Raw genomic sequence first — 57,671 nt, forward strand, 5'->3', positions numbered from 1 at the left:
ACTCTCCAATAAAGTGTTTAATCTGTCTCTTGCTTGTTTAAAACTGACGGAATTCATTTAATTCCTTACCTATGCTTTTGTTCAGTTTTCAAAGAACTTTTTGTTCGCCGCTTCTTTAAGCAGCTCAACCATCATATCTCTTTTTCGAATCCGTGTCAACCACTTTTTCAAAAAAATAATGGTGGGCCTAAATGGACTCGAACCATCGACCTCACGCTTATCAGGCGTGCGCTCTAACCAGCTGAGCTATAGGCCCAGTAAATCAAAGATAATGGAGCGGGTGATGAGAATCGAACTCACGACCAGAGCTTGGAAGGCTCTTGTTTTACCATTAAACTACACCCGCATATTAAGATGGTCGGGAAGACAGGATTTGAACCTGCGACCCCCTGGTCCCAAACCAGGTGCTCTACCAAGCTGAGCCACTTCCCGTTATGGCGCGCCCTGAGAGATTCGAACTCCCGACCTTTTGATTCGTAGTCAAACACTCTATCCAGCTGAGCTAAGGGCGCACTATATAATTGTTATGGCGAAAATCTTTCATTTCGTCAACATGTATGATAAGTATTTTGGTGCGGTCGAGAGGACTCGAACCTCCACGGGTATACACCCACTAGCCCCTCAAGCTAGCGCGTCTGCCATTCCGCCACGACCGCGCTGCAATGTTTGCTGCGCATGGTCTCGCACTAAAATCTTATAAGAAACAAAAAATGAATAATGGTGCGGGTGAAGGGACTCGAACCCCCACGTCAATGACACTAGATCCTAAGTCTAGCGCGTCTGCCAATTCCGCCACACCCGCATTATTCAAATAAATGGTGAGCCATGAAGGACTCGAACCTTCGACCCTCTGATTAAAAGTCAGATGCTCTACCGACTGAGCTAATGGCTCTTGCTATAATGTCCGTCGGTCCCTGTCTCTTCCTCTATTAGAAGAACTGTGGGCGTGTCCGTCGAGACAACTCGCCGTCAATCACGTTGTATCGCTCGTGACTGAGCTAATGGCTCTTGCTATAATGTCCTTCGGTTCCCTGTCTCTTCCTCTAAAAGAAGAACTGGAGGTATATCCGTCGAGACAACTCGCCGTTCAATCACGTTGTTTTGCTCGTGACTGAGCTAATGGCTTAAGAAAAAATGGCTGGGCTAGCAGGATTCGAACCTACGCGTGACGGAGTCAAAGTCCGTTGCCTTACCGCTTGGCTATAGCCCATCGTTTGTTTTAATGAATTCGGTTTTTTATAGAAATAAATGGCGGACCCGACCGGGGTCGAACCGGCGATCTCCTGCGTGACAGGCAGGCATGTTAACCACTACACCACGGATCCGCGATAATATGAAACTGATTAAGTAAGTTGATGGTGACCCGTACGGGATTCGAACCCGTGTTACCGCCGTGAAAGGGCGGTGTCTTAACCGCTTGACCAACGGGCCATCTGGCAGAGAAGAAGGGATTCGAACCCTCGCACCGCGTTAGCGATCTACTCCCTTAGCAGGGGAGCCCCTTGAGCCACTTGGGTACTTCTCTGTAATATGGCTCCACAGGCAGGACTCGAACCTGCGACCGATCGGTTAACAGCCGATAGCTCTACCACTGAGCTACTGTGGAATGCTTTTAAAGACAATTAATATCTTATTACGTATAGCCTCGAATGTCAACCTGTTTTAGCAGGTTTTTTTCATGTTGTTTTCGCTCGTTTTATGTAATGCCCAACAGCGACTTAATTAAATTACCACATATTCATATAGCGAGTCAACAACTTATTCAGAAATTATTCAGAAATAATATGAACCAGTTTCCCACGGCATCTTCCACATACGTATTTAGCGGTATTGATGCGCCGTTTCCTTTTGAACGCCACATTACAGTCTGTGCATTTATACAGATGTTTATAAGTTTCTTTTCTTACCGCTCCAGGCAAAGAGTCACAATAGCGTGCTCCCCCCACTTGCTTCAGCAGCTGCTTAAACTCCGGATCGCGGTGCTTGTAGCCTCTTCCTTCAATATGCAGGTGATAATGAACCAGCTCGTGCTTGATGATGCCGATCAGGGCCTCCATCCCAAAATGCATATACTGCTTCGGGTTGATCTCGATATCATGGCTGCGCAGCAGGTACCGGCCGCCTGTTGTTTGGAGGCGGTTGTTAAAACGCGCGGTGTGCCGGAATGATTTTCCGAAGTATTCGTTTGAAATTGTCTCGGTTAGTTGCTGAAGCTGCTGCTGATTCATTATACGAAGCCACCTTACGTTTTGGTTCACACTAACAAGCATACCTACATAAACTAAAACACAACAACAGACGGTACGCAAGGAGGGAATCTTCATGCCTGTATGGTTCAAACGTCAGCTGCGCAGAGCTTACTACCAGAAGGACCGCTATCAGATCCGCCTGCTTAACCAGTGCTGGTTTTTCTATAATAAAAAGAACACTGCCTTAAAGGAGAATCCTTAATTAGGCAGTGTTCGGTGTTTATGCGTTTTTCTCAGGGTTGACCATCGTCAGGGCGATGCGCTCTTTCCTCGTATCGACAGAGTCTACCCATACGGTCACCACTTGTCCGACACTGACGACCTCCATCGGGTTCTTCACGAAACGTGTAGTGAGCTTGGAAATGTGCACAAGGCCGTCTTGCTTCACGCCAATATCCACGAACGCGCCAAAATCGACCACGTTGCGGACTGTGCCCTGCAGCTCCATACCAGGCTTCAAATCTTCCATCTTCAAAACATCCGTTTTCAGGACAGGGCCAGCAAATTCGTCACGGGGGTCACGCCCCGGCCGGGACAAGCCCTCGATGATATCCTTTAATGTAGGCACACCGATTCCGAGTTTTTCAGACAGCTCATTCACGGAAAGGACGTCCAATTTCTCCCGAACAGAAGGCGCGCCGATCGATTGAACGGTCTCGCCGATTTCTTCCAGCACCTTTTTCGCCGAATCATAGCTTTCCGGGTGGATGCCTGTCTGGTCAAGCGGCTGCTTTCCTCCTTGGATGCGAAGGAAGCCGATCGCCTGCTCGTATGTTTTCGCGCCAAGACGAGGGATTTTCTTCAGCTCCGTACGGTTTGAAAATTTGCCGATTTCATCTCTTTGCTTCACGATATTTTGTGCGACCGTCTTGGAAAGGCCCGAAACATATTGAAGCAGTGAGGCGGATGCGGTGTTCACGTTCACACCGACAAGGTTAACCGCCGTCTCAACGACAAACGTTACTTCTTCGTTTAACCGTTTTTGCGAAACGTCATGCTGGTATTGGCCGACGCCGATCGATTTAGGATCAATCTTAACGAGCTCGGCCATCGGATCCTGCAGTCTTCTGGCGATCGAAATCGCGCTTCTTTCCTCTACCTGCAGCTCAGGAAATTCCTCTCGTGCGACAGCTGATGCCGAGTACACGCTCGCGCCAGCCTCATTCACGATGACATAGGCTACTTCACGATCTAGATCTGAAATGGTATTCACGATAAATTGTTCGGTTTCGCGTGATGCGGTCCCATTGCCAATTGCGATTAGCTCGATTCCATATTTATCGATGAGATCACGCACGATTTTCGCCGACTTTTCTACCTCTGAACGTGGAGGTGTCGGGTAGATCGTGACGATGTGAAGCATTTTTCCTGTCTCATCAACCACTCCAAGCTTGCAGCCTGTGCGATAGGCCGGGTCAACACCGAGCACCATTCTCCCTTTTAACGGTGCTTGAAGGAGTAGGCTTTTCACATTTTCAGAAAAAATATGGATGGCGCGTTCTTCCGCCGTCTCGGTCAGAGAGGTGCGAATCTCTCTTTCAATGGACGGAGCGATCAGGCGCTTGTAGCCGTCTTCAATCGCCGCTTTTATGTAGGTCGCAGATGGCGATTGCGGCTTCTTAATATGCTGCCGCAGCATTTTAGAGATGATTTCCTCTTCTGGAGCGTTAATGCCCGCCTTGATAATGTCCTCTCTTTCACCGCGATTGACTGCGAGAACACGATGAGGAACGATTTTGCTCAAAGGTTCTTCATAATCGTAGTACATCTCGTAAATTTTCTTTTCATCCTTGTCGGCATGCTTTGTAGCCAATGTTTTGAGCGAGCCTTTTTTTACTGTCAGCTCGCGGATCCATTTGCGTGTGTCAGGCTCATCTGAGATCGATTCTGCAATAATATCGGATGCTCCTTGCAGTGCTTCTTCTATTGAAGCGGCACCTTTTTCAGCGTCTACATAGAGTCGAGCTTCCTCTTCAACCGAATTGGGTGATAATTGCAGAAGCCATTGGGCGAGTGGCTCAAGGCCCTTTTCTTTGGCAACGCTCGCTTTTGTTCGTCGTTTTTGTTTGTATGGACGATATAAGTCCTCTACCTCCTGCAGCTTAACGGCTGCCAGAATGTCCTTTTGCAGCTCCTCTGTCAGCTTGTCCTGCTCTTCAATCAGGCGGATGACCTCTTCTTTTCTCGCCTTTAAGTTCTCGAGGTATTGCCAGCGATCCATGACCGCTTTGATCTGTACTTCATCCAGACCGCCTGTCAGCTCTTTTCTGTATCGTGCGATAAACGGCACGGTGTTTCCTTCGCCAAGCAAGGCAATGACATTTTCAACCTGCTTTTTGTTTATTTCCAGTTCCTTTGCAATCACATTCACTTCATTAGCCGCAGCCGGGGCAGCGGTCTTCTTTTCGGTCACCTGTTCCATTTTCGGCAGCTCCCTTCTCATCCTCTTTATTATAAACGAAAAGGGCGTCCTGCCGAATGCGGAAGGAGGCCCTTTCGTTAAAAAGTTTCGATTTTCGATTCGTCCTTATTGCCGTGGGGGATGTCTCTATCTGCTTCTGAAAGCTGCTTCCTGCCGCGTTTGAGCTGGCGGTATTGGAGAGAAGAGATGTCATATTCGGCATATCCTCTGTACAATTTTACGACAGCGTATAATACGAGAATACTCATAATGATCCAAAATCCGCTGCCCATAGTCCGCTCCCCCTCTCTTTATCTTACAAAGAGAGGGACAAAAATATATCTCGCTATGAATAATATTTGAAGCGCCATGTTCGTTTTTGGGGCTTTTGGTGCTGCCAAAATACATCATAAAAACGCAGAGACTTCTTAAAAAAGTCGCTGCTTTTCTATTCAGATGCGCGGATTCTTCCGACTAAGCATGTGGCATCATCTGATGTATTGACCGGTAATTGGCTAATATAGAACACCGCATCCTCTGGCGAGATCATGCGGGAAAGGATGTTGCGGCTTTGGGTATGGATTTCCATTCCGTCCGAATAAAGCATAAATGCGGCCTCCCCTTTAAAGGAGAATTGCTGAATTTTAAACTTTTGCGGCTTGCCGGCGAGAAATCCTAATGTAGAAAGCGGGTGAACAACTTTTTCATCTTTCACTGCCAGCATGAAGCGGATGTTACCAACGCTCGCATAATGAACCGTTTGTGTCTCAAAATCAAACTTGACGACTGCGAGAACCGCACCGCGCGTTTGTCTGAGAACGGTGTTGCACCTTTCCATGATCGACGTAATCTCCTCGTCATGGTGTTCTTCTACTATCCTCATCGCAGCCTTAGAAGCGTCCTTTGCAAGGGATCCGCTGCCGAGACCGTCTGCCAGTGCGCAGATAAAGTAACGTGAGGTTTCATAAAAGAAAAAGCTGTCACCGCAAAGGTCATTTCCTGCTTTAGGCACCTGAAAAGCCGACACCTTTACGTTGTTGAAGCTGTGGTGTTCGATCATTTTAATGCCTCCGAAGGGGATACACGTATAGCCTCACGGAGTTTTTCCAGTGCGCGCCTTTGCAAACGGGACACATGCATCTGAGAAATATCTAGCCTTTCGCCGGTTTCCTTCTGGCTTAAGTTTTCAAAGTAAGTGCATTGCAGAATTTCTTTTTCCCGGACAGTCAGCACTTCAAACGCTTTTTGAAGAAGCATCTGCTTGTCCACCTGGTCAAAGCCTCCGTCATCAGAACCGACAAGGTCAAGCAATGTGACCGTGCTGCCTTCCTGATCTGCCTCGATCGTGCTGTCAACAGACAACGCCTGATAGCTTTTGCCCATCTCCATCGTTTCGAGCACTTCTTCTTCTGTCACCTCAAGATAATCGGCTATTTCATAGATTTTCGGCGAACGCTGAAGATCGGTTGTCAGCTCTTCAACGGCTCGCTTGATGCGCGGTCCGAGTTCCTTAATGCGGCGCGGTACATGGACACTCCACGTTTTGTCCCGGATAAACCGCTTGATTTCTCCAACGATTGTCGGAACAGCAAACGATTCAAACGAGCGGCCAAACGTTTTGTCATAACGCCGGATAGCCGCAAGAAGACCGATCATGCCCACCTGTACAAGGTCGTCATGAATGATCTTTCCTTTTGAGAATTTTCTTGCGAGCGAATGCACAAGGTCTTCGTATTGATGAACGAGATTTGTCTGCAGTTCTTCATTCGTTGGATCATACTGCAGTTCCTCAATCCAGGCGTAGACTTGTTCTTTACTGTGAAGATGCTGGCGAGGTCCGGTCGACATTTTCCTCCACCTCATCTCTGTGAAGATACTTCGTCATCATGACGATGACGCCTGCTTCACCACTGATTTCTACCTTATCCATAAGTGTTTCAATCAAGAAGAGGCCCAAACCTCCTTCAGTCAGCTGTTCTACTGGCTTGCCGTCCACAGGTCCAAGGTTCTCGGTTACCTTGTTGTAATCGAAGCTCTTTCCTTGGTCGACCACGGTAACTTCCAGTCGGTCTTCATGAAGGTTGCAGCCGATGCGGATCTGACCGAGCTCTGCGTCGCTGTATGCATGATTCACAACGTTCGTGCACGCTTCCGATACGGCAATTTTAATATCTTCAATTTCATCAAATGCAAAACCCATACGGTTGGCGATGCCTGAAATCGTAAGGCGTACCACACCGACAAAATCAGGCTTTGCCGGTACGATCATTTCCAAGTAGTCAGAGGCTGTGTTCATTTGGCCTCCCCCTTTACCTCATTCTCGATGTCCATTACTTCTGTCAGACCGGTAATTTCAAAAATGCGGCGTACTCGTTCAGTCATTCCTCTAAGCTTCAAGGAGCCATTGTTTGCTTTTGTGGATTTGAGGGCGCCGACAAAGATACCAAGCCCCGTGCTATCCATGTATTCTATTTGAGACAGGTCAATGATAATCTCCTGACCTTCTTTTTCCGTTAATGGAACAAGCACTTCTTTCAATTTGGGAGCCGTATATGCGTCTACTTCTCCAGCTAGTTCTAATGAATGGGTGTGTTCGTTTGTGTGATGGTTAATTTGCAAATTCATTATATTCCCCCCAGGGTTGATTTTAAAACGGATAGAAAACTTTACCCTTTCCGCGAATGTGCTAAACCACTCTTTTTAAAACAATTAACGTAAAATCGTCTCGAAGCTCAAATTCCTGGAGCTTCTCCAGCTCATGGAAAACACATTGAACCATTTCCTGAGCAGGCAGATTCATGTGTTTGCGGATCAACGATACGATCTCATCGCGCTCAATGAACCCTTTGCTCGTTCGGCATTCCGTTACACCATCCGAAAGCAGAATGACCATATCCCCGATCTCGATCACTTTTTCATAGGGCTGGTATGTTGCCGTGCGGGAAACGCCGAGAACGATACCTTTGGCAATCATATCGTCAAACCTGTCATCGGCTGCACGGTAAATAAATCCTGGTTCATGGCCAGCACCGGCATAGGAAAACGTATGTTTATCAGAATCGTATAGACCGTGAAGCATCGTGATGAACATGTTCGGGTGGACGTTCTGCTCGACAACGTGATTCAAGTTCTCGAGCAGCAAGTGAGGCATCTGCTGCTGCTGAGGCAGGCTGTCCATCGCATACTTGATCATCGACATGCAAAGCGCAGCGGGAATCCCTTTTCCGATAATGTCTGCGACCGCTACACTTAATTTGTTTCCGTCTTTAACGAAATTGAAATAATCACCGTTCATTTTCTTAGCAGGCACACTGATGACGCCAATATCGAGCCCGTCCACCTCGGGAACATCGCTCATGAGCAAGGTTTGCTGCATGCTCGCAGCCACCTCAATCTCCGACTCCAACTGCTGCTGCTTGTCTCTCAGGCTCTGATGCTCGCGATAAGCGAACCCGTAGCCGATCATGACTTCTAATAAAAAATCAAAGGAGTCGCGCATGTCCTCTTCCATATCCGGGAAGAGCTCATGCATCACTTGAATGTGAAGCGAGATCACATCCTCGGGAGAGATTTGCTGCTCAATCAATTTTCGGCTGAACTGCTGCCCTTTATAAAGAGCTGTTTCTGACTTGCCTTTTATATAAGTCTGTATAAGGTCTTGGTAACGATCAATTATCGCGTCTTTGCCAGTCAAAAAGCTTCCTCCTATCGAAGCCATTTCGTTGCATTAATCTCTGTACCTACATCTACGGTTGATTCGATCGAAAATTCGTCCATCAGCCTTTTCACACCCGGCAATCCGGCTCCAAGCCCTCCGGATGTCGTATAGCCGTCTTCCATTACCCTGCGGATATCCCGTATGCCCGGTCCATTATCAAGAGCAACAATCTTGAGGCCCTTTTTGCCAAGCTGGTCAATAGGCTGTATGCAAATTTTTCCGTTTCCCGCGTATAAGTAGATATTACGTGCTAGTTCAGAAATGGCAGTTGTAATCCTCGCCTGGTCCACGTTGCCAAAACCAAGCTCTTTGGCCATATTTCTTCCTAATTGTCTGGCGCTTACGATGTCCCATTCATTGCGCACTTCTACACAGGATTGGATGTCCATGGTCATCCCTCCAGTTCCAGACGCAATTTATCAAGCCCCTGTTCTAAATCAAGAGCTGTTGGGACCTCCCTCATGGAGATGCCTAGGTCAATCAGAGTGATCGCAACGGCAGGCTGAATTCCTGTTAGAACAACCTGCGCGCCCATTAATTTTGACATGCGTACCACATCGCCTAGAACTTTTGCGATGAACGAATCAATCATATCAACAGACGTCAAATCGATGACTACGCCTTTAGCGCCTGTATCATGAATTTTGCTAAGCAGATCTTCTTGAAACTGAAGAGCTGTCTGGTCATCAAGCTCTACTTGAATGGTAATGAGCAAGTACTCATGTAATTTCAAGATAGGAATTCTCATCATCTACACTCCCTATTCAATCTTTGCGGACAATAATTTGATTCGTAATTTCCAGCGCACGCTCCATGCCTTTTTGAAGGGTGCTCTTTGTCGGGAACGCTGACAGATTTATGCCAAGGCTTACGATGGTCTGTGCAATTTCCGGCCTGATTCCAACAAGTATACAGGTGGAACCGAGCAATCGAACCGCATCAGCAGCCTGAATAATGTGATGAGCTACCATCGTATCGACAACCGGCACACCTGTAATGTCGATCAGTACCACTTCCGAACGGTACTTGATGACCCCGTCGAGCAGGTTTTCCATGATCAGCTTGGCGCGCTCGGTATCAATCGATCCGATAAGCGGCATCACACTAATTTGCTGAAACACCGGAATTAGCGGTGCGGATAATTCTAATAGTGCACTCTTCTGGATGGAAACCGTTCGTTCCCATATTTGCGAGGAGTTTTCGACAACCTTATTTAAAATAGGATCAAACCATCTGTCGATATCGCTGTAAAGCTCAATCGCTTTCGCTTTGTCTATCGTGTCGTCCTCAACAAGCCTGTCCAATATAACGCGGCGGATCGCCTGAAGCCCCTGAGTAATATAATTGAGCGGCAAACCTGTTCTAAGAAGCTGGTCGAAAAAACGTTCCATGCTTCCATCCTGAGATATATCATTATATGAAATATGCTTCATGAGCAAGCGGAAAAATTCTTCGTTTGTTTCCTGAAGCATATGTGGTGTGGCAGAAAATCTGATGTGACCGGTTACTTCTGATGTTTCGAGTTCCCTGAGCCATTTATTGAGCAGGACATCCTGGTTCTTTGTTAGGACGTTTACAATCAATGGATCCATGTTGCCTGCACCTCCGTGTTTCCAAATAGTAACTTCATTATTTCATTTCTAATATGTAGTTGCAATGATTAGCTGTTTCCAATTTATTGGAACCTCTAAGAGTTTTGTAAAAATAAATACCATCAATGAATACCCGAAATAATATAAGTTAAAACATTTCGTTAAAAAAAAGTCTGTTAATGCAACGATGTTATGAAAGTGGTTGATTTCCGTTACAGGCGCACGCTTTCCGCAGGGTGAGCGGTGAGCCCCTTCGTCGCAAGCGCCATTGAAGGGTCTCACCTGTCCCACTTATCCTGCAGGAGTCGGCGCCTTTCACTTCAATCAACCTATTCGGGGATGTTTTTTTAAAGCTGTTCTAGTTTTTCTTTAAGAACTCAATGATGTTATTGAAATGGCATTGTATTTCTCTAGACTAAAAACGGGTATAAAAAAACTGCCTGAATGTGTTTATTCAGGCAGTGCGTGTGGTTTGTTTTTTGTTTTTTAGAAATCTACAAGGCCTAGGCTGATTTGCACGGCTTCGTCGACGCGTTTCATCATGCCTTCGTCAAGATGGGTGATCTTGTCGGTTAGGCGTTGTTTATCAATGGTCCGAATCTGTTCAAGCAGTATGACCGAGTCTCTTTCAAATCCATATTTCTTCGCGTCGATTTCCACGTGTGTGGGAAGTTTTGCTTTTTGGATTTGCGCTGTAATGGCCGCCACGATGACCGTGGGGCTGAATCTGTTGCCAATGTCATTCTGTATGATCAGAACAGGCCGAATTCCTCCCTGCTCCGAGCCGACCACGGGAGAAAGATCTGCAAAATATACGTCTCCGCGTTTGACAATCAAAGGTTACACCCCGCTAACTAAGCGGTCCAAAGTATGATCAGCTTCCTCCTCTAAAAGAAAGGCCTCCGATGCAATCTTAAGGTTGATTTTCGCCATTTCCATATAACCCTGTCTCATTTCATCGCGAAACTGGCGTTTGTTCTTCTTTTCACGAAGATACATTTCCGTTGCTTGATGAATGAATTCGCTGCGGTCCAAATTTTCTTTCTGTATCATACGATCCACCTCACTTAGAAGCTGCTGAGGTAGGCTCACCACAATTCGTTTCAGGTTTAATTCGGACACACCCTACACCTCCAGCGCAAAGCTAATATACGAACGATCATGAACTTTTCACCACTTATAATCTTATCACTGAAAATCTCCGTTTGCAAAGTCATTTTCAGAGTATTATTTCTTCGTGAAAAAAAATAGTCCTGCTAATATTCTGCTAAAAATTTAGAATTACATTCATATTTTCTGAAATTCGACCATTTTCTTTGAAAACTCTCGGCACTCGAGAGGAAATGAGGCAAGGAATTTCATAGTTGATCGTGCCGGCAAGCCGCGCCAGATCGTCCATTGTGATGGAGTGTCCGCCTTTTTCGCCTACTAATGTGACGAGCGAGCCTACTTCCATTTCATACGGCAGCCTGACCATGCACTGATCCATGCAGATTCGGCCGACGATTGGAACTTTTTCATTGTTTACGATCGCTTCTGCTCCCGGAGAGAATCGGCGCATCCAGCCGTCCGCATATCCGATCGGAAGTGTCCCGATCCATTCGTCCGCTTCCGCCGTATACGTCGCACCATAGCTGACCGTGTCGCCGCGCTTGATTTTTTTCACATGAATCAAGCGTGTATGCAGACTGAAAGCCGGCTTGAGCGCGAACGGCAAAGCCGGAAGAATTTCGTTGGATGGCGTTAATCCGTACATTGAAATACCGATGCGCGCCACGTTAAACAAGTCACCAGGCGCCATGAGGGAAGCCGCACTGTTTCCGCAATGGACGACAGGCGGACATAGCTTCTGCTCTTTAAGTTCACTGACGATTTCCTTAAAATTCGTGAGCTGATGCTGAAATAGTTCGGAATGCAATTCATCCGCTGTCGCAAAATGCGTGAACAGCCCTTCCACTTTTAAACGGCTGTAATTTTGAGCTTCTTGTAAAAGGTCAATCGTATCTGCAAGTGAGCGTGTGCCGACACGCCCCATGCCTGTATCCGTCTTGATATGAATGGTTAAGCTGCTGCCCTCTTCAAGTGCTTCATCAGCTTCTTGAAGCCATTCTTTATGAAACACGGTAACAGCCACGTCCATTTTGGCCGCCAAGTTAGCATATTCAGGCCGAATGCGGTTCATGATTAAAATCGGCGCCCCCATGCCCTGGCGCCTGAGCGCGATCGCTTCATCCAGAGTCGCGACGCCAAGCTGGCCCGCTCCCGCTGCAAGCGCCACACGCGCCGTCTGAAGCGCACCGTGGCCGTAGCCGTTCGCCTTCACAATCGCCATAATCCCAGTTTCCGCCGGCAAGTGGCGAATAAAGGACGTAATGTTTTCTTTTATCCTGTCTAAATCAACCTCTGCCCATGTATCTCTATAAAACTGCCCGCCGTTCAATGAAACTCCTCCTGTCTAGTTGTTACACATGCTGTCCAAATGTGAGCGTTTTCTAAACCTTATTGTAAAGCAACAGACAGGACTATTAAAGGAAAACCGAACAGGTCAGGTGTCCAAGTCGGGGTCCGGTACCCATTATGTTAGAAGCACGATGGTAAGGGGCTGCGGCCGAGATGGTACCGGACCCCGGGATTTGCGGGATGTGAGGCTTACAGTTCACGGTTTACTGTCGCACATAAAGAAGCCGCCTTCACCATGATCCTGGAAGGCAGCCTCCTTTGCGTGTTATTTCATGCTTTGTCCATTTACCGATCTTGCTATGGCGACCATTTCTTCTTGCTTCAGCGTGCTGGAGGCGAGGAAATAATCGATGCCTTTATTGTTCCATGAGATGGAGTTATCAGTCATCGCACCAACTGTGAAGCCAAGGTCAACCGGCTCCCCGTTCGTCACAGTAAGTCTTGTCGTCTGGACGGCGTTCGTTTTTTGCTGTATCAGCGTGAACGATTTTTCATTCTTCTCGTCCGCATAGTTCAGCACGACCTTGGAGCCGTCCTCGATGCCAACTTCACGCTCGTTGGCGATCTCGATTCCGTTCGGTGTGTACGTCGGGTACAGGACTTCAAAGTCGGTGTCGCCTTTTTCCATCGCCATGACCGGTGTTTTCATTTGCGCGCCGGACATGTTCTTTTCCATATCAAACGCACTCTTATCGAACTTGGCGTTAAACTCGACGTTGCTGAATTCTAGCTTAACAAGCTCTTTTTGATCTTTATCCATCACTCGTACAAGCTGCGGCTCAAGATCATCGTTCAATGTGATTTCCTGCTGATACAAATTTTTGTTTTGGTAGTTTGTTTTCGTGTTGAAGACGTATTTCTCATTCTTTTCTTTGAACCCTCTGTCCGTATCGTTCAGGATATCAGCGGCAAGCGACTCGAACAAGTACACCTGGCTGTTGTTTTCCGGCCAATCGCTTTGGAAACGGAAGCTTTTGTTCAGTGCAGGCGTCAGAACGAACACGCCTTCTTTGTTGCGAAGGATCATCTGGCTTTGGTCCTTCGCCGTATTTTTCAGGCTGACACGGTAAAAGTATGGCTCTTTGTGCCAGATTTCAATATCATACGTGATCGGCTTGTCGCCTGTATTCAGCGTCATTTTCGCGTCCGCTTTATAGCCTGTCATTTTGTCCATTTTCTCGCCTAAGGACTCGACAACGTCCTCCTGACTTCTCGCACCGCAGGCCGCCAGTACAAACACCATCAACAATGCCATCATCGACAATGACAATGTTTTTTTCATTCTCCCATCCCCTTTGTCCGTATGTTTTGACAAAGAAGGGCTTGTTTTGGTACAGCCCCTCTACCGCAATACAATATATGAGACAAGGGTGGACAATATGCAGACTAGCTTGACAGGCTCTCGATTATGACCGTCGCTGCGGCAAATTCTTTAGAATGGGAGATGGAAAGATGAGTATGGTACGGATAATGCGAGGAGATGACTGGCTTGCCTTTTTCATCCGGCACGACGGTAATATCGTGCCATGACAATTCAATACCGATTCCGGTGCCGATCGCTTTCGCGTACGCTTCTTTCGCGGCGAACCGGCCGGCAAGAAACTCGACCTGCCTTCGCCCTTGCAGGGTCCGGTACCTTATCATTTCTTTTTCGTTTAAAATTCGCTGTGCAAACCGCGGCTGTCTGTTTACGAAAGCGGCGATGCGAGAAATTTCGATAATATCAATACCGGTTCCAATTATCATGATTTGCCTCCAGAGCGGTATAATGGTAATAAAAGAAGCGGACATACAAATCGTCTGCTAAAAATGGGGTGTTACTCATGTTCGTCCGAGATGAATCATTCAAAACGTTTATACAGCGTTACCCGCTTGTCACGTTTTTAGTCGCGCTTCAGGTCATTGTATATCTTTTGATTTCGTTCGCTCCGTTCGGCCGGACCGTTTATGTGCTGTTCGCCGGCTCCAACTATTATGTCGAGGCCGGCCAATATTGGCGCCTGATCACGCCGATCATCACACACGTGACGTTCAGCCACGTGCTGTTCAACTCGTTTTCGCTGGTGCTGTTCGCCCCTGCGCTAGAGGTGATTCTTGGCAAGGTGCGTTTCTTTTTGGCTTACCTCCTCTCAGGAGTGCTCGCCAACCTGGCCACGTTCTGGCTCATGCCGCTCGATTACGTTCATATCGGGGCATCGGGCTCTATTTTCGGCCTGTTCGGGATCTATGTGTATATTTTATATAACCGCCGCGAATATTTAAACCGCGGCAGCAGGCAAATTTTGCTGACGGTGCTCGTCATTAGCTTAATTTCCACCTTCTTGGACGACCGAATCAACGTTGCCGGCCACCTTTTTGGCCTGATTGCAGGCGCAGCGCTCGGACCGATCCTCGTGCGCGGGAGAAATTAGTGATTTTACGCAGGCGCTGCTGGTCTAGGATCAGGGGTGCCGTTTTTATTTGCATTTCAGGGAAGTTTGTTTGCAAATCTGGAGAATTTATTTGCAAATCTTGACCGTTTATTTGCAGGTTTGAAAATTTATTTGCACCGCGCTAAAACACGCTTCCGTTACTTGCACCTCACCCCATTTATTTGCACGCAGACTCGTTTATTTGCGGCCGGGCCACGCCACTCCACGCCACGCGCTCCGCCGCCCGCACCACGCCAGTTGACCTGATCCTATGTTCGTCAACTTTTTGACTGCGACGAGTTCCTTCACTGTTAAAAAGTTATGCAAAAAAAGCACCCCAAAAACCGGGGCACCTAGTTGGCGTTTCGCACTACTTCTTTTACCGAGCTCTCATAATACGCTTCGAGATTAAAGCCGAGCTGGTTGAGTGATTGGGCGTGGAAGGGCTTGATTCCTGCGATGCGGATTATGATGCTGCTCATACACATCAAGATATCAAACAGCTCGCAGAATTTACGGACGCCATCCTCGTGTATTTCGCCCACACCGGAAAAATCAAATAAGATTTCGTCATAATCGCCCTCGTATGACCGCTTGATGACGTTGAGTGTGATCGCGCTCATTTTCACACCGTTCAGGTCGCCAAATAGCGGTACGAGCGCCACTTTTTCCGTTATCGCGATGAACGGCCCCGACAGCACGTTCATCCGGTGCAACGTTTTCTCGAGCATCTCTTTCTTCTCAAACAGCTCAAAATTGGTGCTGGAAAGCCGCTGCTGCAAAAGAGCAAGCTGATCGATCACCCGGCTGCTGCTCGTGTTGTCCTTTGGCATGGCGACGAGATGGCCGTAGTGCTCGTGATCCCAAGATAAGTGAACATCAAATAGAGCGAGCGGGTTGTCCTTCGTCTGGAAATGTAATTCAAAGCATTTCTTTTCTAACGAAGGGGTCGCGTTCTTCAGCAGTTTCGCTATACTTTCCTCATCCAGCAGGGCCTTCAAATCCAGCTGGTCAAAAGAAAACAATGCTGAGGCTTCATCCGAATAATTCAATATGTTTCCGTATTCATCAATCTTCATGTAAGGGACCGGCAGATACTTTTCATGAAATGGCATTGGCCTTATCTCCTAACTGATACTGCCGCAGCCAGTCGGCAATGGCTTGAATATTGTGGATGATGACGGTGTTCTCACTGCAATAAGGCCTCAGGTCGTATTTCTCCGCCATTCTTCCGCCAACAATGACACGAGGCTTACACGATAAGCTCTCCAGTTCTTTTACATACGCTTTTAGTTTCGGCAGGTGATAGGCGATGGAAACAGAAAGGCCGATAACTTGAGGCTTCCATTCTGCTGCGGTTTTCACGGCATATTCCAGCGGCAGGTTGGAGCCAAAATACTTGGTGTCCCAGCCGTCTTCTTCAAACAAGCGGTTCACCATCTTTAAGCCAAGGTAATGCTCTTCCCCTTCCAAGCAAAAAAACATCGCCTTCTGCCTTTCGTTTTGCGAGGTGGAAAGCTGCTGATACAGGTGCGAGATGACCATGTCACATACAGCTGTGGCCAGGTGTTCATCAGCCACTGTAATCTCGCTGTTTTCCCAAAGCTCCCCGATATATTTCATCGCAGGAGTGAGGAGACTTGAGAAAACCTCCAGACTGGCATAATTCGCCTGGTGTTCTCTTACGGTATGAAGAGCGTCATCGAAATTGCCCTCTAAAAAATAGTGTGCAAGCCTCTTAGCTGTCTGATCCATTTTCTTATCCTCTCCCTTTTTCTGCAGCCGAGTAAGCATGGTCCTTCAACGACTGAACCGCTGCTGCCAAGTAGTTGCGATAAGCTTCAGACTCCCCAAACGTGCTGTATTCCTTTAGTAGCACATCATCAATCAGCTGGAAATTATCGATTAAATGCTGTTCATTCATTCCGTACTTGCTTAAAATTCCGTTCAGCCATAAAGCGTAATCCGTAAAAAACTGCTCGTTCTCCAGCTCATGTGCGGTTTGAAGGTGCTTGAGGTGATGCTCGTTATCCTCTGTGCACTTTCTCTTCCCCGCCTCACCATACCGCTCTAGTAAAGCTGGATCCTGTTCGTATATTCTCTCGGTTACCGTGTAAGCAATCTCTTCTGTCGGGAGCACCCTCATTTGGCGACCACACGGTATTGAGCAACAGTCGGTATGACCGCGGCAAGCTCCTGGTCAGGGTACTTTTTCTCGAGGTCATGAATTTTCTTGAATTCCTCGCTTCTGACCCAATTTAAATAGCTGCTTTTCGTATCAAACGTCAGCTGAACCGTCAGCTCACCTGGCCGTTTATCGTTTTGCAGCAGCAGAAAATCAAGGAATCCTTCCGCTTCGTCCACCTTGCGCGAGCGATTTCTATATATATTTACGACTTCTTCGGATTTTTCATCAGGAACAAGAAACGTGGAATGCACCATGTACATACAGCCACCTTCTTTCATAAAATTTATCTTCGTCGTCTCACAATTCTACAAAAATAGAATTCTTCCTTCCGTTTCCAATCATTATGACACATTTGACTAGAAAAAAAAGGTTTCAGCTCTCTAACGAGGTTAGCTCTTCCCCACAGTGGGGTCCGGTACCGATAAAGGTCTATATTATACCGAAGGTCGTAATCTCGGTACCGGACCCCAGATGTTTGAAAGCATCTTAGAACATGTAAACCATCTATTGTCCAAAAACCAAGATCTCGGTACCGGACCCCGAACTACCCCGAACAAAAAATCCCCATAAGAAAAACACCCCAATCGAGGTGTTTTAGTAAAGATCAAACATATTCACTTCGTGGCCGGTCTGTTTCATGTAGGTGAACAGCTGGGCTCTGTGGTGGAAGGCATGTGTGACGATTTCGGTCAGCCATTTGATCTGCGTATGCGGCTTCTCTGCGTAGAAAGCCTTCGTTTCCTTCTCCAGAAACTCTTCATCACGCAAGGAATGAAAATACGATTTCAGCAGATGATAGCCTTCTTCCATGACAAGCTTTAGTTCAGAGACACTTTGGGAGCTTAGGCGCTCTTCTAGCAAGCGAATCTCTCCCTCTGATTTTTCCTGCAATATGGCCAGATCAATCTGTGGAATCTGAACGAGGTGATTGGCGAGCTCCATAAACGTCCGCATGCTCTCAGCCGGCTGATACGAGTAAATTTCAGGATCCGCTTTTTCTAAAAGCACGTGCGTAGTTCGGACTGCCACGTAAAATTCTTCTAATAGCGTATCACGCAGGCTCACGACTGCATTTGCCATATTCCTACCTCCTAAGTGGGATGCATAGAACTTCTGCAAATGCAGGGAAAATCCTGCTTAACTGATGATCGTTTCCTGTGGCTCAGGCTTCTGCTGCTGGTTCGTTTCATGCACGAGCAGCAGTTCCTCATACGCCTGCTTGAACACGTCAACGATTTCCGGATCATACATGAGTCCATTGTTTCGCTCGATTTCCACCTTGGCATCCCAAGGGGTCATAGCGGAACGGTATGACCGGCTGCTTGTCATGGCATCGAACGAATCGGCGACAGCCAGTATTCGGCTATATAGTGGAATGGACTCGCCCGCCAATCCATGCGGATAGCCTTTTCCGTCATAGCGTTCATGATGGTGCAGAATCCCGCTCAGCACTTTATGAGAAAAGCCGAGCGACTTGGCAAGGTGCATGCCTTCCACTGGATGCTTTTTCATGATCTCGTATTCATCTTGTGTGAGCTTCCCGTCCTTTAAAAGAACAGAGTCAGGCATCGAGATTTTACCGATATCATGCAGCACACCGGTCAATTCGAGCTCAGCGAAATCCACACGATGCTTTTTCATATGCTTTGCTAGAATAAGAGAATACTGCGCCACCCGCCTCGCGTGGCCTTGTGTATAGACGTCTTTCGCTTCAACGGCGATGGATATCGCTTTAATGCCTTGCTGTATCGCTTCTTTTTCGGCAATGTTCTTTTCTACTCTATACTGAACCAAGGTTAATAACATAATGAATATAATATAAATAGAAACAAACATAATGCGATCCTCTACCGAAGTATCTGAAAGGATCAAATAGGCAGCGAGCCCACTTATGCCTGAGGCCAGGTAAACCCTTTTATCATTCATAAGCAGTGCAGTAACAGGCAAAAAGAAAAAAGCGGACTCTACGATTGGCAGCTTCACAAAATAAAAGGCCAAGCAGACCATATAAAGACTGTTAAATACAAAAATATATTTGGTCAGAGACGGCAGCAATTTATCTAGTAGATACGCCGGTAAAAAGCCAATTGTGAATAATAGAATAAAAGGCAAAAAGTTATCCATCGGCTGTACAAACAGATGGTTCAGCACCTGTATGATGCTGCTGAGGATAATAAAAATCTGAGCAATAATAAGGTTACGTTTCATACTTCACCAACATTTGTCGAATATTGTAATATTCAACATTATATCCTATTATAGTAAACTTCTGCACCCTAATTTTTTAATTTAGTTCTCCTCAAACTCAGCGACAGTCATTGAATAGTATTCCAGCTTCGGAAGAACAAACGAAACCTCGCTTCCTTTTTGCTTAAATTTCAGCTCCTGAGGCAGCCCTGACTCTTGATCTGGTGAGGCCAACCATAGCCTGCTGATCTTATTCTTAGACTGAAACGTAACGTTTATATCTTTCTGCAACTGCGGCTTTTTCTGTGTACCGCGACTGTCACGCCAGTTCATATTTTCTATTCCGTTAAAATTTAAAAAATGCAGGATGCTCTTGCCGCTTGTTTGACGAGAAAACGACCAAACATGCTGAGGAAGAGGCTCTTTATACAACCTATGTGTGTATGAAGATAAGGAGATCGCAGCCGGACGAACTTCATCACGCAGAACGTTTTGGTAAGCGGTCATAAAGTCATAATACGCAATCAGCTTTTTCTCCAGTTGGCTGGTCACGCTCAAGTTGTGATGAGGAAAATATTCTTTCGACAGCATCCCTTCCCCAAGCTCGATGTGCGCACCGCCTAATGAGAAAATGGCCGCGTTCGCAAGCAAGATCCCCGGCTCGTTAAACGTTCCTTTTTCATCCGCTGCGTCATAGTTCATATACGCGGCAAGCACCGTATTCTTCGTATAGCCGCTCCACTCCCAATTCTCCTCTATCACACGCTTTAAATCGGCAAACGTTTCGTACCCGTCCCACAGCTCGCTGTACAGAAAATCAACAGGTGACGACGCGATTTCCATCTGTCCATATTGATTGACTGCGTTCATCACCAAATGCTGATTGAGCCGGCTGTCGGCGTGACTCAAAAACTCATCAAATGTCTCGCTTACCGTCACTTTTTCACCAGTATGCGTATACACCTCGCCGCGATTGCCGAGCTGATCAATATGCCAGCCGTCAAAGTCCATCTGCATGCGCAAATCGTCTTGTGCTTCAAGCAAATATTCTTGCCATGCTTCATTCCCAGGGTTCATGACGGTTACATCGCTTTCCCAACCGTCCGGCAGATCATGAATATCCGGAACAGACGATGCTTTATCTTTATACAATCCCCATTGCGGCTGAACACCGTCTTGTTCGGCATCTTGATACGCTCCGTATAATAAGTTGTACGCCATCGCTTTCATGTTATACTGATGCGCTAGCTGAATATAACGCTCGATCGTAATCCGATCCACTTCACGTCCTGCAATATCATTCCACCTATTCTCGCCATTTAGCGGAAGATGATGTTTATCGTGAAAATCATAGAATTGCAGTCCATTAATATGAAAGCGATTCAGCTTTTTTATGATTTTCTTTTGTTCTTTTTCACTCATGTCTTGAAAATTTGATAAATACCCGTACCGCGGAAACTTGGACCACTTGTACGAAGCGTCAGCGGCAATAGTTTGGATCTCTTGCTTTCCGTCTTCCCCTTGCACACGTACTTTTATCAAGTATCCTTTTTCATTATCAGCTGGCATTCTCCAGGTCCAGCTGTACTTCATTTCACTGCTCAGTCTGTAAGAATCATTCGCTATTGGTTCTTCTAAATGAAAGACTTCAATAAAAACCTTACCATCCTTCACCGGCTTCTTCAGTTCAATATCCAGTTTCAGCTTCTCACCCGGCTCGTAAACCGCCTGGTTCGTGTGCAATGATTGTATGAAGTCTGCCTCCGATGACTTCATGTGCTTATCTCCTGTTATAGGAAAGAAGGACAACACACTAATTACAAAAAGCAGAAATAATGAAACAACCATTATCTTTCGTTTCATTTCCTCAGAAAACATGCTGCTCACCTGCTTGCTAGTTTTTAAAATAGAAAAAGAGCCAACAGATGTCAGCCCTTTTTCTTGTCTTACTTAATCGTTACTTTTTGATCTTCATCTACAGGGATGTGAACGTATAACTTCTTCGTGTTTTTGTCATAGAAGTATGTTCCTGCTTCTTCATTCATGTCTGCAAGCGATTTTGCTGCCGCATATTTCATGCTGCCACCTTTAACAGATCGGGGCGCAGCTGCACCGTTCAGCTTCAGCGTGTAAGATGCTAGCTTAGAATCTTCATAGCCTTCTACTGTTTTCTCTTGCTTAAATTCAATCTTACCTAGCTTCTTTTTCACGGTGAAGATTGTTTCATTGAATTCGCCGTCTTTGTAGTCGTACGTCGCACCATCGTCTTCTGTGAACGTGTACGTTGCTTCACGGTCTACATACGTGTCGAGAACAAGATTGGTTAGCGGCTTCTCATCCGTTTGCTGCTGCACCTCACGCATTGGTGTGATCGTGTTCTTTTTCACGAATAGCGGCATTGTTTCAAGATCCGCTTGGCGCGTGATCGTTTGTCCGCCTTTGTATTCTTTTCCTGTCCAATAATCAACCCAGTTTTCGCCTTTAGGAAGATACACTTGGCGTGAAGTTTGGCCTTCCTCTACCACCGGTGCCGCCATTAAGTTGTCGCCAAACATGAACTGATCAGAGATGTCGTACGTGTTCTCATCGTCTTGGAACTGATACACGAGCGGCTGCTGAACAGGCGCGCCGTTTTCAGAAGCTTTTACAAACGCATTGTACAAGTATGGCAGCAGCTGGTAACGAAGCTCGATGTATTTACGAGAGATGTCTTCTACTTGCTGACCATACTGCCAAGGCTCTTGGCCAACCTTTACTTCTGATTTCGCGTCGCTATCATAGTGGTCGCGTGCAAATGGAAGAAGTGCTCCAACCTGGATCCAGCGTGCGAAAAGCTCGGCTGTCGGACGCTGCGCGAAACCGCCGATATCATTTCCGACAAACGCCACTCCAGAAAGACCAACGTTCGCGTTCATCGGGATACTCATTTGCAGGTGCTCCCAGTTTGAAACGTTATCGCCTGTCCAAAGTGCCGCATAACGCTGTGTTCCAGCATACATATCACGCGTCAAAACGAACGGACGCTGATTGTCTTTGTATAATTTGAACGCATTGTATGTTGCTTCTGCTTCATCATGGCCGTAAAGGTTATGGTACTCGGTGTGCTTCATCTTGTTCGCACCTTCACCAAACTCTACGTCAAGCGGCATCGTGTGGTAAGGTCCGTCGAATACAGCCGGTTCGTTCATGTCGTTCCAGATGCCGTCGATTCCCGCGTCAAATAATGTATTGTGCTTTTTCGCCCACCAGTCGCGTACCTCTGGCTTTGAGAAGTCTGGGAATACCGAATCTCCAGGCCATACTTCACCGACGAAGTTCGTTCCGTCAGGGTTCTTTGCCCAATAATCTTTTTCTGTTCCCTCTTTGTACGTGATGTTGTTTTCATCCACTTTTACAGCAGGGTCATTGATCGCGATGGCGTTCAGTCCCATGTCCTTCACTTGCTTGAGGGCGCCAAGGTAATCTTGTTCCTTGTTCCAAGTGAACACGCGGTATCCATCCATATAGTCGATATCAAAGTGCATCGTATCGAGCGGAATGTTCTTTTCTTTGTACGTTTTCGCGACATTTACGATTTCTTCAGGCGTGTAGCCCCACTTGGACTGGTGGAAACCGAGGGACCAAGCTGCCGGTTTTTCCGCTTTTCCTGTCAGGTCTGTGTATCGATCCAAAACGTCAGAGATTTCCGGTCCGTTCATGAAGTAATACGTCAGACTTCCGTCGTTCGCATAAAAGTAATAATAATCATCACTTTCCTGCGCCATGTTGAAGTAAGAACGGTTCGTGTTATCAAATAAAATGCCGTACGCTTTATCGTTCTTCAATCCCATGAAGAACGGGATGGATGTGTATAAATATTTCGTGTCTTTGTTATACGCATAAGCATCGGTGTTCCACATGCCAATCTCGTGTCCGCGCTGGTTCAGGTTCAATCCAGCCTGCTCACCGAATCCATAGAACGCTTCGTCTTTTTGCGTTTTCTTAAATACGAACGGCTTGTCATTCTCGTAGCCTGATCCGTACTTCATGTAATCTTCGTTAATGACATTTCCGGCTTTGTCCATGAACTTAACGCCGAACGTGTCTTTCTTCACTTCAATGATCAGTTCATCCGTTTTGATGATGTACTTTAAGGGCGTGTCGATGGCTTTGAATGATGGTGTGCCCCAGTCTTTCTTTGCGAGTGCACGTGACGGTCTCTCTTTTTCTCCTTTTTGCAAAAGAGACACTTTCGCTAGATCGCCAGCAAAGATGCTGATGGTTGCTGTGTGCGTGCCTAGGTCAAATCGAACGCCATCTTTCAATTTCTTCGCGCTTTTTACTGACAACGGCTGTTTAATGTTTTCTTTATTCAGCTCTGTATCAGGCTCTGGCTGTGTGACCGCCGCTGCTGATGGAGCTACCGCCGTTAATGCCACCGTTGCTGCCGCCATGACAGAAAACGTGTTACGGACAAACCTCTTTTTGAACATGTGTGCACCTCGCTAATTTTTTGTAACCTGCTATGTTGCTTCAAGTACGAAACCACTATATATAGCGCAGGTTATGAGTGTCAACGAGGTACTGAATCGGGATTCAGTACTGGTAGAAAAAGGGTAAGTGAGTGTTTCCGCTAGTTTGCAAACGATTTACATTCCGATGTAACAGCTTACATAATTTGAATGAAACAGGTGAAAAGAACTATTTTCCCAATTGTTGTGAGGTGACTATACTCACCGTTACTATTACACGAAGGTTACACAAACCCAGACTAAACTCCCCGGTTATGTGAATGATTTTGACAATGACTTTTACATTTAAAATACGTAACATCTTTGTTATTCGTTTTCACATGCAAAATAAAAAGCTAATCCTCTGGAGTAAGGATCAGCTTCACATCATACAATCATTTTATTTCCCAACTGTCGGATAGCGTGAGTATCGGCTGGCGCTTTCTCTCATAGCTCGGTTTCGGCGGCGGCGGTATCTCATGCGCAGAATGACCATGAAAGCCATGAGCAGTAAAAAGCCTGCATAGCCGAAGATGGTAACCGTCGCCGCACTCCCGCTAAATGTTGATTCCTTCACGTCTCCTGCCGTATTTTCTGCGGTTTTCAACGCTTTTTTCTTCAGCTTATCAGGCGAATACAGCGTTTCCTCAGCCAGTTCAACTCCGGCAGCTGACTGCAAAATCAGCTCGCCGTCCTTCGTGACCTCCTGGACCGGCTTTTCCCCCTTTGGCAGCGTAATGGTAATGTCTTCTTTCAGAGGATATCGTTTGCCGTCTTCCGCTTGTATCTCTGTCCCTTTAGCGAGCGTCTGCCGCTCGAACTGGGCAAACGCATAATCCCCGAGGCTCATGGTATCCCGATATGCCGCGCCCTTGGAAGGAGCTTTCATCACAACGATGATCAAATCGAGGTCTCCGCGCGTCACACTCGTCACAAGCGTGTGCTTCGATTCGTCCACATACCCGTTCTTCACACCGGTTGTGCCTTCATAATCCCATAGCAGGCGGTGGTGGTTCTGCAAGGTCGTCTGCCACTCCTTGCCGTCCCACTTTAATTCTTTTGTTCCTACAATCTGCCGGAACTCGTCAAGCTGCATCGCATGTTGCGTGATCTTGGCCATATCATCGGCAGTTGTGTAATGATTTTCATCAAAAAGGCCGCTAGGGTTTACGAAATGGGTGCTCACAGCGCCCGATTTCTTCGCATAATCGTTCATCTGCCTAGCAAACGATTGCACATCGCCTGCTAAAAATTCAGCGATGGCAACAGCGGCATCGTTTCCTGAGTTAATCATCAGACCTTGCACGAGGTGCCTCAGCGTCACCTGCTCACCCTCGACAAGATAGACTCTTGTTCCTTCTGCCATCGTGGCGTTTTTACTGACTGTCACGATCTCGTCCAGCCTGCCCGATTCAATGGCCAGTGCCCCTGTTACAATTTTAGTAATGGAGGCCGGATACATCTGCTTATCTTTGCTTTGATCCACTAATATATTGCCTGTCTTCGCGTCCATGATGACGGCGGTTTCGCTTTCTAGCTTGATGCCGTTATCCTCAGCATGAGCCTGCTGGTGGAACGGCAGCAGAAAAACAGCCAGACCCAGCAGCAGATAGATGATGTTCTTGTTCATTCCGGACACTCCTAATGTTGTATTTCTATTAAAGGTTTCGCTTTGTATGTATCGGTCATATTGGTCGTTTTCTTACGTTTTCATGACAAAAAGCTTACGGACAAACGACAAATCTTCATAAAAAAATCAGGCCATCTGCCAATTTCGACAAATTTTGCCTGATTCCTTTTTTAATCGTTTAATTAATCTAATCGAAATGCTTGGTTTTTTTCCTGCCTTTTAACAAATCGCCTGTCCAGCCCTTCATCCGAAGCCAGATGTAAACGCCGATCGTGGACCCGCCAATTAAGAGCATCGCATACAGGTAGCCGAGCTTCCACTTCAGCTCGGGCATGTTCTCAAAGTTCATTCCCCAGATCGCGCCAAATCCCATCATAGGGGTGAAAATGACGGTGAACACGGTCAGTGTCTTCATAATTTCGTTACCGCGGTGCGAGGAGAGCACTTCTTCGAGGTTAAGCAGTGTATCAATGTCCATACGGTAGTTCCGCACGAGAGTGAGTGTGCGGTCTATTCTCGTCTGTGTCCGTTTATACGCATCCGTTTCTGTCAGCTTATCCAAAAACGCTTCCTTCGCCGCAAGCCGGGTATCCTCCACCGCAATGGCCAGATCGCTCCAGTTAATCAGCTCGATCCGCCGGTCATAAATCATATTCAGCAGATTCGTATGGTTGTTCTTCTGCACATCATTCTGCAGCTGCTTCAGCTTCGTCTCCAGCTCATCAATTCCGTCGAGAAAATGGTTCAGCACTTCGCCAAGAAAAATGAAAAAGCCCTCCGGCGCGGTTTCCACCTTCTCCATCAGTGATAAGAGGTGTTCCTTTGATGTCCTGGTGAATGTATCCAGCTCCAGATTCACCGTAATGAACTTATCTTCTGTTAAATAAAAATGAGCCACCTTGTATTCATCCTGATCTTTCGGGTTCTGTGTATAAATGAGAGAACCCCGTAAAACGTACTGTCCGTTCTCCTCTTGATCAATCTGCAGGAAATTCGTTTTCTGCCTTGCAGCATGATCTGCCCACTTGCTGCAGCCTTCGTTATCGGCCGTCAGCTCCCGCAGGCGGTCCAGGTCACGTTCACCGTTCAGGTCATAATAGGTCCAATTGTACGGCATTGTGTGCTTCATCTCGTGTCCTCCTTACGATTAAAAAAGAAAATCATCCACTTTGTTCAATCTCATCCATTTCAGTGCATGCTGCATCAGCTGCTGGCCAGCTTCTGAATCACCGTATCTGAAAATAATCTGCCCCTTGCGCTCAGACAACAGCAGCTTAGCCATAAGCACACCAAGAAGCCTGCCGTTTTCTACCGCAGCAAACATCTTAATATCCTCTCTATCTTGATAAAAATGCAGCGGTCTTCCCGTCTGCTTCTCGATTTCACCGTGCAGCGAGGCAAGCATCTCCACATCCGCGTTCACGATTTCCATGCCATCCCTCCGTCTACTCCGATTTTTTCCCTAAAATACAGTTCCTAAACAGCCGTTCGAAGTTCAAAAGTTCGGGGTCCGGTACGCCCATTTATCAATTCTTTCTGCAGCAGCACATTGTGAATGAGCGTACCGGACTCCAACAAAACAACAAAAAAAACCCTTCACCATTTAGATGAAGGATTTTTGGATGTTCGTTATACAACTTTACGGCTTTCCACGATTTTTCGGTTATGGTGATCCCAAGTGAACAGTGTGTTGGAATCCGGCTGTATGAGCGACAGAGACTGACATGTACACTCAACGACCTGTGAATGCGGAATAGAGTGTTCCTTCTGTTCCCCTGTTTCTGTATTTAAATAGACGATCTTTTCACTCTTTCCCGTTGCAAGATCGAGCTCGTAAATCATGATTTCATCGCCCACTTCATAGATCGCTCTCGGTGAAATGGACAGCTTGTGCTCGCTTAGCAGCTTCCCTTTGCTGCTGAGCACCATGATTTTCTTTGGGTCGCCTGACAGAACCGGTGCGCAGGATACGTGAATACGTCCGTTTGCCGCCAGAATATCAGTCGGAGCGAAATTACTTCCGAGGTTCACACGCTTTTTCTTTCCGTCGGTAATAATATAGAGCACCGCCTGGTTTTCTTCGGCAATGTAGGTGGAAATATAAAGACAGTCACCATCCATTTCTACTTCCCATAGAAAGCCGTTCACTTTCCATTCTTTCAGCAGTTCAGGCTCTGTTTTACTAAACAGGAGAACCGAGCCTTTGGACCCATCTCCCTCACAAGCAACAACCACACACGATTCAAATTCATAAAAGTTAGGCTGACCCTCAATCGCGTGAGATTTTAAAATGCCATGATGATGGTCAAAAATAAATAATTTATATGAAGTGCTTCCTTCTTCGTTCTGTTTGGCAAACCAGTAGTTCTTTTGGCTGTCCATGAGGATTTTAGAATATAATCCGTCCTCCTCCGCATTTCTTACTACACTTCCGGCGCTGGCGGGGATCTGTGAGGCATGTACCAAACCCATTTTGTCTGCTGCTCTAGTTGTTAGTTGTTCCATTTTGGCCATATTACTCTCCTCCTTGTTATTTCAGCCGGTACCGCTCAAATCAAGCGGCTCAAACTTGACTTAAATTATTAAAATAGTGTATATCTAGCAAAAACTCTATATTTTCTGTTATATTTATCTTATCAAACAAGGCGTGTTATCTGTATTGGGAAAAATGGTAGAATGGATGCTTGTTAAGGATGGGTGTTCCGTGACAATTTTCCCAAGTTGGGAAAGGGGGATTTTATGGTCGGTCAGAGAATAAGATATTACAGGAAAGTTAAAGGCCTCACCCAGGAAGAATTGGCCCAGGGCATCTGCTCCGTTTCCTACTTAAGTAAAATTGAGAAAGGAGACGCCAAATCCAGCGACGAGGTCATCAACCTTCTGTGCGACCGCTTAGGAATCTCCCCGAACGAAACCAACAACGACGAGATACTTGAAATGCTTGATGAGTGGAATATGATGATGGTGAACAAGAGGTTTGACGAAGCAGGAGAGTTTCAGAAAACCGTACAAGAGAAAATGCAGGGTGTAAGTGATCCTAATATTCTTTTGAGATATGAGTTGTTTAAATGCAGATGCATCTTTGTAACATCAGATGATTTTGATGATGGGTATCACATACTAGAAAATATTAAAAACCACATATTACAAAGTGATAACAATGAACTGTTATTCTACTACAACCAATTTATGGGTATGTATTTTTCTTTTAAATACAAACTGCAAAGTGCCTTAAAACATTTCAAAATGGCGGAAGAGTTTCATATGAAAGCTGATTTAAAAGAAATAGAAGCGGCTATAGTGTATTTCCAATTAGCAATCACATATAATCAACTTTCAAGAGTTTCAGCAGTAAATTTTTATGCATATAAAGCCATAACTATTTTTGATAAAGAATATAATTATAATCGAAGCGCAGATTGCCAAATCATTTTAGCAATAGCAAATAGAAGAGTTCGAAACTTTGACCAAGCTATTTATCACCTAGATCAAGCTTTAAAATATGCAAAAACATTTAAGGATGATAATACAGAAGGAATTATTTATCATAATCTTGGTTATATTGCAGCTACTAAAAAAGAACATACAAAAGCGATAAAATTTTTATTAAAAGGAATTGAACTTAAACAGCACCAACTTTTAGATAACGTTATGAATACACTCTTGCTATTAAGTAAGGAGTATTTTTATACAAATAATTATGATGAAGCCAAGAAGTGGATTAATAAAGCATTGTCACACGTTGAAAAAGCTAACGATCCATCCTTTTTTTATCATTTTAATATTATAAATTATCAAGTTCATAATCAGACAACAGAATTAGAAGATTTTTTAAGAAGAGAGGCAATACCCTTCTTTGAAAGCCAGGATTCTTTTGAATACCTAGCAAATTATAGTGAATTCTTAGCAGATTTATATTTTGACCAATCATTATATAAAAAAGCTAGTCAATATTATAGATTATCTAATAATGCTAGAAAAAATATATTTTGAAAGGAGGGATGAAAGAATGCGTAAGTTATTATTAGGTTTATTTGTTGTAGCAGGTTTGCTTTCTACAATTTCATTTACTTCTTCAGAAAGTGCCGCTGACTCAACTCCTGGAGTAAGAAGTGCATTCTATTTCTAAAAAAAGCCCTCCGCCAAGCGGAGAGCTTTTTTTCTTTCTATCTATTAAACAACTTAAACGACCTTTCGCCTGACTAGCAGGTACACAAAGTAAGGTGCACCGATTAAGGCGGTGATGATTCCTGCTGGTACTTCGATTGGCGGCAGGATGATGCGGCCGATGGTGTCGGCTGTTGTGACGAGTATTGCTCCCATTAGTGCGGCGAGCGGCAGGTAGAACCTGCTGTCGCTTCCGGCGATCAGCTTGGCAGCATGCGGGATGACGAGGCCGACGAAACCGATTGTACCGGCGACGGCGACGGCACTCGCCGCAAGCCCAGCTGCCGTTATGAGCAGCAGAAACCGTGCCAGCTGCACCCTCATGCCGAGTCCTCTCACCGTATCCTCACTCATCAGCAGCAAATTCAGCTGTCTCCAGCTTACAAGTGCGGCCGTACAGCCAGCCAGCGTCCATGGCCACAGCATATGGACATGCTGCCATGATCTGGCGTACAGACTGCCCTTTAACCAGACGAGCGCCTGTGCAGCATCGAGCGCATATTTGACGATAAAAAATGTAATCAGTGCCTGCAGACCAGCTGAAACGGCGACACCGCCAAGAGCGAGCTGCTCCGGTTTCATCCCCTTATCGTATGAAAGGCTATAGACGATCAAGCTTGCCACAAGCGCACCACCAAATGCAACAAGCGGCAGCATAAACGGCTGAAATCCAGGATATAAAAGGATCAATATGACAGAAGCGAGCCCTCCTCCTGCTGAAATTCCGACGATATCCGGTGCGGCAAGAGGGTTCTTCGTCATCGCCTGCAATATGGCGCCAGCGACAGCCATGTTGATGCCGACGAGCACAGCAATGATCAGGCGAGGCAGCCTGTATTGCAGGATGAACCCTTCTCCTGTCACTGCCTCTTCCCACAGTACAGAAAAAGGAGCCGGTACCGCACCAAGGCGGAGTGAAAGAACGGCGAGACACCCTAACAGCAGCAATCCGCCTGACATGCTCCACACATAACGTCCCGCTTTCATATCACGCGCCTCCTTTCTTTTTTCTCAATAAATAGAGGAAAAACGGTGCGCCGAGCAATGCCGTGATAATGCCGACCGGCGTTTCAGACGGATAGCTCAGCAGCTGTCCGGCAAGATCAGCTCCCGTCAGCAGCACCGCACCGGCAAGTGCCGAGAACGGAAGAACAATTTTATAATCCGCTCCTACTACTTTTCTAGCGATGTGGGGGATGATCAGCCCGATAAACCCGATCGGCCCCGCCGCTGCAACCGCACAGCCAGTAATGATCACAACGAGCAAAGCACTCAGCCGCCGGGTCCTTGTCACTGAGATGCCGAGGCCTCTTGCTGTGTCCTCTCCTAGCGATAGGATGTTGAGCGATTTTGACAAAAACAGGGCACTCGTGATCGCAGCCCCCATGATGATTCCGCTGATCCGGATATCCTGCCAGCCTGCTCCCGACAGCTTTCCTGCCATCCAATATAAAATTTCGGTCAGCTCTGTTTCAAACAAGACGATCAGACCGGTCGTGAGTGAGCCGAGAAAAAAACTGACAGAAATCCCAGCGAGCACAAGCCTTGAGGCACTGTACGTTCCGCTGAAGGCGAGCGCAAAAATGAGCGATCCGCCGAGAAATGCGCCGGCAAAAGCGGCCGCGAGAATGACCGCCGCCATGTTGTCTGTGTTGAAAAAAAGCAAACTTGAAGCAACGAACAATGACGCTCCTTGATTGACGCCCATGATTTCCGGGTCTGACAGCGGATTTTGTGTTACAGCCTGCAGCAGGCACCCTCCAACAGCGAGGCCCGCACCGAGAATGATGCCGAGCAGAACGCGCGGCAGACGCACATCCCAAACCGTGTACGATAATGTTTCGTTACTGCCGTCAAAAAGCGCCCGCCAGTTTTCCCATGATAGTCCCTTCACATGGAAAATCAGTGATAACGTGCTGACAATGGCCAACAGAAGAAACAATAGGAGAAAAGCAGAAGAAGCAGAGCGGGAGATGCCCCGTCTGCTTTTTTCTGATGTCATCATCGTTTTACTCCGTTTTTTCGCCGGTTAACACGGCACCTGCTTCATCCAGCACTTTCTCTGCTGCTACCGGACCGCGTCCGCGTGACCATAGGTTACGGTCTACTTCAACAACATGCTTGTCCTTCACGGCCTTCAAGCTGCCATAAAGCGGGTTGTTTTTAAACTTTGCTGTGTCTTCACCGTACAAGAAAATGTAATCCGGGTTGATTTCTGCCAAGCGTTCCATTGTAATCGTTGCGATTTCGGCTTTACCTTCTGTGCTCTCTTTTTCGCCTTCAAACGCATATTTTGCGCCCACGTTTGTCATAAGCGACCCGATAAAGGAATCCTTGATCCAAACGGAAAACTCGTCTTCAAACGAACCGACAACGAGCACACTCGGCTCACCTTTTACTTTTGCTTTCGTGTCATCGATTTTCTTCTGAAGTGCTTCTTTCGCTGCTTCAGCATCTTTTTCTTTTCCTAGCACTTTCGCGATCGTATCGACGTTGCTCATCACTTCGTCGTAGCTGTTGTCGTCAAGTGCGATGACTGGCGCAATACCTTTTAATTCATTTTGGATCATGCTGTGGCGGTCTGCGCTCGCGATGATCAAGTCAGGCTTTACAGAAGACAGTACTTCCAGGTTAGGAGACTTTCGCTCACCTACATCGGTTACTTCTCCTACTTCAGAAGCCAGATATTCAGGCACCTTCGTCTCGCCGACACCCGCGTTTCCTGCCGGCTTCACTTCAAGCGCTGTGAGTGTATCGATAAATGAGAAATCAAGTGTGACGATCTTTTGTGGTGCTTTATCGAATTTTGTTTCACCCCAAGCATGCTTGATCGTCACGCTTTCGGCTTTCTTTTCTTCTTTATGAGCAGCGTGCTCTTCTTTCTTGGATTCTTCCTTCGTGCCGCAGCCCGTTAAGGCACCAGCTAGTGCAAGGGATAAAACGGATAAAGATAGGACCTTTTTCTTCAACATATGTATGCCTCCAATTAATCAATATTGATAATCATTATCATTGATAATTATTCTCATTGACTATCATAGTACAAACGCTTACACCTGTCTACCACTTTTCGAGTCATTTTCATAAAATTATTTGTTTGGTGTACTGGTTGGGGTCCGGTACGCGCATGATTCTCTCTACCCCCAAACGGTAAAAAACAGGATAACCATAGGGTCGGCGGCATCAACGAATACACTTACGGTTGATTGAGTACCGGACCCCGAACTTTAGAACTTTCCATTTCGGACTACGTAGCCTGGTCCCCCGAGCTTATAAAAAAAGCTCCCGCACAGGATGGCGGGAGGCTACAGGGCGATGGCTTTTTGGATAACGCTGTCGTATGAGAGTTTCTTTTTGATAAAAGGCGAGAGCATGCCGCTCTGCAGGGCGCCGTATCCTAGTGAAAAGTCGACGGTGTCGCCTACGTTCAGCGGGGCCGCATCTGTAATATCGAGAATAAGATGATCGCTGCTGCCGCCAAGGACGTGTGCGTTGATTCCAATCGGGGCGAGGCTGTCGATGTCAATGTCCTGGCGTCCGATCGCAACGATGGCGCGGAGCCTGTCACCGCGGTCGTGAAACTCGGGCGTCCTGCCGAATGCATCCACCCCGATCAGCCCTCGCGGAAGGGTCGGTTTTGTTTGGATTTCAATGATTTCCGCACTCAGCGTAAAGGCGTCCTGATACAAGCCGCTGATCGGCGTGCCGTACGCCGTTTCTTTTCCGAGCCAGACGGCTTCACCGATCCGCAGCTGGTTCACGCGGCCGAGCGGCTTGTTTTGCAGAAGCAGCGGCAATGTGGAACTGTTGCCGCCTGAGAGGACGGGCATTTCAATCATCGTCTCTGCTTCTACCTTTGCCACTAGATCGGAAACGTTCTTCATCGTCTGCTCTGTTGGAATGACGCCTGAGAAGCATGTGAAGTTTGCCCCGATTCCTTCACACGTGATGCCTTTCGTGCTATGAGCAAACACGGCAAGCTCGGGCAAGCTCTCAGGCAGAACCCCTTCGCGCAGATCTCCCATTTCCGCCATTAAAATCACACGGTGCTCTACTCCAAATGCAGCCGCGGCCTTGCCAAGAGCAGCAAGCGTTCTCCACTCACTGTTCAAGCTAACATCACATATGGCAGCCGTTTCCTCTGCCTCCGACAGAAGTGGTGTGCGAATCATCATGAGGGATACATGCGAACCGAACGCCTGACGTATTTTTTTCAAGTTCTGCAGCCGGGAGTCTGCGAACTTCGTGATGCCAGCGGAAAACAGCGCTTCGATGACATCCATGTCGGCACCGATTCCTTTTGTAACAATGTATGGCTCAATGCCCTTCGCATGACATAACTTATTTATCCAGAGTGCATTGTGAACGAGCTTAGACAGGTTGACAGAAATGACCGGATACAACGCTATCCCTCCCTGCTGTGTAATGGATTTTGAAACAGACTATATTCATACGCGCTTGCTGCATCGTTCATCCTCATCGACAAAAGCGCCTTCGTTTTTACATAATCATCGAATATCGCGTGCTGTTCATCAGCAATCGTTCTGAACAAAGCGGATGTGATGCTCCACAGCTTCTTTTCCTCGACTCCTTCAACAGCGGTCGCGAGCGTGAACCAGAGATCGCCGAGATGGTTCTGTACGAATGCGTGAAGAAACTTGCTGTTCGCCTCTTCTATTTTTTCGCTAAAAATGGAGGCGTCTCGAATGCCGTCCATGGAAATGTGATGGCTGATTGTTTCTTGATGAATGCGTACGCCGCCAAGATCCCTCATCACCACATTGGTGATGCGCCCGTTTTTCACGGCAATGATGGTATTCTGCATATGCGCCTCCAACCCTGCACCGTATTGAAGCAGCGCCTGCAAGATGGGCAATCCGACGCGTTCAACATAATGGTGAGCGAACGTATACACATCTTCGGCGGTAAGCGGTTCATTTCCTGTGTGATCCTTGATGATATCGAGCACGACGGGTTCGCCGTTATACGGACTATCGGACGTCAGGCTGGCGCCGACAAGCAGCAGCTCGCCTTCTCTTCTGACAGATGACGGCGACTGTCGCAAAATATACGATAATTGGCGGCTGCGTTCTTCCTTTTCGCCTGCCCCAAAATAGGAGCCGACATATTCCGGTAAAAAAGTAAGACCGTCGATACTTGAAAGAAGCGGAACAAGGCGCTCGCTCAGCAGCGGCCCGTTCACCGCGATTTCCGGGGATACGGTCCGGACCGCGCTCGTTGCCTGTACGTTTACCGGCAGTTTGGCATGCACGTTCATCCCAGTCAGCGCCATCGTCCGAAATGACAAGGTGGCGGATGACGGAATTTCAACTGGCAGCGGAATGATCGTTCTTTCGCTCAGTTCTGCGGCGAACGCTTGCGGCAGCACGTGTTCATATTGCCACGGATGAAGGAGAAACGGATGGTAGCTCTCCATCTTCTCTCCAAGGGAGGAGAGGATGTGTTCCGCTGCCCGCTCAACAGCTGGACATTCTTTATAAAGCATCGGCTTGCCGCCCTCGCTCGTTACCGTAAGACTCGTGTGGACGAGCACGGTCTTGAGCATGATCTCCCGCTCGAATTCTGGCGCGTAATGCAGCACCTCTTCCTTACTCAGTCCAAGCTTTGTTTTCGTTGACGGATGCAGCGGATGCCCCTCAATGACAAGTGCTTCCGAATAGACGAGCTCATCAAAACGGCGGCATTCTGAGAGCAGCTTCAAAAATTGAATAAAAGAAACCGGCTGTTTTTTCTTGTGAAACGCTATGGTCGTCTCTGCCTGACGCTTTACCCATGTCTTTTTTTGTTCAAACTGGCTGTAAGAAAGCACAAGGTTGTCACGGCTGTTGATCAGCTCGTGCGCCAGATCGTTCGAGATCTTCAGCGCTGTTTCTTCCGCTAACAGGTCAAGCATGGATTCTAGCGTATTTACAGGGTAGGTTTCCCCGTTTTTTTGTCTATAAAAAGGGGGTGCGAACGTATAGCGCGAGAAGGCTCCTTTGTATGTAACGTTCATGATGAGTACATTGCCGCTGTTTAGCTGCAATTGGATGAAACCGTCCTCTTCCGCTGCGGATGGCAGCAGTTTTTCACGGACTAACGCGTTCGCCAGTCTGTTCATGATGCCGTGCTCGGCTCTTGTCTGGGCTGTTTCCTCAATTAGAGTCAGCAATGTTATACACCTTCTTATGAGTTAATTTGAAAGTCTGTCTCCTGAATAGGAGCGGAAGGAGGCAGATCGTGCCCATGATCAGAAAGACCGGCGCTGCGCCAAACCATCCGATCATGAAGCTAATCAGTATGGACCCGGCAGGAATCATTCCGCGGTCCATGAGCACGGCACTCATCAGGACGCCTCTTTCACTTTCTGGCACATGGCGCTGAAAGTAGATGCGGTTCGATGACCGCAGCCATTGGCCGAAAAAGCCGAGCGTGAACAGCACGACAAAGAAAAGCGCTTTGACAGGGACGGGTATCAATAACAAGCTGATCGCAAATAAGAATCCGCTTCTATAATACACCTTCTGTTCGCCGAAATGTTCAACGGCGCGCGGCAGAAATACAGCGCCAATGATTCCGCCTGCCGCCGCAACGGCCATCGACAGACCGAAAATATCGGCACGACCCGCAAAATGGCCGTCCACGAGCACCGGCAATACCGTAGAATACGAGAATCCAAACGCCATGGTTATTAAGGAATACAAAAAGATGCGGCGGCCTGTCTCGTCACCTGCAAAGTATTGTTTGACCACTTTCCAGCTCGGCAGCGGCTTGCGTTTTACTATTCTCACGCTCTTATCCTCCTTCAGCGGAAGGATGAGCAGCAGTGACAGTAGGGCCGCAGCCGCCTGCAGCAGAAACGTCCATTGTACGTCGTAAGCCGCCAGCATCATACCGGCAAGCGCTGGTCCTGCAGACCGGCAAAGATTGATGATAAGAGAATGCGAGGATACGAGCTTGCTCATGTCCTTGCTGTCTCCGAGTGTGCCGAGAATCGAGTTGCGGTTTGGTGTTTCAAAGGCACTCGCCACACCGCGTATGAAAGAAAACACGAGCAGCGCGGCAAACGTCAGCTCATCCATGAACGCTAATGCCGCAAGCAGCGCTGTTATGAGCAGGACGGCGGCTCCATACCATTTGGCGAGTATGGTTTTTTTATAGCGATCGCAAAGCTTTCCTGCATATAATGAGAACAGCACGATCGGAATTAAACGGGCAAAGTTAATATAGCCAAGGTAAGCCGCTTCCTGGTAATAATCATATACATACCAGTTTATGGCCGTCATGCCTGTCCAATTGCCGAGAAACAGAAAAAAGGAACTTGCAAAAAAGATACGGCGAATTGAGATCACCCCATTTTTCCTATTGGTTTTCTGGACTTCCTATGTTTTAATTGAAAATGATTATCATTACCGTTTACGAATACACACTATATAGCAATCACTTTATCTTGTAAAGCAGAAGGTGAAAAAATGAAAAGTGCAACCATTGAGCCGACTAAACGGCAGCTCCACATAGAAGAGCAGCTGATCTTAACGTTTCTAAAACAAGAAAAACCAATGCTATCCGAGCCTTTCTTGCAAGCTGTACAAAAAGGACGGGACGGCATTTTATCACGCCTTATCTCTTCACTTCTTCGTGAAAATATCATGAACCATAAGGAGCGAGCGGTCTTTGTACCAGCTGCTGAGGCAGCTGGTATGCTTCAGCCTCGGCTGTCCCGCATCGCAAAAAAACGGCAGCTGTTTAAGCATGCCGCTTCCCTTTGTGTCCTTTCGTTCGAGACGATCGACGCCAAGCTGCTCGTACCCGTTGGCAGCATGTCGTCCTTCTTCCGTCCTGTGCTTTGTCCGCCTTTTATACTAGTAAAGGAAGAAATGGACCATGTCGTGCTGCATCCAAATGAGATATTGGACCTGCTGCTGTCTGATGGATACGATGGTCCGCGCGGTCACTTTGACAGCTTCAGAAACGATGTGGCCAATTCAGCCGCAAACCTTGCTCTTGCTTATGCCTCTCACTCTCTTTCAAGCGGCATTTCTACGCTTGAAGCCGCCGAGAATGCGCTCGATTCGTATTCCTTTTTTGAACAGCTTGTCATCGAGGGGCACCCGACACATCCTGGGGCAAAGATGAGAAAAGGGCTTTCACCTGAGGAGAATTGGAATTATTCTGCAGAGTTCAAGGAAACGGTTAGGCTTCAGTTTGCAGCCGTTTCGAAGAACCTTGTCTATCATCAGCAAATGCCTGGCGTCAGCTGGCAGGATGAGCTGCTGCAGGCGGAGCCGCTTTTAGCTGTGGAGGCGCAAAAGGTGCTCGGTCATAACTGGAAAGAGCGGTACACGCTCTTCCCCGTCCACCCATGGCAAGCGCAGCATATATTGCCGTCCCTTTATAAGCACGAACTGGAGCGAGGCGAACTGATATTGCTGCCTTATACGTCTCCTTATGTGCCCGGCATGTCGTTCCGGACGCTCTTTCCGTCTCTAGGCGGTTTATCGAAGCCGCATTATAAGCTTCCCGCAAGTGTTCACCTGACAGGAGAGATCCGCACGCTGTCTGAACAGACCATTCATAACGGACCGCTCATGAGCGAGTTAGTGCATAGCTTCGTTCAGGAGGACACGGTCATTGACAGCGACCGTTTCGTACCGGTGATGGAAAAGATGGGCGCGTACTTTCTTTCTAATGGGGATGAGAACGAGGCGTATCAGACGGAGCGAAGCGAGAGCCTCTCGTTTGTGATACGGGAAAATATCGCTCATCATGTTCGGGAAGATGAATGGGGGATGGTTTGCTCGGCACTCGTTTCTCGTGTTCATGATGCCCCGGCACCGCTTATTGCCGAGCTGATCACGCGCTATAAGCTGTCCCAGCGACTGTCGAAGGATGAGGACGCGGTATTTCTTTTCCTGATCCGTTATGTGAAGAATATGCTTTCTGGCACGATTCCTCTCATGACCAAGTACGGCATCGGCGTGGAAGGCCATCTGCAAAATTCGGTCGCTGTGTTCAGCAAGGACGGCACTCCGCTCCGCCTTTTAATGCGTGATTGGGAAGGCATCCGGGTGCATCGCGGCCGCCTAAGCAGGCAAGGTGTCGACCTTGACCGTTTCCACCATAAATCACGCATACTGGTCGACGATTTAAAAAGTGTCTACAACAAAGTGTTTTATTCTGTGGTGCAAAATCACTTTGCCGAAATCATCCTAACGGTGTCCGCGCATTATCGTATAGAGGAAAAGCATTTATGGTCACTCGTACGAGATGTGATGATGGAAATGTTTGAGGCGATAGGAAAAGAGCCGCTCTATGCTGAGGATGCGGCGAAAGATGCGGCTGTATTTTTCGCCGAAAAGGTCGATTACAAAGCCGTTACGTTAATGAGAATGACTGGCGAAGCGCACTCTTATTTTTACAGCAAGGTGGACAATCCGCTTTCTCACTCGAAAGAATACTAGTCCTATCAAGACGCGGGGATTTGAGTTACCCCGCGTTTTCCTATGCCGTTTGCCTTATCTATAAGACATCTTTAAAATAGCTGCTCAATAACCGTTCTATTACAGAGAAACGTTCGATTGAAACATGATCCTCTTTTAAATCCCAAAGATCTTTGCATTCTTCCATTAACTGAATGGTCTGATCACACCATTTAATAGATTGAATCTCCTGTTCTATACCTTGTTTAAGAATTGCTGAACTGCTGATAATTCTGGCATTCATTACTTTTCTTTCTTTAATATCTTTCCATCTTTCTTCAAGAATAGATTTCATGTGTTCAAGTCTTAGTTCATGCTCTTTTTTATTCATTTTTATTTTTAACAGAGCTTCTTCAAAGGGGATATTGTCCATAAAAAAAGTTTGCATTAAGAAGGAATCTTTTCTCTTAGCTGCTTCTTGAGGAGACAGTAACCACGTGATGAACGCAGATTTCCCCTTTTGAGTCATGCTATATAACTTTTTATCCGGCTTCCCCATCTGAGGAATCAGCTGGCTGCTGATCAATCCTTCTTGTTCAAGTTTGTTAAGCTCTGGATATATTTGCGAAAGGTGAGAATGCCAAAAAATACTCATAATGTCGTCAAATTCTTTCTTTATATCATACCCAGTAGCTTCCCATTTGCTTAAAAAACCAAGCAAGCCGTAACGCAATGACACTACGCTTCATCCTTTCCATAGTCATAGTTCTTCACGGTTATTCTTATTAACTAAGAACTCTTGAATCACCTTTTCCTAGCTGCGGCATCCAATAGATGCCGAAAGTGCCAATCAGAATTAAGATACCTGAAGTAACTAATATGGTGTTTAGAACCCCAATTGAACCTAATAAACTTCCCACCAGCAATATTCCCGGCAATGCCATAGCGCTGGCTATCATATTGTATAAGCTGAATGTTCTTGTGTAATTCTCACTAGACACCACATCTTGCAAATAGGTGACGAACGTTACATTAAAGCAACCTAGCGCGACTCCTTGAATAAAGAAAAAAGGAAGAATCACCATCCAATGTGTAACGAAGAAAAGGCTCCCAACACTTATCCCTAATCCAAACAAGGGAGGTATGATTAAATACTTTCTTTCTACTTTCTTATACCACCTTGGAACAAGAGATGCTCCCGCTGCTATGCCAAGTAACGATGCCGCTCCTATGAAACTTAGGTTTTCTACTCCTATTAATAGTACCTTGGTTAAAAACGAAATCAATAGCAGATCAACAGAAGAAGCGACAAATAACGCACAAGCTAATAAAGTAAATAACGGTCTAAGTTGAACATGCTCAACAATATAGAGTATTCCATCCTTAATTAATGCCACTTTACTTTGTCCACTTTCTTGTTTTGTCGGAAGTGATGGCTTAATTTGCGTAATAAACAATAAGGAACAGATGAGCAGAATGGCTGAAACACCCCATAGCACTAGAGGCGTCATGGTTAATTTCAGCAGCAGGGCCGTTGAAATTTGTCCAATGACTTTCACTGCCGTATATCCCAATTGCATCATACTATTTGCTGCTGGACGGTAGTCTTGATCTACAATATTTGGCAAGATGGATTGGCTAGCAGGTATGAAAATCAACCCTAATACACTTAAAAGAATTAACAGTAAATAGGCCCAATGGTAATCAATAACGGGCATAACTAGCAAAAAACAAAGTAGCACCGCTATTCGTATAATAGTGGAATTGACCATTACAGCTTGCAGTCTCTTATTATTCAGCCAAGCTCCAGCAGGTATGGCAAACAGTGTGATTGGAAGGTAATAGGCAACATAGAAAAGTGTAAATGCGCCGCTTGCGTTTGAATGAAGTTCTATCCATTTTAATATTGAAAAAAACATCATGGAATCAGCTAATACATTGAACAATCTTCCTAAAAATAAATGACGAAAGGCTTTATTCTTTATAAGCAGCAAATAAATACCCCCTTATTTTCCAACTATTACCTCATATTGTAACTCCATTAACACTATATGTAAACTTTTATATATAATTATATATATATAATACTTTCTTGTTTTCAAAAGACAACGTTAAAAACCTTAGAAAGCGACTGCTTTCTAAGGTTTAATGTTGGGACATATAAATAAATTGTATTACCGTCTTGTCATTCTTTACCCAAAACTTTATTTACTTGTTGATATACACCTTCGTGCCAATTGGTACTATTTTGGAAAGCTCGAGTACGTCTTTGTTTTGCATTCGAATGCAGCCTTTTGACACGTTTTTTCCGATAGAGGATGGATTATTGGTGCCGTGAATGCCATAATGCGGTTCCGATAAGCCCATCCACATCGCGCCGTATGGCCCGCCAGGATTGGGCGCTTTGTTAATGATAGTGTGAGTTCCGTGCGGGGTGGGCGTCAGCATTTTGCCAACACCGACTGGATACCTTTTGATCACTTTGCCGTCTCGTGTGAGTGCAAGACTGTGCCGGGACAAAGAAACAAAGATTTCATACGCCATCGCCCATCCCCTCCTTTTTACACAGCATATGCGCGTGTGTCAGGAGGTGTTCATGACATGTGAGCGTGGCAGTTCTCGTCATGCGACGGCTGTATGAATCCCGTCGCCTCAAGAAAGCTTTCGGCCGTTGTCATGCCAAAATGGCGGAACGTTTTTTGCAGCGTCTTCTGTTTATCTGCTTGGCTTTCTGGCAGCTGCGTCAGGAATTGAAGGAAGCTGCCATGCTGGGCGATCAACTCTGCCACAACCGCAGCATTGTGAATGGTTGCCTCTATTTTCTTGCGATGCCGGACGATTCCTGCGTCCTGCAGCAGCCGTTCTATATCCTCCTCCGTAAAGTTCTTTACCGTGTTGATATGAAAATCGGCAAAAGCCGCTCTAAAATTCTCTCGTTTATGAAGGATGGTCCTCCAGCTCAAACCGGATTGAAACAGCTCCAATGTCAAACACTCAAACAGCTTGTCATCCTCTGTTACGGGCTGGCCCCATTCATGGTCATGGTAATGCTGAAGCATCTCGCTTTCTTCACTCCATTTGCAGCGCTGCATCATCTTTCCGCCTTTCTTCTATCCATTTTATAACTTGGCTGACGGCATCCCTTTAAGTCAGCCTTAGCTGCACATATTTAACCAAGTCGAGTCATCTTCTTGCATTAAAAATTCCTTCGTATTGTAAAAAAAGAAGAAGCTGTATGCCGCAGCCTCTTCTATCACTTCGTTTGTCTAATATCCCTAATTGGTGCGATGACGACTTCTGAGCGGCCTTCTACTGAATCAAGGTCGATTAATCCGAGGCCATTTCGTGAATCCTTACTGTTTAATCGGTTGTCGCCCATCACGAACGCCTTGCCTTTAGGCACTTTAACCGGTCCAAAATCGCCCGTCAAATAAATTCCGAGGTTCTCGGCCTGCTGGCGGTTCATCTTCAAATAAGGCTCCCTTACCTGCTGTCCGTTTACATACAGGTTGTCGTCTCTCATTTCGACCATGTCGCCCTCTGTTCCGATCAGCCGCTTCACATACCGCTTGTCGTCTCCTTTAATGATGACAATGTCCCCTTTTTCAGGTGTCTTAAAGGAGTACACAATCTTGTTCACGTAGAGCTTCTCTTGATCGTGAAGCGTCGGATACATGGAGGCTCCTTCCACCATATACGGCGCGATAATCCAAGTTTTCGTAATAAAGACAAAAACGAGTGCAAACACAATTGCCTTCAGCCAGCTAACCCATTCGCTTTTCTTTTCTGTTTGTTCGTTCAAGCTGAACACTCCTTTCGCCCTGTTAACCCGGACCTATTCCTAGGTATATTTTAACCGATTTCTGTCCCTCCGCCAAAGCATAATTTGGAAAAATTATGTGTTTCTCCATTTATGAGATGGTATCATATAGGAGATGCGCCTTTTATCAGTATAAGAGTTTGTTAGATAGAACATTCCAGGATGAATGATTTCAATGAAATGGTTGATTTGCGTTATATCCCGCAGACTACCTAAGTACGATCTTTTAGAATGACGCCGCACCATGTTAGGAGGGCTGTTTGAGTGCTGTTGATTGTTAAAAAACATCCTGCATTATTGCTCGCCATCTCTTTTTTATGGCTTAAAACGTATATTGTCTATCAGCTGTCATTTAATTTGTCTGGTTCTCATCTTGTGCAGCAGCTGCTTTTGTTCATTAATCCACTTAGCTTTCTTGTCTTTTATATAGGCCTTGCGTACTTTGTTTCGGTCAATCGCCGCAATCGGATCATTTTTATTTTATCGCTTGTTTACAGCATTATCCTATACGTGAACGCGGTGTATTACCGTTTTTTCACTGATTTTATTACCGTTCCGGTGCTGTTTCAAACGAAAAATGCCGGCGATATCGGCAACAGCTTGTATGAGCTCGTTTATGCAGCGGATGTGTTATTCTTTGCCGACACGGTGCTGCTGTATATGCTGCTTAAGAAACCATTCTTTCAGGCGGCAATTGTTACAACAAAAACACGGCGGATGGTTATGATGACTGGTGCTGTCCTGCTCGCTCTTCAGCTCTCACTTGCTGAAACGCAGCGTCCTCAGCTGCTGACGAGGACGTTCGACCGCCATCTGCTCGTGAAAAACCTTGGCACGTTCAACTATCATCTTTACGATATTCTGCTTTATTCCAAGTCTTCGATGAAGAGCGCGTTTGCGAGCAATGTGGACGCGGATGAAATGAAAAAGCAGGCAAAGGATGATCCGGTGAACAACCCGAAACTGTTTGGCGCGGCAAAGGGCAAGAACCTGATCGTGGTCTCGCTTGAATCCACACAAAGCTTTGTGATTGATTATAAAGTGAACGGTCAAGAAGTGACACCGTTTCTGAACAAGCTGGCGCGTTCGAGCTATTATTTTCCTAACTTTTATCATCAGACAGGACAGGGAAAAACGTCTGATGCCGAGTTTATTACCGATAATTCACTCTATCCTCTTCCTCGGGGAGCCGTGTTTCAAACGCATGCACTCAATGAGTATAAAGCTACTCCTGAGATTTTGAAGGAAAAAGGCTATTATTCTGCTGTATTCCACGGCAACGACAAAAGCTTCTGGAACCGTGACATCATGTATCAAACCCTAGGCTATGACCACTATTTCAGTGAGGAGTATTATGATCGTTCAGAGGAAGATTCGGTGAATTATGGGCTGAAGGACATTCCGTTCGTGGAGCAGACTGTTCCATATTTAAAAAAGCTGCCGAAGCCCTTTTACGCCAAGGTGATCACGCTGACGAATCACCATCCGTATTTGCTGAATGAAGAAGACCAGATGATCGACACGTTTCCATCATCAGACCCGATCGTGAGCCGTTATTTTACAACCGTCCGGTATGCTGATGAAGCGATCAAGGTTTTGTTTAGCAAGCTAAAAAAGGCTCGCCTCTATAAGAACTCGGTCATTGTGATCTATGGCGATCATTACGGAATTTCCGAGCGGCATGAAGAGGGCTTGGCACAAATCCTCAAACGCGAGGATGGTGTATTGACACCATTTGACCATGTGCAGCTGCAGAGAGTTCCATTGTTCATTCACGTGCCCGGAAAGAAAGGCAAACAGATCAAAACAATCGGCGGCCAAATTGATCTGAAGCCTACCCTTCTTCACCTGCTCGGCATTAATTTAAAAGGCGATTATCATTTTGGTACGGACCTTTTCTCGAAAAAACGTGAAGAATTGGCTGTCTTTCGTGATGGAACGGTCATTTCAAAGGACTTGGTTTATACGGATGAATCCTGCTTTACCCAGCCTTCGGGGACAGAGACAGACCCCGCCTTGTGCGAGCCTTTAGCTGCCAAAGCACAGGAAGAACTGGACCGATCGGATGATATCATATACGGTGACCTGCTCCGTTTTTTGGTCAAATAAACAAAACCTTTAATCATCATAGAAAATAAAGTGTTAGGAAAAAAGGCTGCAGAAGAACGGTAACGCGTTCGTTTCTGCAGCCTTTCTTATTTGAGGCGGAAAGTGGCACCGTCTAGTATCTCCACATCATTTCTTGACCGCACTTCCTCCATCAGCCGAAACAGCGCCTCGTCCTTCCGCTTCGCTTCGATCATGCAGTCGATATGTTCGACACTGCCCTTTATCCCGTGCAGAAAGCGAAAGAACATCTCACTGTCCACGAAGTCCGCATGACTTCTAAACTCTTTCTCGCTTTTAGGAGATGAGATATGCATCTTGACCGGAAGCGGCGAAGCACACCATGTGCCGACGGCCCGCTCCCAGTGGGACTCCCAATCTGGATCGTGATGGTGGGCAAGATGATGATGGTAGTCAAAAACGTGCGGAATGCCTAGCTTCTCACACAAATAAAGCGTATCGGTCATCGAGAACGATTTGTCGTCGTTTTCAAGCATGATCATCCTCTGCAGCTGATGCGGCACGAACATCCAGTTATGAACGAACCGCTCGAGCGCCACATCCGTTTCCTTATAGTTGCCGCCAACATGCATCACACAGCGGTGCTCTGTCGGTATATTCATCCCTTCAAGCAATCTATGATGCATCTGCAATGTCTTGATCGAGTTCTTTAATACGTCATCTTTTGTCGAGTTGATGAGCACAAAATGATCCGGATGAAAATCCAGCCTCATCTTATGCTTTGCCGCAAACTCACCGATCGCTGCAAGTTCTTCTTTTAATGGAGCTATATAGTTCCACCCTGGCAAATCTGGATGATCGGCGAGCGGAACAATACGCGAGGTCATCCGGTAAAATCGTATATCGCTGGCCGCGTTATGTTTGAGGATACGCAGCATATTCGTCAGGTTGGATCGCGCGATACGCTCGAGCTTCCGTATCGCTGCATCACGGTCTTCAATCTTGCTGAACTGCGCATAAGTCATCGTCTGTGATGGCGAAGCATTCACCAGTTCCATGCTCATCGCCACATAACCAAGTCGGACAATCGTCAACTTCCCTCCACCTTCTTTCCTGACACACAGTCTATTTGTATCAGTATGTCCAACTATTCCACGTATTTTGGGGTACGGTACTCGAAAAAGACAATTTTCGTTGAAATTCCGTCTGGGATGGACACATTGATCGATGCATGACTTTATTGATGAACGTTAGGATCAAATTTATGAATATCTTCGTTAATTTGTCCTCTTACACTCATCTTTTTCTTCTTATTTTTTAAACTTAAGCAGCATTTTTGTCTAACTTGTTTATTTCTGCAGTTAGAAGCAGGCTTTTTAAAGGGGTTCACATCATATCATCGCTTTTATACGACAAAATCCTCATTTGTTACAACACCTTTTAATAAAGTTAAGACACAAAATCTATTTTTCACAGCGATTACTCGCATCGTTACAACAATTGATGCTTCAGCAGCCATACAGCCACTGAACAGATAACGCCGAAACCCCGGAAACATAGACGTTTCCGGGGTTCCACTTCACTGCAGCAATTATGCTGCTTCGGTCATAGCTTTCTTCTTTTTTCGTCGGAAAAGGTTTCCGATGTTCATGAGCATTTCATAGACGACTGGCACGACGATAAGCGTCAATAATGTCGACACGGTCAGACCGCCGATAACGACGATGGCGAGACTCTTCGAAACGAGGCTTCCGTTTGCTTCGCCGAACAATAATGGCAGCATCGCGCAGACTGTGGCGACGGCCGTCATGATGATCGGGCGAAGACGTGTGGATCCGGCTTCTAATATGGCTTCGCGCAGCGCCAAGCCTTTCTCCTTCTGCTGCTGAACGCGGTCTAGCAGTACGATCGCGTTCGTGACGACGACCCCGATCAGCATGAGTGCACCGATCATCGATGAAATATCGAGCGGGATGCGCGAGATAACGAGGGCGATGATGGCTCCTGCTGCAGCAAGCGGCAAGCTGAAAAGAATCGCGAACGGTGCTCGCGCCTGGCCGAACGTGATGACCATGATCAGGTACACGATTCCGATCGCCGCTGCCATCGTCATGAACAAGTCGGCGAACTGATCGTTCATCTCTTCTCCCGCTCCACCAAGACTGACTTTCACGCCATCTGGCTTATCGAGTTTCTTGAGCATGCCAGCCACTTCCATGTTCACGCTCTTCACATCTTTGGCTGTAATTTTTCCAGTGACCTGCAAGTATTCTTTGCCGTCTTTACGGAACACTTGTGACTTAGCAGGCTGAAGCGTCAGATCGGCTACATCCTTCAAAGCGACAGGTCCTGCCGCCATTGAGAGGACCGGAAGATTCAATAAATCGTCGCGATCCTTCACATCACTTAGGTCGTAGCTCATCAATACGGGAAGCTTCACACCTTCCATGCTGATCTGGCCGATTGGATTTTTCCCTGTCAGCCCTCTCACCTGCTGAGCGATATCAGACGGCGAAAGCCCTGCAGCTGCAGCTTTTTTCTGATCAACGTTCAATACCCATTCGTTCTTTAGATCTTCACTGTTTGACTCCACATTCTCGAGTCCTTTGATTTCTTTTAACTCGGATACGAGCTTATCGGCCATTGGAGCCAGATCAGACTGTTTTTCCGCTGTAATGTTAAGGGAAATACCGTCCGAGCTGCCCCCCATCATCGTTGCGGCACCGCCGCTGATGACCGCTGGTGCGTACTCTTTTTCAAGAGACTTAATATGCTCGACGAACGCCTCTGTATCAGCGCCCTTCTTCATTTTCGCCACTAGCGTAACCACGTTATTACTCTGTGCTTGGCCCCATTGCGCCATCTCGCTTGATGTACCTACTTGCGAGTAGTTCGACGCCACATCTTTTTGAGCCATGATTTCTTTTTCCATCTTAAACGCGCCTGATTTCACGTCTTCAAACGACGTATCCTCAGGGTACTCCATCTGCAGCTGAACGATCGTTTCATCTGCAGAAGCGAGCGTGCCCGCAGGAAGTGCCATGTATAAGCCGATGGATCCTGCGAAAAGCAAGAAGCTTAACACACAGACGATGAACTTATGATTCAGCGACCAGGCGAGAATTTTCAAATAGCGCACAGGCGGCTTTGGTGTGTGCGGCTTCACGTTCTTGAGCATGCGATAGCTCATTAGGGGCACGACAGTCAAGGCCACTAATAGCGATGCGAGCAATGAATACACGACAGTCAGTGCGAATGGCAGGAAGAACACACCAAGCGTACCTTCTACAAATCCGATCGGCAGGAACACGGCGATTGTTGTGATGGTGGAAGAGGTGATCGCTTTGGCTACTTCTTTCACCGAGTCGACGATCAGTTCCTGAGACCGTTCGCCTGTCTGTAAACGGCGGAATATGTTTTCAATAACTACGATACTATCATCGACGAGGCGTCCGACTGCGACAGCCAATCCGCCGAGCGTCAAGACATTCAGTGTGATACCCGTCTGCTGCAGTAAAAACAGCGTCAGGAAGATGGATAGCGGGATGCTGATGACCGCTATTATCGTAGATTTAAAATGACGCAAGAACAGTAGAATGACGATCGAGGCAAACAATGCGCCGAGCGCGACTTCCTTCGCCATGCTCATGACCGAATCGTATACCGAATCAGACGTGGCATAGAAAACCGTCAGATTAAAATTGTCGCCGTACTGTTTGTTCACTTCTTTCATCTTATCTCGGAAATCATTGCCGATCTGAACGGCGTTCGCACTTGCTTCTTTTGTGACGGATAAATACATCGCTTCTTTTCCGTCAACGTGTGTGATGGATTCGCGTGTGTTCACTTCTTCAAGCGTCGCTACATCCTTCAAAAGCACGCCTGGCGCAACTGCGATCTCTTTCCACTGCTCCAGGTTTTCCATCTCGCCTAAAATACGGAGTGAGTTCGTTTTATCCTCCAGTGTGACATTGCCGGCAGGAAGGGAAACGTCCTTGCCTTGGAAAGCCGCCATGATTTGCGGCGCGGTCACTTTTTTCTGAAGCATGTTCTCTTGATCCAGCTGGAGGGTGATCTCTCTAGCCGCTTTGCCATAAAGCGCGACATCCGCGACCCCTTCTACCCCTTCAAGCTTTGGTATGACTTCTTCTTCAATCAGCTTATAATCTTCTGTCGTGAACTCTCCGCTTTTGTTCACGGTCACGTCCATGATCGGAATCATGGATGTGTTCAGCTGAATCACGAACGGCTTGCGCACGCCATCTGGAAGCGGGAAGCTGTTCGCAATCCGCTCGACTTCTGCTGTCGCTTCCTTCATATCCGTATCCGAATCAAACATCAGATCCACTTTGGATATGCCCTGGCCAGAAACAGAAGTAACAGAATCCACATTCTTCACTTTTCGAAGTTCCTGTTCCATTGGTGCGGTGATGGTTTCTGTCATCAATTCTGAATCCATGCCGTCTGCGAGCGTCGTGATTGTGACCATCGGATTATCAACGCTCGGCAGAAACTCCATCGGCAGCTTTGTTCCAGCGATTACCCCCATCACCGAAACGAGGAAAGCCATTATGACGATGGCTGACCGATTTTTTAACGAAAACCACGTTAACTTGACCATTGAATAAAACACCCCTAATCGCCCTCAATATGTCTTATGAAAGGCTTTCAAATGTCTAACACAAGGCATATTGTAGTACGCAAAATATGGAAATACAAGATGTTTTAAGTAAAATTTACCATTTTTACAAGAAATAGTTTTCGTCAGCGTTTTTCGCTAAAAAACGGGGTCCGGTACCTTTTGAAATAGATGCCGCTCCTAAAGCATTTCTTCTAAAATGTACCGGACCCCGACATAAAAAAGGAAACGCCAGAATCTCCAGCGCTTCCACTTCTTCACTGTATGAAGTTAATGCCATTTACTCCTTCAAACGGCTTTTCCATCGGATATGGCCCAATTCGTTCCACACCCGTATTCTCAAACATAATGGCTGAATTCATGCCATAGCTGTTTGCTGTCAGCAAAATGGCGTCCAGCATTTGTTTATTTTGCTCATCATCTGCAAGCTTTGTTCCTTTTGGAAAACGGATCGTTGTGAGCTCTGCCTTTTCTTCTACAGTCAGCGTTAATCCGAACGGAATAACTGACCGAAGCGATGGGTCACTTGGCTGTTCGTCCATCACGTTCAATGCTTCTTCTAAAGTCACCGTCTTTTCATGAAAACCTGATCCGAACGTGCTAACTAGAAACTCATCGTGCGTGCCTGTCACATATAAATAATGAGGTGCACCCGGCACGGCAAGCTCGAATGATTCTTTTGCGCCCATGTTGCCTAAATCATAGCCTGGCTTTCCATCACTGAAAAGGTAAGCATCTGTATAGCCGCCCTCAGAAAACGTCAGCTCTATCATCTGCTCAAATAGATTAGTATCCGCTTCTGATAATGTTCCAGGTGCGATGTCAAACTGAAGCGTATCGTTCTTTTCCGTAATTTTCATTTTTTCAAAAGGGGAAGGCGACAGGCCGGCGGCAGCGGGCTGAAACTCGTTCAGCTTATCTTGCAGCTGTTTCACATAGCTGCCATCTCCATCAACAAGGAACGAAACGGGTACAAGCAGCTGGGCCTGTTCATCCATATATGCGATCGTCACCCAATCCTGCACTTGTTCGGTCGCCAAGATTGGGGCGTGATACTTTGGGGCAGGCAACTTTCCAGCCTCACTATCCACTTTAAATGTCGTATTTTCCATGGACCTCTCACTTGAAGGCATCGTCGTTGTCTTGAACTCCCGCTTTTCTTGTGTGTCTTGTTCCTGAAAAGGCTTGATGGCCGCTGGCGTGAGGATTACCATGAGAGCGACCGCGCATGCAGAAGCGAACGCGGGTATGCCCCACACTTTTATGGATTTTCTCCTTTTATGGTCGCCTTGTACGAGCCGGAGCTGCACCTTATGAAAAATGGCTTCCTTAGAACGTCTGTCCCTGAAAGAAGGCATGTTCTCCAGATGTTTTTGAATTTGTTCTTCATTCCATTTAGAGTGTTCCATCTTTCAATACCTCCTCCATATCAGGATGCTGATCTAACAGGCTTCGCAATCCTTTAATGGCTCGATGTTGCGTCGTTTTCACTTTGCTTTCCGACCAGTGTAAGATCTGGGCCGTTTCTGCTATGGATAAGGATTGAATAAATCTTAGGATGAGCACTTGCTGATGTTCAATAGAGCATGATTTTAACATTTGGTACAACTGCTTCACCGACTCCTTTTGCGCCACGAATTCATCTGGCAGGGGTTCTTCATCTTTTAGATAGTTCTCTGTTTCCTTAATATCAAACAGCAAAAACCTCTTTTTACGGCGGTTCTGCGTACGCAGCCAGTCGATTGTCACATGGCGTGCAATGGAGTAGAGCCACGTTTTCTCTGTGCTCTTCCCTTCAAAACCTTCGTATGATTTTAAGACTCGGATATAGACTTCCTGCACGAGGTCTTCGGCGGTTTCCCGGCTTCGGACCATGTAAAAGATAAATTGAAACAGCGAGTGGTGATATTCTTCATACAATCGGTCAAACACATCCTGCACGTGAATTATCCCCCTGTCTCTCTATACTGTCTGTCGTCTCTTTATGTATTTACGTTACAACTCTTCGCTTATTCAGTGTAACGCTAAAAAATGGCGGGTGAAAGAGTAAGTGTTCGTGGAATTGTTACAATATATTTCAAAAGATAAGTGTTTTTGAAAGAGCAACTTTGTTGCCTAATGATGTCGAAGAAGTGGTTGATCTGCGTTTCAGGCGCACGCTTTCCGCGAGGCGTGGCGAAAAGCAGAAATGGCTCGTCCAGCCCCGACAAGCAAATGAGAAAGGGACCGGTAAGTCGGTTTGTGACTTATTGGGCACTTTCTCATTTGACCTCGAGGGGCTAGCCATTTCTGCTGGACAAATCGAAAAGCAGAAATGGCTCGTTCAGCCCCGACAAGCAGAAGGTGAAGGATAAGTAAGGCAGCGCAGCAAGACATCAAACGCAAGAAAAAGTGAAATTCTTTTTCGAGGAGTCGGCGCCTTACACTCCGATCGACTTGTTCATAGAGAAATTCAAGATGCTTTAAATACCTTTTTAATTGAACGCATCTTGAACTTAGCTATGAAGTTTGTATTTCTGTAAATATATTTGATTCAACTACGAAGGATATGAAAAAAAGTAATCCTCCAATCTAATAGATTTTCAGGAGGATTTTGCAGGCTAATTATTCTTTTCCTATATTCGTCACTGTGTTTGTTGTTTGTTTTATTGTTGGGCTTTCTGCGTTTTTGGCGAATCCGAAAAGGCTGTAGGTGATGATGGCGATTCCTATGAATAGTTTTTTGTTTTTCATGATATGGATTCCAGTTCGATTGTGACTTTGAAAAGGTCGCCGTCTACGTCGATTTCCATGCTTCCGTCATGCAGGTCGATAATGGATTTGGCGATGGCGAGCCCTAGGCCGGATCCGTCGGTGTGTCGTGATGTGTCTCCCCGCTTGAAGCGTTCAAATAGTTCTTCTATATTTCCGCCTAGCTCGTATTTTGACACGTTCTTAAACGAAATGATGACTTTATTCGGTTCTGACGTGACCGAAATGTACACGCGTGTGTTTTCCATTGAATACTTGAGGACGTTTACGATTAAGTTATCAAACACGCGCCATATCTTTTGACCGTCAACATAGGCATATAGCGGACTTGAAGGTGTGCTTAGCCTGAAGGTGACGGAGCTTTCTTTTATCGTTTCGTTATATTCGGCCATCGCCTGCTGAAGAAGTTGGATGATATCCACCTTTTGCTTGGAAAGTTCCATGTTTCCGCTTGCCATTTTTGAGACTTCAAACAAATCGTCGATCAGAACCTTTAGTCGTTTGGATTTGCGGTCGATCACATCCACATAATCCTCACGATCTTTCTCTGTGAGCCCTTCTGACTTCAGAAGTTCTGTATACGTAATGATTGAGGTTAACGGAGTACGCAGATCATGGCTAACATTTGTGATGAGCTCGGTTTTCAGTCGTTCGCTTTTGGCTTCTGCCCTTTTCGAAGTTTTCACCCCATGTTTTAAAGCATTTAAATTCCTGGCAAGCTTCGCTAATGCTGATTTCCCTTTGTACGGCAGATCGTGTTCCATCTTTCCAGAAGCCAGCTCATGAGAGTGCTTGACTATAGTATTGAAATAACCGATGCGTTTAAAAAGATAGGATAGGACAGGCACAGTGACAATGATAAAGAGAAACGCATATAGCGAAAATACAAAAGATTCCATAAAAACGACTACGATTCCCGCACCAAAACCTGATAGAAAAATGACGGTAAGAAGAAGCACGATCTGAATGCCGACACTTCTATTGTAAAACGCCTCTGAACCTACTTTATAAAACTGTCGCGCCAAACGTATGCTGAGCGCGTGTTGGAACGTTTCCTTTTTGCGAAGCTCAGGGTATAGCCAAATTCCTTGTATAAGTGTGAGCCATACCAGCAAAACGGCGAGTCCGAATTCAGCCAGTGCTTGACTGATCGAATAAAATGAATACACCATACTATAGTTCTGGCCGTTCATGATCAGGGCAGGCAACAGGAATAGCATAGAGAATAGAAATCCTGCCAGACGAAAATCCACAGGCAGCTTATTGTAGACCATTCTATTCTGTGAAGAAGATATTAACTGCAATGGACCCCATGTCTTGGCCAATAACAAGGCCAGGCAAAGCGCTAGAACACTCGCGCCCGTTGTGCTGTAAAACACGGTCTGCCTTTTGCTGTATTCCTCATATTGATTGAGTATCCAGTTCTCTGAAGACGTTGATCTCGGCAACGTGATCACGCCTTGATACGTTTTATCGAAGTCATCAGGATTGCCCGGAAATTCCATATAAGAAGGGCGCCCGCCGCTTATATACAAATAGCCGTTTCCAGATGAAGGATTATATTTTTTTGAGAACACAGGATCCTGCTTCGTTAAATCACTGATGCTATCAGCACCACTTACGTTTGTATACACCTCTTTTGTTTGAATATCCTCGAGGTAATATTGAAAGCCATTTTGATTAGGATTGTAATATCTTATATATTCTTCTCGTTCCTTTAGATAGGCATCAATTTTCTTTTCCTTTTCTTTTATCACCTTCGCTTTCACATACTCTTCACTTTTAAAATTTTCGCTGATGTCCTGAATCTTTTCGTCCCGCTCCTGTTCATACAGCTTCACGATTTCCTGATTGCCCGCCGCCTTCGCATCATCAATCCTTGGCTGGTACTGCGCTTTCAAATTATCCACTTGTACAGATAATGAGCCATATCGGGTACGGTGTTCTTCAATATCCTCCGCAGATACCTTTATCTTCTTTTTCAGATCATCTTCGTTTGGCGAATTTAGATGAGCTGTGCTGATGTAGTCGATGTATTCCTCTAGCTGCATGTCAAATTCATCGGATTCAAAAAAGCTCTTATTGGCGTATTGATCGCCAGCGTCTATAAATGACCAGATCCCGCTCAAACCAAAGGTCACCAGCAAGACCCATGCTACAATTTTTGTTCTATTTCTCCATCTTGTATCCAATGCCCCATACCACCTTTAAATACCTTGGATTTTTCGGATCGATTTCTATCTTTTCTCTGATTTTGCGAATATGAACGGCGACGGTGTTTTCCGCGTTATATCCCGGCTCTTTCCAGACGCGTTCATAAATATCATGAATGGAGAACACTCTTCCGGGATAGGACATTAACAGCTCAATCATTTTGTATTCGATCGGCGTTAACTTAACCGGTTCCCCGTTAACCGCCACTTCCTTCGCCTCTTTATCCAGCGTCAATCCGTTAAGATTAATGATTTCTGATTTACCTTCATATGTACCGAGTGTGACATACCGCCTGAGCTGCGATTTCACGCGGGCGATCAGCTCCAAAGGGTTAAACGGCTTGGTGACATAATCATCTGCGCCGATTTGAAGGCCGAGCACTTTATCGGTATCCTCACTCTTCGCACTCAGGATGATAATGGGAATGTTTCGTTGTTCCCGAATTTTGAACGTAGCGGAAATGCCATCTAATTTCGGCATCATAACATCCAGAATAATGAGATGAATGTCATGCTGCTCCAGCTTCTCAATCGCCTCTGAGCCGTCTTCTGCCTGCATAACCGTAATGCCTTCATTTCTCAAATATATTTCAATCGCATCGCGTATTTCTTTCTCATCATCGACAACGAGCACCGTAAACTCTTTCATGTTCTCACTCTCCCTTCTGCATTATAGCATGGTATATATTTGAAATTATCTTCATTGTACAGAGCGATTCTTTACAAATACTCAGCATAAATCTTAAGACTTTCTTAATTCTGGAAACACAAAAAGAGCACCAATCCAAATAAGGATGAGTGCTCCATTGCAAAGCTTTTTATAGAAGGTTAAGAATAGTATTTAGTCTGTTTAAGCTGCCAAGTCCATCTAAGAAGTTGATCTCCGTCTAAGGTACTGACTCCCGCCCCGCGGAAACCCTGCAACTGTAACGAAAATCAGGCTTCTTTGACTACTAAAATGTTATTTTATAATGTACTGCAAAAACAATTCTTCGAGTACTTTCCATGTTTGTTCGTATTTGGTTTGGTCGCCTAGGAACGAGTAGTGCAGGACGTTGCCGTCGCGCATGGACCAGAAGATTTCGGACATTCGAACAGGGTCGAGGTCTTTTTTAAATTCGCCAGACTTCTGCCCTTCGTCGATCACGTTGCCGATATACGAAATAAACCGCTCGTAGCGTTGCTCCATCACGTCTCGTAAGTCATCCTGCCTGGAACTGAACAGCCAGAATTCTATATAGACTCTTGTTGCCTGCTTGCTTTCTTCCGTAAGTTCTTGAACACGAAACCGTTCGAATAGAAAACGCACTTTGCTCAAGGCGTCTGGCAGGCTGGCAAACTCTTCTTCTGCACTTGAAAAAAATTCATCCGTCCGCTTCTGCAGCAGCTGGAGATAAATTTCTTCTTTGCTGGAAAAATAATTATAGATGGCGCCTTTGCTGATTTTAGAATCAGCCACGATGTCATCAATAATCGTAGCTTGATAGCCTTTCTGTCCGAAGCATCTTAACGCACTTTCCAATATGGCATTACGTTTCTCTTCCTTGTATTCTGCTGAGACCTTAGGCATAACGTTCCTCCATTAATTCCTTATATCACCATTAGTATACCAAATATGCCAGGCAGAAGAATGCCTGGCATACAAATTCCTCTATTAAAATTATTAACCTCTTTATCTTTTGTCCTGCCTGAAACAGCATTTACAGTAGTGCTGTTTCACTGTCTGCTGCTGTAACATGGCGGTTTTTTATCCCCATTTTCATATGCACCTGCCCCACCATCATTTCAAATCCTGATGATAGTAAAGATTCATAGACGGCTGTATTCGAAACAGGCAGATTCATCGTGATTCGTCGGCAAGAGGTGCTGTTTGGTGAGAAAACGGTATCGAGCAAGGTTTGTGCCGCCTCTTTTTGCCGTTCACCCAATTCGGGAGAAACGATGCATTGATACAGCAGAATGGCTGCTAGACTTCCGTTTTGATAGACGTGGCGGTAGACGGCATATCCGACATTCTCTCCGTTATGCTGCAGCAAGGCCACACGCGGATCTTTAATGCTCGCCAGTTGGGTCTGCCAAGCGGTTACCTTACTATGAAACGGCAAGGATTCCAGTTGTTCAGGTGCTCCTGGAATCGTGATAAAGTCTCGTGATGCCGGAAAGGGCACCGTCATTTCTCCTTCATGCTTTAAGAAGGCCAGTTTCTCAAAAGTCTCATACCCCATCTTCTCATAAAGGCGGATGGCACGCGTGTTCTCACTAATTGCTTCCAGTATGGCGATGTCTGCGTTTTTTTCTTTGTATATGTCCAAACAAGCCGCAATAAGCCGTTCTCCTATCTTCATGCCGCGGCACTCAGGAAGTATGGCCGTCCCCCCGTTCCAGGCGTACACTTTCCCATCGATTTCTCGAAAACCGTTTAAGACGAAGCCAACTAATTTATTTTCATGGACAGCCGCAACAGAATGCTCGAGCGACAAGCCTTCACCGGAAATTTTTTGAAGAAAACGATCCATGTCCATTGTCATGTCGGAATAATATTGGCTGAACGCCTCATTCCATAGGGAAAGTGCTTCTTCAAAGCGCAATTCAGAAAAACGTTTCATAGTTACCATAACGGGTCCACTCCCTTTTCATAAAATAAAAACGACTGGTTAGTTTATTATATTTTATTCTATCTGTCATTATTTGGCTAATGGTTTTTTTCGACAAACTGTCTTGGAATACATGCGGTTACCTTTTTATAAAAACAAAGAAAAAACGGCAAACCCTCGTTCGCCGTTTTTTCTGCATCATTTATAGATTACGATGCCAGTCATCATATTCTTTTTCAGCTTGCTCTCTAGTGTGGCCGTGACGTTCTTGAATTTTTCCGATCATTTTTTCCTTTTCACCCTGGATCTGATCGTAGTCGTCATCCGTCAGCTTGCCCCACTGCTTTTGCGCCTCGCCTTTCAGCTGTTTCCAGTTTCCTTTAAAACGATCCTCGTTCATGTTCCGTCACCTTCCCTTTTCCATCTTATTTTGTAAATTTAAAGTATTGGTGGCTGGTCGTTCAGCCTGTCGTCGTAATGGTGTGCGTTTCTTGTCTTATGTGTGCGGAACGTGTCATACACATTCGCACGCTTGTGAGAATCTGCTTCCACGAGCACGAGAATGTCACCTTGCTGGACATAGTCTTCATACTCTTCTGCTTGATCTTTCGGGATTCCCATGCCGACAAGCGCGCCAACCAGTCCCCCTGCGCCAGCTCCAACAGCAGCTCCGCC

The 57,671-nt window shown here is 46.2% G+C and carries 56 protein-coding genes and 12 tRNA genes (1 of these 68 running past the window's edge); 6 read left to right on the forward strand and 62 right to left on the reverse strand.

The window, feature by feature from the left end:
• Positions 1–179: 179 nt before the first annotated feature.
• From ACFQPF_RS13845 to ACFQPF_RS13905, 13 genes are all read right to left on the reverse strand, one after another.
• Positions 180–256 (reverse strand) — tRNA-Ile (locus ACFQPF_RS13845).
• A 16-nt stretch (positions 257–272) separates the two neighbouring features.
• A tRNA-Gly gene (locus ACFQPF_RS13850) sits at positions 273–346 on the reverse strand.
• A gap of 9 nt (positions 347–355) precedes the next feature.
• A tRNA-Pro gene (locus ACFQPF_RS13855) sits at positions 356–432 on the reverse strand.
• Positions 433–435: 3 nt separating this feature from the next.
• A tRNA-Arg gene (locus tag ACFQPF_RS13860) sits at positions 436–512 on the reverse strand.
• Positions 513–570: 58 nt separating this feature from the next.
• A tRNA-Leu gene (locus ACFQPF_RS13865) sits at positions 571–656 on the reverse strand.
• Positions 657–718: 62 nt separating this feature from the next.
• A tRNA-Leu gene (locus tag ACFQPF_RS13870) sits at positions 719–802 on the reverse strand.
• Between the two features lie 14 nt (positions 803–816).
• Positions 817–892: transfer RNA gene (locus ACFQPF_RS13875), tRNA-Lys, on the reverse strand.
• A gap of 243 nt (positions 893–1,135) precedes the next feature.
• Positions 1,136–1,210 (reverse strand) — tRNA-Gln (locus tag ACFQPF_RS13880).
• 39 nt (positions 1,211–1,249) lie between these two features.
• Positions 1,250–1,325 (reverse strand) — tRNA-Asp (locus tag ACFQPF_RS13885).
• A gap of 31 nt (positions 1,326–1,356) precedes the next feature.
• A tRNA-Glu gene (locus tag ACFQPF_RS13890) sits at positions 1,357–1,431 on the reverse strand.
• A 3-nt stretch (positions 1,432–1,434) separates the two neighbouring features.
• Positions 1,435–1,525 (reverse strand) — tRNA-Ser (locus tag ACFQPF_RS13895).
• Between the two features lie 6 nt (positions 1,526–1,531).
• Positions 1,532–1,606, reverse strand: a tRNA-Asn gene (locus tag ACFQPF_RS13900).
• 163 nt (positions 1,607–1,769) lie between these two features.
• Positions 1,770–2,228, reverse strand: coding sequence for a SprT family protein (locus tag ACFQPF_RS13905; protein WP_379750324.1), 459 nt, complete (start codon positions 2,226–2,228; stop codon positions 1,770–1,772).
• Positions 2,229–2,322: 94 nt separating this feature from the next.
• Between ACFQPF_RS13905 and cmpA the strand changes: the two genes are divergently transcribed.
• On the forward strand, positions 2,323–2,451 hold the full coding sequence (cmpA, locus tag ACFQPF_RS13910; RefSeq protein ID WP_379750325.1) for a cortex morphogenetic protein CmpA: 129 nt from the start codon (positions 2,323–2,325) through the stop codon (positions 2,449–2,451).
• Positions 2,452–2,469: 18 nt separating this feature from the next.
• On the opposite strand, the gene ACFQPF_RS13915 is transcribed toward cmpA, so the two are convergent.
• The 15 genes from ACFQPF_RS13915 to acpS form a co-directional block, all read right to left on the reverse strand.
• Entirely contained in the window at positions 2,470–4,671 is a 2,202-nt protein-coding gene (locus ACFQPF_RS13915; protein ID WP_379750326.1) for a Tex family protein, read from the reverse strand.
• Between the two features lie 77 nt (positions 4,672–4,748).
• Positions 4,749–4,943, reverse strand: a complete 195-nt coding sequence (locus ACFQPF_RS13920) for a hypothetical protein (protein ID WP_379750327.1) — start codon at positions 4,941–4,943, stop codon at positions 4,749–4,751.
• Positions 4,944–5,098: 155 nt separating this feature from the next.
• Positions 5,099–5,710, reverse strand: coding sequence for a PP2C family serine/threonine-protein phosphatase (locus ACFQPF_RS13925; protein ID WP_379750328.1), 612 nt, complete (start codon positions 5,708–5,710; stop codon positions 5,099–5,101).
• Entirely contained in the window at positions 5,707–6,498 is a 792-nt protein-coding gene (gene sigB, locus ACFQPF_RS13930; RefSeq protein ID WP_379750329.1) for an RNA polymerase sigma factor SigB, read from the reverse strand. Before sigB ends, ACFQPF_RS13925 begins: the two co-directional genes overlap by 4 nt.
• Positions 6,464–6,946, reverse strand: a complete 483-nt coding sequence (rsbW, locus tag ACFQPF_RS13935) for an anti-sigma B factor RsbW (RefSeq protein ID WP_379750330.1) — start codon at positions 6,944–6,946, stop codon at positions 6,464–6,466. The genes sigB and rsbW overlap by 35 nt, the downstream gene beginning before the upstream one ends.
• Positions 6,943–7,275 (reverse strand): STAS domain-containing protein, encoded by a 333-nt coding sequence (locus ACFQPF_RS13940; RefSeq protein WP_379750331.1) that lies wholly within the window; start codon positions 7,273–7,275, stop codon positions 6,943–6,945. The genes rsbW and ACFQPF_RS13940 overlap by 4 nt, the downstream gene beginning before the upstream one ends.
• A gap of 61 nt (positions 7,276–7,336) precedes the next feature.
• Complete coding sequence (locus ACFQPF_RS13945; protein ID WP_379750332.1) at positions 7,337–8,344, reverse strand: PP2C family protein-serine/threonine phosphatase; 1,008 nt, start codon at positions 8,342–8,344, stop codon at positions 7,337–7,339.
• Between the two features lie 11 nt (positions 8,345–8,355).
• Positions 8,356–8,757, reverse strand: a complete 402-nt coding sequence (locus ACFQPF_RS13950; RefSeq protein WP_379750333.1) for an anti-sigma regulatory factor — start codon at positions 8,755–8,757, stop codon at positions 8,356–8,358.
• A 2-nt stretch (positions 8,758–8,759) separates the two neighbouring features.
• Complete coding sequence (locus ACFQPF_RS13955) at positions 8,760–9,116, reverse strand: STAS domain-containing protein (RefSeq protein ID WP_094253938.1); 357 nt, start codon at positions 9,114–9,116, stop codon at positions 8,760–8,762.
• 16 nt (positions 9,117–9,132) lie between these two features.
• Positions 9,133–9,960: an STAS domain-containing protein gene (locus tag ACFQPF_RS13960; RefSeq protein WP_379750334.1), complete on the reverse strand. Its 828-nt coding sequence runs from the start codon at positions 9,958–9,960 to the stop codon at positions 9,133–9,135.
• Between the two features lie 486 nt (positions 9,961–10,446).
• Complete coding sequence (gene ndoA / locus ACFQPF_RS13965; RefSeq protein ID WP_379750335.1) at positions 10,447–10,797, reverse strand: type II toxin-antitoxin system endoribonuclease NdoA; 351 nt, start codon at positions 10,795–10,797, stop codon at positions 10,447–10,449.
• A 3-nt stretch (positions 10,798–10,800) separates the two neighbouring features.
• Positions 10,801–11,082: a CopG family ribbon-helix-helix protein gene (locus ACFQPF_RS13970; RefSeq protein WP_379750336.1), complete on the reverse strand. Its 282-nt coding sequence runs from the start codon at positions 11,080–11,082 to the stop codon at positions 10,801–10,803.
• 145 nt (positions 11,083–11,227) lie between these two features.
• The gene (gene alr, locus ACFQPF_RS13975) at positions 11,228–12,400 is read right to left on the reverse strand and encodes an alanine racemase (RefSeq protein ID WP_379750337.1); all 1,173 of its coding nucleotides are present in this window, start codon (positions 12,398–12,400) and stop codon (positions 11,228–11,230) included.
• A gap of 285 nt (positions 12,401–12,685) precedes the next feature.
• Positions 12,686–13,702, reverse strand: coding sequence for a LolA family protein (locus ACFQPF_RS13980; protein ID WP_379750338.1), 1,017 nt, complete (start codon positions 13,700–13,702; stop codon positions 12,686–12,688).
• A gap of 104 nt (positions 13,703–13,806) precedes the next feature.
• Positions 13,807–14,166, reverse strand: a complete 360-nt coding sequence (gene acpS / locus ACFQPF_RS13985) for a holo-ACP synthase (RefSeq protein ID WP_379750339.1) — start codon at positions 14,164–14,166, stop codon at positions 13,807–13,809.
• Positions 14,167–14,243: 77 nt separating this feature from the next.
• Between acpS and ACFQPF_RS13990 the strand changes: the two genes are divergently transcribed.
• On the forward strand, positions 14,244–14,831 hold the full coding sequence (locus ACFQPF_RS13990) for a rhomboid family intramembrane serine protease (protein WP_379750340.1): 588 nt from the start codon (positions 14,244–14,246) through the stop codon (positions 14,829–14,831).
• 353 nt (positions 14,832–15,184) lie between these two features.
• Here the strand turns inward: ACFQPF_RS13990 and ACFQPF_RS13995 are convergent, their stop codons facing one another.
• From ACFQPF_RS13995 to ACFQPF_RS14050, 12 genes are all read right to left on the reverse strand, one after another.
• Complete coding sequence (locus ACFQPF_RS13995) at positions 15,185–15,946, reverse strand: STAS domain-containing protein (RefSeq protein WP_379750341.1); 762 nt, start codon at positions 15,944–15,946, stop codon at positions 15,185–15,187.
• Positions 15,933–16,586 carry a cobalamin B12-binding domain-containing protein gene (locus ACFQPF_RS14000; RefSeq protein WP_379750342.1) on the reverse strand — a complete coding sequence of 218 codons (654 nt, stop codon included), beginning with the start codon at positions 16,584–16,586 and terminating at the stop codon, positions 15,933–15,935. Before ACFQPF_RS14000 ends, ACFQPF_RS13995 begins: the two co-directional genes overlap by 14 nt.
• A gap of 4 nt (positions 16,587–16,590) precedes the next feature.
• Positions 16,591–16,977 carry a hypothetical protein gene (locus ACFQPF_RS14005; protein ID WP_379750343.1) on the reverse strand — a complete coding sequence of 129 codons (387 nt, stop codon included), beginning with the start codon at positions 16,975–16,977 and terminating at the stop codon, positions 16,591–16,593.
• Entirely contained in the window at positions 16,974–17,279 is a 306-nt protein-coding gene (locus ACFQPF_RS14010; protein ID WP_379750344.1) for an antibiotic biosynthesis monooxygenase family protein, read from the reverse strand. Before ACFQPF_RS14010 ends, ACFQPF_RS14005 begins: the two co-directional genes overlap by 4 nt.
• Positions 17,280–17,613: 334 nt before the next feature.
• Positions 17,614–18,099 carry a DinB family protein gene (locus tag ACFQPF_RS14015; RefSeq protein WP_379750345.1) on the reverse strand — a complete coding sequence of 162 codons (486 nt, stop codon included), beginning with the start codon at positions 18,097–18,099 and terminating at the stop codon, positions 17,614–17,616.
• 57 nt (positions 18,100–18,156) lie between these two features.
• On the reverse strand, positions 18,157–19,227 hold the full coding sequence (locus ACFQPF_RS14020) for an HD-GYP domain-containing protein (protein WP_379750346.1): 1,071 nt from the start codon (positions 19,225–19,227) through the stop codon (positions 18,157–18,159).
• An 81-nt stretch (positions 19,228–19,308) separates the two neighbouring features.
• Entirely contained in the window at positions 19,309–20,982 is a 1,674-nt protein-coding gene (locus ACFQPF_RS14025; RefSeq protein WP_379750347.1) for a glycoside hydrolase family 66 protein, read from the reverse strand.
• A 170-nt stretch (positions 20,983–21,152) separates the two neighbouring features.
• Entirely contained in the window at positions 21,153–23,678 is a 2,526-nt protein-coding gene (locus ACFQPF_RS14030; protein ID WP_379750348.1) for a glycoside hydrolase family 31 protein, read from the reverse strand.
• Positions 23,679–24,096: 418 nt separating this feature from the next.
• Positions 24,097–25,326 (reverse strand): D-alanyl-D-alanine carboxypeptidase family protein, encoded by a 1,230-nt coding sequence (locus ACFQPF_RS14035; RefSeq protein ID WP_379750349.1) that lies wholly within the window; start codon positions 25,324–25,326, stop codon positions 24,097–24,099.
• 187 nt (positions 25,327–25,513) lie between these two features.
• Positions 25,514–26,455: a magnesium transporter CorA family protein gene (locus ACFQPF_RS14040; RefSeq protein ID WP_379750350.1), complete on the reverse strand. Its 942-nt coding sequence runs from the start codon at positions 26,453–26,455 to the stop codon at positions 25,514–25,516.
• An 18-nt stretch (positions 26,456–26,473) separates the two neighbouring features.
• A complete protein-coding gene (locus tag ACFQPF_RS14045; protein WP_379750351.1) occupies positions 26,474–26,758 on the reverse strand; it encodes a hypothetical protein in 285 nt (94 codons plus the stop codon).
• 197 nt (positions 26,759–26,955) lie between these two features.
• A complete protein-coding gene (locus ACFQPF_RS14050) occupies positions 26,956–27,840 on the reverse strand; it encodes a hypothetical protein (RefSeq protein WP_379750352.1) in 885 nt (294 codons plus the stop codon).
• A gap of 225 nt (positions 27,841–28,065) precedes the next feature.
• Here ACFQPF_RS14050 and ACFQPF_RS14055 point away from each other — a divergent pair, with 225 nt between their 5' ends.
• The gene (locus ACFQPF_RS14055; RefSeq protein WP_379750353.1) at positions 28,066–29,319 is read left to right on the forward strand and encodes a helix-turn-helix domain-containing protein; all 1,254 of its coding nucleotides are present in this window, start codon (positions 28,066–28,068) and stop codon (positions 29,317–29,319) included.
• Positions 29,320–29,508: 189 nt separating this feature from the next.
• On the opposite strand, the gene ACFQPF_RS14060 is transcribed toward ACFQPF_RS14055, so the two are convergent.
• The 6 genes from ACFQPF_RS14060 to ACFQPF_RS14085 form a co-directional block, all read right to left on the reverse strand.
• A complete protein-coding gene (locus ACFQPF_RS14060; RefSeq protein ID WP_379750354.1) occupies positions 29,509–30,480 on the reverse strand; it encodes a FecCD family ABC transporter permease in 972 nt (323 codons plus the stop codon).
• A 1-nt stretch (position 30,481) separates the two neighbouring features.
• Positions 30,482–31,498, reverse strand: coding sequence for a FecCD family ABC transporter permease (locus tag ACFQPF_RS14065; protein ID WP_379750355.1), 1,017 nt, complete (start codon positions 31,496–31,498; stop codon positions 30,482–30,484).
• A gap of 4 nt (positions 31,499–31,502) precedes the next feature.
• Positions 31,503–32,465, reverse strand: coding sequence for an ABC transporter substrate-binding protein (locus ACFQPF_RS14070; RefSeq protein WP_379750356.1), 963 nt, complete (start codon positions 32,463–32,465; stop codon positions 31,503–31,505).
• Between the two features lie 333 nt (positions 32,466–32,798).
• On the reverse strand, positions 32,799–33,896 hold the full coding sequence (locus ACFQPF_RS14075; RefSeq protein WP_379750357.1) for an alanine/ornithine racemase family PLP-dependent enzyme: 1,098 nt from the start codon (positions 33,894–33,896) through the stop codon (positions 32,799–32,801).
• A gap of 2 nt (positions 33,897–33,898) precedes the next feature.
• Positions 33,899–35,665, reverse strand: a complete 1,767-nt coding sequence (locus ACFQPF_RS14080; RefSeq protein WP_379750358.1) for an IucA/IucC family protein — start codon at positions 35,663–35,665, stop codon at positions 33,899–33,901.
• On the reverse strand, positions 35,649–36,845 hold the full coding sequence (locus tag ACFQPF_RS14085) for an MFS transporter (RefSeq protein WP_379750359.1): 1,197 nt from the start codon (positions 36,843–36,845) through the stop codon (positions 35,649–35,651). The genes ACFQPF_RS14080 and ACFQPF_RS14085 overlap by 17 nt, the downstream gene beginning before the upstream one ends.
• 120 nt (positions 36,846–36,965) lie before the next feature.
• Here ACFQPF_RS14085 and ACFQPF_RS14090 point away from each other — a divergent pair, with 120 nt between their 5' ends.
• On the forward strand, positions 36,966–38,954 hold the full coding sequence (locus ACFQPF_RS14090) for an IucA/IucC family protein (protein WP_379750360.1): 1,989 nt from the start codon (positions 36,966–36,968) through the stop codon (positions 38,952–38,954).
• Between the two features lie 58 nt (positions 38,955–39,012).
• Here ACFQPF_RS14090 and ACFQPF_RS14095 read toward each other — a convergent pair whose 3' ends face one another.
• From ACFQPF_RS14095 to lepB, 5 genes are all read right to left on the reverse strand, one after another.
• Positions 39,013–39,651: a PadR family transcriptional regulator gene (locus tag ACFQPF_RS14095; protein ID WP_379750361.1), complete on the reverse strand. Its 639-nt coding sequence runs from the start codon at positions 39,649–39,651 to the stop codon at positions 39,013–39,015.
• Positions 39,652–39,697: 46 nt separating this feature from the next.
• Positions 39,698–40,906 carry an MFS transporter gene (locus ACFQPF_RS14100; RefSeq protein WP_379750362.1) on the reverse strand — a complete coding sequence of 403 codons (1,209 nt, stop codon included), beginning with the start codon at positions 40,904–40,906 and terminating at the stop codon, positions 39,698–39,700.
• Positions 40,907–41,120: 214 nt separating this feature from the next.
• Positions 41,121–41,456 (reverse strand): L,D-transpeptidase, encoded by a 336-nt coding sequence (locus ACFQPF_RS14105; RefSeq protein WP_379750363.1) that lies wholly within the window; start codon positions 41,454–41,456, stop codon positions 41,121–41,123.
• Between the two features lie 50 nt (positions 41,457–41,506).
• Positions 41,507–42,007 (reverse strand): DNA-3-methyladenine glycosylase I, encoded by a 501-nt coding sequence (locus ACFQPF_RS14110; protein WP_379750364.1) that lies wholly within the window; start codon positions 42,005–42,007, stop codon positions 41,507–41,509.
• Positions 42,008–42,165: 158 nt separating this feature from the next.
• Complete coding sequence (gene lepB / locus ACFQPF_RS14115) at positions 42,166–42,714, reverse strand: signal peptidase I (protein WP_379750365.1); 549 nt, start codon at positions 42,712–42,714, stop codon at positions 42,166–42,168.
• 282 nt (positions 42,715–42,996) lie between these two features.
• On the opposite strand from lepB, the gene ACFQPF_RS14120 reads away from it, so the two are divergent.
• Positions 42,997–44,841: an LTA synthase family protein gene (locus ACFQPF_RS14120; protein WP_379750366.1), complete on the forward strand. Its 1,845-nt coding sequence runs from the start codon at positions 42,997–42,999 to the stop codon at positions 44,839–44,841.
• Between the two features lie 86 nt (positions 44,842–44,927).
• Here ACFQPF_RS14120 and uvsE read toward each other — a convergent pair whose 3' ends face one another.
• The 4 genes from uvsE to ACFQPF_RS14140 form a co-directional block, all read right to left on the reverse strand.
• On the reverse strand, positions 44,928–45,893 hold the full coding sequence (gene uvsE / locus ACFQPF_RS14125) for a UV DNA damage repair endonuclease UvsE (protein WP_379750367.1): 966 nt from the start codon (positions 45,891–45,893) through the stop codon (positions 44,928–44,930).
• A 497-nt stretch (positions 45,894–46,390) separates the two neighbouring features.
• A complete protein-coding gene (locus tag ACFQPF_RS14130; protein WP_379750368.1) occupies positions 46,391–49,420 on the reverse strand; it encodes an efflux RND transporter permease subunit in 3,030 nt (1,009 codons plus the stop codon).
• Positions 49,421–49,695: 275 nt separating this feature from the next.
• Positions 49,696–50,847 carry a hypothetical protein gene (locus ACFQPF_RS14135; protein WP_379750369.1) on the reverse strand — a complete coding sequence of 384 codons (1,152 nt, stop codon included), beginning with the start codon at positions 50,845–50,847 and terminating at the stop codon, positions 49,696–49,698.
• Positions 50,834–51,379 carry an RNA polymerase sigma factor SigX gene (locus tag ACFQPF_RS14140; RefSeq protein ID WP_379750370.1) on the reverse strand — a complete coding sequence of 182 codons (546 nt, stop codon included), beginning with the start codon at positions 51,377–51,379 and terminating at the stop codon, positions 50,834–50,836. The genes ACFQPF_RS14135 and ACFQPF_RS14140 overlap by 14 nt, the downstream gene beginning before the upstream one ends.
• Before the next feature lie 170 nt (positions 51,380–51,549).
• Between ACFQPF_RS14140 and ACFQPF_RS14145 the strand changes: the two genes are divergently transcribed.
• A complete protein-coding gene (locus tag ACFQPF_RS14145; RefSeq protein ID WP_379750371.1) occupies positions 51,550–51,792 on the forward strand; it encodes a hypothetical protein in 243 nt (80 codons plus the stop codon).
• A gap of 250 nt (positions 51,793–52,042) precedes the next feature.
• Here the strand turns inward: ACFQPF_RS14145 and ACFQPF_RS14150 are convergent, their stop codons facing one another.
• The 7 genes from ACFQPF_RS14150 to ACFQPF_RS14180 form a co-directional block, all read right to left on the reverse strand.
• Positions 52,043–52,171 carry a hypothetical protein gene (locus ACFQPF_RS14150; RefSeq protein ID WP_379750372.1) on the reverse strand — a complete coding sequence of 43 codons (129 nt, stop codon included), beginning with the start codon at positions 52,169–52,171 and terminating at the stop codon, positions 52,043–52,045.
• On the reverse strand, positions 52,168–54,381 hold the full coding sequence (locus ACFQPF_RS14155) for a histidine kinase dimerization/phospho-acceptor domain-containing protein (RefSeq protein ID WP_379750373.1): 2,214 nt from the start codon (positions 54,379–54,381) through the stop codon (positions 52,168–52,170). Before ACFQPF_RS14155 ends, ACFQPF_RS14150 begins: the two co-directional genes overlap by 4 nt.
• Positions 54,359–55,051 (reverse strand): response regulator transcription factor, encoded by a 693-nt coding sequence (locus ACFQPF_RS14160; protein ID WP_379750374.1) that lies wholly within the window; start codon positions 55,049–55,051, stop codon positions 54,359–54,361. Before ACFQPF_RS14160 ends, ACFQPF_RS14155 begins: the two co-directional genes overlap by 23 nt.
• Positions 55,052–55,363: 312 nt before the next feature.
• Positions 55,364–55,972: a TetR/AcrR family transcriptional regulator gene (locus ACFQPF_RS14165; RefSeq protein ID WP_379750375.1), complete on the reverse strand. Its 609-nt coding sequence runs from the start codon at positions 55,970–55,972 to the stop codon at positions 55,364–55,366.
• A 130-nt stretch (positions 55,973–56,102) separates the two neighbouring features.
• Entirely contained in the window at positions 56,103–57,017 is a 915-nt protein-coding gene (locus ACFQPF_RS14170) for a GNAT family N-acetyltransferase (RefSeq protein WP_379750376.1), read from the reverse strand.
• Between the two features lie 181 nt (positions 57,018–57,198).
• Complete coding sequence (locus tag ACFQPF_RS14175) at positions 57,199–57,396, reverse strand: CsbD family protein (RefSeq protein WP_379750377.1); 198 nt, start codon at positions 57,394–57,396, stop codon at positions 57,199–57,201.
• 38 nt (positions 57,397–57,434) lie between these two features.
• Positions 57,435–57,671, reverse strand: the 3' portion of a protein-coding gene (locus ACFQPF_RS14180) for a general stress protein (RefSeq protein ID WP_379750378.1). 297 nt of this gene lie beyond the right edge of the window; only the last 237 of its 534 coding nucleotides appear in the window; its start codon lies beyond the right edge, outside the window; its stop codon occupies positions 57,435–57,437.

It is taken from the genome of Fictibacillus iocasae (assembly GCF_042665465.1).
Taxonomy (GTDB): Bacteria; Bacillota; Bacilli; order Bacillales; family Fictibacillaceae; genus Fictibacillus; species Fictibacillus iocasae.

What these genes read in the sequence shown, in the direction of transcription:
- ACFQPF_RS13905 (WP_379750324.1), bottom strand. Translation starts at nt 2,228, where the DNA reads ATGAATCAGCAGCAGCTTCAGCAACTAACCGAGACAATTTCAAACGAA.
- cmpA (WP_379750325.1), top strand. Translation starts at nt 2,323, where the DNA reads ATGCCTGTATGGTTCAAACGTCAGCTGCGCAGAGCTTACTACCAGAAG.
- ACFQPF_RS13915 (WP_379750326.1), bottom strand. Translation starts at nt 4,671, where the DNA reads ATGGAACAGGTGACCGAAAAGAAGACCGCTGCCCCGGCTGCGGCTAAT.
- ACFQPF_RS13920 (WP_379750327.1), bottom strand. Translation starts at nt 4,943, where the DNA reads ATGGGCAGCGGATTTTGGATCATTATGAGTATTCTCGTATTATACGCT.
- ACFQPF_RS13925 (WP_379750328.1), bottom strand. Translation starts at nt 5,710, where the DNA reads ATGATCGAACACCACAGCTTCAACAACGTAAAGGTGTCGGCTTTTCAG.
- sigB (WP_379750329.1), bottom strand. Translation starts at nt 6,498, where the DNA reads ATGTCGACCGGACCTCGCCAGCATCTTCACAGTAAAGAACAAGTCTAC.
- rsbW (WP_379750330.1), bottom strand. Translation starts at nt 6,946, where the DNA reads ATGAACACAGCCTCTGACTACTTGGAAATGATCGTACCGGCAAAGCCT.
- ACFQPF_RS13940 (WP_379750331.1), bottom strand. Translation starts at nt 7,275, where the DNA reads ATGAATTTGCAAATTAACCATCACACAAACGAACACACCCATTCATTA.
- ACFQPF_RS13950 (WP_379750333.1), bottom strand. Translation starts at nt 8,757, where the DNA reads ATGGACATCCAATCCTGTGTAGAAGTGCGCAATGAATGGGACATCGTA.
- ACFQPF_RS13955 (WP_094253938.1), bottom strand. Translation starts at nt 9,116, where the DNA reads ATGAGAATTCCTATCTTGAAATTACATGAGTACTTGCTCATTACCATT.
- ACFQPF_RS13960 (WP_379750334.1), bottom strand. Translation starts at nt 9,960, where the DNA reads ATGGATCCATTGATTGTAAACGTCCTAACAAAGAACCAGGATGTCCTG.
- ACFQPF_RS13980 (WP_379750338.1), bottom strand. Translation starts at nt 13,702, where the DNA reads ATGAAAAAAACATTGTCATTGTCGATGATGGCATTGTTGATGGTGTTT.
- acpS (WP_379750339.1), bottom strand. Translation starts at nt 14,166, where the DNA reads ATGATAATTGGAACCGGTATTGATATTATCGAAATTTCTCGCATCGCC.
- ACFQPF_RS13990 (WP_379750340.1), top strand. Translation starts at nt 14,244, where the DNA reads ATGTTCGTCCGAGATGAATCATTCAAAACGTTTATACAGCGTTACCCG.
- ACFQPF_RS13995 (WP_379750341.1), bottom strand. Translation starts at nt 15,946, where the DNA reads ATGCCATTTCATGAAAAGTATCTGCCGGTCCCTTACATGAAGATTGAT.
- ACFQPF_RS14000 (WP_379750342.1), bottom strand. Translation starts at nt 16,586, where the DNA reads ATGGATCAGACAGCTAAGAGGCTTGCACACTATTTTTTAGAGGGCAAT.
- ACFQPF_RS14005 (WP_379750343.1), bottom strand. Translation starts at nt 16,977, where the DNA reads ATGAGGGTGCTCCCGACAGAAGAGATTGCTTACACGGTAACCGAGAGA.
- ACFQPF_RS14010 (WP_379750344.1), bottom strand. Translation starts at nt 17,279, where the DNA reads ATGTACATGGTGCATTCCACGTTTCTTGTTCCTGATGAAAAATCCGAA.
- ACFQPF_RS14015 (WP_379750345.1), bottom strand. Translation starts at nt 18,099, where the DNA reads ATGGCAAATGCAGTCGTGAGCCTGCGTGATACGCTATTAGAAGAATTT.
- ACFQPF_RS14020 (WP_379750346.1), bottom strand. Translation starts at nt 19,227, where the DNA reads ATGAAACGTAACCTTATTATTGCTCAGATTTTTATTATCCTCAGCAGC.
- ACFQPF_RS14025 (WP_379750347.1), bottom strand. Translation starts at nt 20,982, where the DNA reads ATGAAGTCATCGGAGGCAGACTTCATACAATCATTGCACACGAACCAG.
- ACFQPF_RS14030 (WP_379750348.1), bottom strand. Translation starts at nt 23,678, where the DNA reads ATGTTCAAAAAGAGGTTTGTCCGTAACACGTTTTCTGTCATGGCGGCA.
- ACFQPF_RS14035 (WP_379750349.1), bottom strand. Translation starts at nt 25,326, where the DNA reads ATGAACAAGAACATCATCTATCTGCTGCTGGGTCTGGCTGTTTTTCTG.
- ACFQPF_RS14040 (WP_379750350.1), bottom strand. Translation starts at nt 26,455, where the DNA reads ATGAAGCACACAATGCCGTACAATTGGACCTATTATGACCTGAACGGT.
- ACFQPF_RS14045 (WP_379750351.1), bottom strand. Translation starts at nt 26,758, where the DNA reads ATGGAAATCGTGAACGCGGATGTGGAGATGCTTGCCTCGCTGCACGGT.
- ACFQPF_RS14050 (WP_379750352.1), bottom strand. Translation starts at nt 27,840, where the DNA reads ATGGCCAAAATGGAACAACTAACAACTAGAGCAGCAGACAAAATGGGT.
- ACFQPF_RS14055 (WP_379750353.1), top strand. Translation starts at nt 28,066, where the DNA reads ATGGTCGGTCAGAGAATAAGATATTACAGGAAAGTTAAAGGCCTCACC.
- ACFQPF_RS14060 (WP_379750354.1), bottom strand. Translation starts at nt 30,480, where the DNA reads ATGAAAGCGGGACGTTATGTGTGGAGCATGTCAGGCGGATTGCTGCTG.
- ACFQPF_RS14065 (WP_379750355.1), bottom strand. Translation starts at nt 31,498, where the DNA reads ATGATGACATCAGAAAAAAGCAGACGGGGCATCTCCCGCTCTGCTTCT.
- ACFQPF_RS14070 (WP_379750356.1), bottom strand. Translation starts at nt 32,465, where the DNA reads ATGTTGAAGAAAAAGGTCCTATCTTTATCCGTTTTATCCCTTGCACTA.
- ACFQPF_RS14090 (WP_379750360.1), top strand. Translation starts at nt 36,966, where the DNA reads ATGAAAAGTGCAACCATTGAGCCGACTAAACGGCAGCTCCACATAGAA.
- ACFQPF_RS14105 (WP_379750363.1), bottom strand. Translation starts at nt 41,456, where the DNA reads ATGGCGTATGAAATCTTTGTTTCTTTGTCCCGGCACAGTCTTGCACTC.
- ACFQPF_RS14110 (WP_379750364.1), bottom strand. Translation starts at nt 42,007, where the DNA reads ATGATGCAGCGCTGCAAATGGAGTGAAGAAAGCGAGATGCTTCAGCAT.
- ACFQPF_RS14130 (WP_379750368.1), bottom strand. Translation starts at nt 49,420, where the DNA reads ATGGTCAAGTTAACGTGGTTTTCGTTAAAAAATCGGTCAGCCATCGTC.
- ACFQPF_RS14135 (WP_379750369.1), bottom strand. Translation starts at nt 50,847, where the DNA reads ATGGAACACTCTAAATGGAATGAAGAACAAATTCAAAAACATCTGGAG.
- ACFQPF_RS14150 (WP_379750372.1), bottom strand. Translation starts at nt 52,171, where the DNA reads ATGAAAAACAAAAAACTATTCATAGGAATCGCCATCATCACCTACAGC.
- ACFQPF_RS14160 (WP_379750374.1), bottom strand. Translation starts at nt 55,051, where the DNA reads ATGAAAGAGTTTACGGTGCTCGTTGTCGATGATGAGAAAGAAATACGC.
- ACFQPF_RS14165 (WP_379750375.1), bottom strand. Translation starts at nt 55,972, where the DNA reads ATGCCTAAGGTCTCAGCAGAATACAAGGAAGAGAAACGTAATGCCATA.
- ACFQPF_RS14170 (WP_379750376.1), bottom strand. Translation starts at nt 57,017, where the DNA reads ATGGTAACTATGAAACGTTTTTCTGAATTGCGCTTTGAAGAAGCACTT.
- ACFQPF_RS14175 (WP_379750377.1), bottom strand. Translation starts at nt 57,396, where the DNA reads ATGAACGAGGATCGTTTTAAAGGAAACTGGAAACAGCTGAAAGGCGAG.